At 53.2% G+C, this 57671-nt stretch carries 53 protein-coding genes; 3 read left to right on the forward strand and 50 right to left on the reverse strand.

Annotated features, from left to right (window positions below; translation table 11 throughout):
• Positions 1–125: 125 nt before the first annotated feature.
• The 31 genes from JUF11_RS01385 to JUF11_RS01535 form a co-directional block, all read right to left on the reverse strand.
• Positions 126–1595, reverse strand: coding sequence for a sialate O-acetylesterase (locus tag JUF11_RS01385; protein ID WP_204118002.1), 1470 nt, complete (start codon positions 1593–1595; stop codon positions 126–128).
• Complete coding sequence (locus JUF11_RS01390; RefSeq protein ID WP_204118003.1) at positions 1588–1923, reverse strand: PTS lactose/cellobiose transporter subunit IIA; 336 nt, start codon at positions 1921–1923, stop codon at positions 1588–1590. The genes JUF11_RS01385 and JUF11_RS01390 overlap by 8 nt, the downstream gene beginning before the upstream one ends.
• Positions 1923–3305: a PTS sugar transporter subunit IIC gene (locus tag JUF11_RS01395; protein WP_125579143.1), complete on the reverse strand. Its 1383-nt coding sequence runs from the start codon at positions 3303–3305 to the stop codon at positions 1923–1925. The genes JUF11_RS01390 and JUF11_RS01395 overlap by 1 nt, the downstream gene beginning before the upstream one ends.
• Positions 3295–3612, reverse strand: coding sequence for a PTS sugar transporter subunit IIB (locus tag JUF11_RS01400; protein WP_125579144.1), 318 nt, complete (start codon positions 3610–3612; stop codon positions 3295–3297). The genes JUF11_RS01395 and JUF11_RS01400 overlap by 11 nt, the downstream gene beginning before the upstream one ends.
• 115 nt (positions 3613–3727) lie before the next feature.
• Entirely contained in the window at positions 3728–4414 is a 687-nt protein-coding gene (locus tag JUF11_RS01405) for a GntR family transcriptional regulator (RefSeq protein WP_204118004.1), read from the reverse strand.
• Between the two features lie 656 nt (positions 4415–5070).
• Positions 5071–6918 carry a translation elongation factor 4 gene (lepA, locus tag JUF11_RS01410; protein ID WP_373305846.1) on the reverse strand — a complete coding sequence of 616 codons (1848 nt, stop codon included), beginning with the start codon at positions 6916–6918 and terminating at the stop codon, positions 5071–5073.
• Positions 6919–7186: 268 nt separating this feature from the next.
• Positions 7187–8344: a molecular chaperone DnaJ gene (gene dnaJ, locus JUF11_RS01415; RefSeq protein WP_204118005.1), complete on the reverse strand. Its 1158-nt coding sequence runs from the start codon at positions 8342–8344 to the stop codon at positions 7187–7189.
• 121 nt (positions 8345–8465) lie between these two features.
• Positions 8466–10331, reverse strand: coding sequence for a molecular chaperone DnaK (gene dnaK, locus JUF11_RS01420; protein ID WP_204118006.1), 1866 nt, complete (start codon positions 10329–10331; stop codon positions 8466–8468).
• A gap of 43 nt (positions 10332–10374) precedes the next feature.
• Positions 10375–10941: a nucleotide exchange factor GrpE gene (gene grpE, locus JUF11_RS01425; RefSeq protein ID WP_204118007.1), complete on the reverse strand. Its 567-nt coding sequence runs from the start codon at positions 10939–10941 to the stop codon at positions 10375–10377.
• Between the two features lie 20 nt (positions 10942–10961).
• Positions 10962–12005, reverse strand: coding sequence for a heat-inducible transcriptional repressor HrcA (hrcA, locus tag JUF11_RS01430; RefSeq protein WP_125579642.1), 1044 nt, complete (start codon positions 12003–12005; stop codon positions 10962–10964).
• A gap of 142 nt (positions 12006–12147) precedes the next feature.
• Positions 12148–13293, reverse strand: a complete 1146-nt coding sequence (gene hemW / locus JUF11_RS01435) for a radical SAM family heme chaperone HemW (protein ID WP_204118008.1) — start codon at positions 13291–13293, stop codon at positions 12148–12150.
• Positions 13293–14237, reverse strand: a complete 945-nt coding sequence (gene ribF, locus JUF11_RS01440; protein ID WP_204118009.1) for a riboflavin biosynthesis protein RibF — start codon at positions 14235–14237, stop codon at positions 13293–13295. Before ribF ends, hemW begins: the two co-directional genes overlap by 1 nt.
• Positions 14238–14241: 4 nt before the next feature.
• Positions 14242–15162 (reverse strand): tRNA pseudouridine(55) synthase TruB, encoded by a 921-nt coding sequence (gene truB / locus JUF11_RS01445; protein ID WP_204118010.1) that lies wholly within the window; start codon positions 15160–15162, stop codon positions 14242–14244.
• 2 nt (positions 15163–15164) lie between these two features.
• On the reverse strand, positions 15165–15920 hold the full coding sequence (locus JUF11_RS01450) for a TerC family protein (RefSeq protein WP_204118011.1): 756 nt from the start codon (positions 15918–15920) through the stop codon (positions 15165–15167).
• A gap of 556 nt (positions 15921–16476) precedes the next feature.
• Positions 16477–16830 carry a 30S ribosome-binding factor RbfA gene (gene rbfA, locus JUF11_RS01455; protein ID WP_204118012.1) on the reverse strand — a complete coding sequence of 118 codons (354 nt, stop codon included), beginning with the start codon at positions 16828–16830 and terminating at the stop codon, positions 16477–16479.
• Positions 16831–16857: 27 nt separating this feature from the next.
• Entirely contained in the window at positions 16858–19659 is a 2802-nt protein-coding gene (gene infB / locus JUF11_RS01460) for a translation initiation factor IF-2 (RefSeq protein WP_204118013.1), read from the reverse strand.
• 23 nt (positions 19660–19682) lie between these two features.
• Complete coding sequence (locus JUF11_RS01465; RefSeq protein WP_204118014.1) at positions 19683–19982, reverse strand: YlxQ-related RNA-binding protein; 300 nt, start codon at positions 19980–19982, stop codon at positions 19683–19685.
• Positions 19979–20278, reverse strand: coding sequence for an RNase P modulator RnpM (gene rnpM, locus JUF11_RS01470; RefSeq protein ID WP_125579632.1), 300 nt, complete (start codon positions 20276–20278; stop codon positions 19979–19981). Before rnpM ends, JUF11_RS01465 begins: the two co-directional genes overlap by 4 nt.
• An 11-nt stretch (positions 20279–20289) precedes the next feature.
• On the reverse strand, positions 20290–21432 hold the full coding sequence (gene nusA / locus JUF11_RS01475; protein WP_125579631.1) for a transcription termination factor NusA: 1143 nt from the start codon (positions 21430–21432) through the stop codon (positions 20290–20292).
• Between the two features lie 36 nt (positions 21433–21468).
• Positions 21469–21942 carry a ribosome maturation factor RimP gene (gene rimP, locus JUF11_RS01480; protein WP_204118015.1) on the reverse strand — a complete coding sequence of 158 codons (474 nt, stop codon included), beginning with the start codon at positions 21940–21942 and terminating at the stop codon, positions 21469–21471.
• An 811-nt stretch (positions 21943–22753) separates the two neighbouring features.
• On the reverse strand, positions 22754–27085 hold the full coding sequence (locus tag JUF11_RS01485; RefSeq protein WP_204118016.1) for a PolC-type DNA polymerase III: 4332 nt from the start codon (positions 27083–27085) through the stop codon (positions 22754–22756).
• A 129-nt stretch (positions 27086–27214) separates the two neighbouring features.
• Complete coding sequence (locus JUF11_RS01490; protein WP_204118017.1) at positions 27215–28921, reverse strand: proline--tRNA ligase; 1707 nt, start codon at positions 28919–28921, stop codon at positions 27215–27217.
• A 27-nt stretch (positions 28922–28948) separates the two neighbouring features.
• Positions 28949–30190, reverse strand: a complete 1242-nt coding sequence (gene rseP, locus JUF11_RS01495; RefSeq protein ID WP_204118018.1) for an RIP metalloprotease RseP — start codon at positions 30188–30190, stop codon at positions 28949–28951.
• 18 nt (positions 30191–30208) lie between these two features.
• On the reverse strand, positions 30209–31003 hold the full coding sequence (locus tag JUF11_RS01500; protein ID WP_204118019.1) for a phosphatidate cytidylyltransferase: 795 nt from the start codon (positions 31001–31003) through the stop codon (positions 30209–30211).
• A gap of 24 nt (positions 31004–31027) precedes the next feature.
• On the reverse strand, positions 31028–31768 hold the full coding sequence (gene uppS / locus JUF11_RS01505; RefSeq protein WP_236000359.1) for an undecaprenyl pyrophosphate synthase: 741 nt from the start codon (positions 31766–31768) through the stop codon (positions 31028–31030).
• Positions 31769–31914: 146 nt separating this feature from the next.
• Positions 31915–32472, reverse strand: a complete 558-nt coding sequence (gene frr, locus JUF11_RS01510) for a ribosome recycling factor (RefSeq protein ID WP_125579625.1) — start codon at positions 32470–32472, stop codon at positions 31915–31917.
• 1 nt (position 32473) lies between these two features.
• Entirely contained in the window at positions 32474–33193 is a 720-nt protein-coding gene (pyrH, locus tag JUF11_RS01515) for a UMP kinase (protein WP_204118020.1), read from the reverse strand.
• 149 nt (positions 33194–33342) lie between these two features.
• Positions 33343–34218, reverse strand: coding sequence for a translation elongation factor Ts (gene tsf / locus JUF11_RS01520; protein WP_125579623.1), 876 nt, complete (start codon positions 34216–34218; stop codon positions 33343–33345).
• An 84-nt stretch (positions 34219–34302) separates the two neighbouring features.
• Positions 34303–35097 carry a 30S ribosomal protein S2 gene (gene rpsB, locus JUF11_RS01525; RefSeq protein WP_204118021.1) on the reverse strand — a complete coding sequence of 265 codons (795 nt, stop codon included), beginning with the start codon at positions 35095–35097 and terminating at the stop codon, positions 34303–34305.
• Positions 35098–35521: 424 nt separating this feature from the next.
• The gene (locus JUF11_RS01530) at positions 35522–35785 is read right to left on the reverse strand and encodes a GIY-YIG nuclease family protein (protein WP_204118022.1); all 264 of its coding nucleotides are present in this window, start codon (positions 35783–35785) and stop codon (positions 35522–35524) included.
• Positions 35778–36518: a tRNA1(Val) (adenine(37)-N6)-methyltransferase gene (locus tag JUF11_RS01535; protein ID WP_204118023.1), complete on the reverse strand. Its 741-nt coding sequence runs from the start codon at positions 36516–36518 to the stop codon at positions 35778–35780. The genes JUF11_RS01530 and JUF11_RS01535 overlap by 8 nt, the downstream gene beginning before the upstream one ends.
• A 102-nt stretch (positions 36519–36620) precedes the next feature.
• Here JUF11_RS01535 and JUF11_RS01540 point away from each other — a divergent pair, with 102 nt between their 5' ends.
• Together JUF11_RS01540 and JUF11_RS01545 are read left to right on the forward strand one after the other, a co-directional pair.
• Positions 36621–37274 carry a lysophospholipid acyltransferase family protein gene (locus tag JUF11_RS01540; protein WP_125579619.1) on the forward strand — a complete coding sequence of 218 codons (654 nt, stop codon included), beginning with the start codon at positions 36621–36623 and terminating at the stop codon, positions 37272–37274.
• The gene (locus tag JUF11_RS01545; RefSeq protein WP_204118024.1) at positions 37271–38653 is read left to right on the forward strand and encodes an amino acid permease; all 1383 of its coding nucleotides are present in this window, start codon (positions 37271–37273) and stop codon (positions 38651–38653) included. The genes JUF11_RS01540 and JUF11_RS01545 overlap by 4 nt, the downstream gene beginning before the upstream one ends.
• 58 nt (positions 38654–38711) lie before the next feature.
• On the opposite strand, the gene JUF11_RS01550 is transcribed toward JUF11_RS01545, so the two are convergent.
• The 15 genes from JUF11_RS01550 to JUF11_RS01620 all read right to left on the reverse strand — a co-directional run bounded on the left by JUF11_RS01550 (position 38712) and on the right by JUF11_RS01620 (position 50570).
• On the reverse strand, positions 38712–39155 hold the full coding sequence (locus tag JUF11_RS01550; protein WP_204118025.1) for a GNAT family N-acetyltransferase: 444 nt from the start codon (positions 39153–39155) through the stop codon (positions 38712–38714).
• A 67-nt stretch (positions 39156–39222) separates the two neighbouring features.
• A complete protein-coding gene (gene budA / locus JUF11_RS01555) occupies positions 39223–39924 on the reverse strand; it encodes an acetolactate decarboxylase (RefSeq protein WP_204118026.1) in 702 nt (233 codons plus the stop codon).
• Positions 39925–39934: 10 nt separating this feature from the next.
• Entirely contained in the window at positions 39935–41602 is a 1668-nt protein-coding gene (gene alsS, locus JUF11_RS01560; RefSeq protein ID WP_204118027.1) for an acetolactate synthase AlsS, read from the reverse strand.
• Positions 41603–41782: 180 nt separating this feature from the next.
• Positions 41783–43522 (reverse strand): ABC transporter ATP-binding protein, encoded by a 1740-nt coding sequence (locus JUF11_RS01565; RefSeq protein WP_236000380.1) that lies wholly within the window; start codon positions 43520–43522, stop codon positions 41783–41785.
• A 43-nt stretch (positions 43523–43565) separates the two neighbouring features.
• A complete protein-coding gene (locus tag JUF11_RS01570; RefSeq protein ID WP_204118028.1) occupies positions 43566–45332 on the reverse strand; it encodes an ABC transporter ATP-binding protein in 1767 nt (588 codons plus the stop codon).
• Positions 45333–45489: 157 nt separating this feature from the next.
• A complete protein-coding gene (locus tag JUF11_RS01575) occupies positions 45490–45714 on the reverse strand; it encodes a YneF family protein (RefSeq protein WP_125579613.1) in 225 nt (74 codons plus the stop codon).
• A gap of 76 nt (positions 45715–45790) precedes the next feature.
• The gene (locus JUF11_RS01580) at positions 45791–46036 is read right to left on the reverse strand and encodes a DUF896 domain-containing protein (protein WP_125579612.1); all 246 of its coding nucleotides are present in this window, start codon (positions 46034–46036) and stop codon (positions 45791–45793) included.
• A gap of 12 nt (positions 46037–46048) precedes the next feature.
• Positions 46049–46219 (reverse strand): hypothetical protein, encoded by a 171-nt coding sequence (locus JUF11_RS01585; RefSeq protein WP_204118029.1) that lies wholly within the window; start codon positions 46217–46219, stop codon positions 46049–46051.
• 58 nt (positions 46220–46277) lie between these two features.
• The gene (rplS, locus tag JUF11_RS01590) at positions 46278–46625 is read right to left on the reverse strand and encodes a 50S ribosomal protein L19 (protein ID WP_125579611.1); all 348 of its coding nucleotides are present in this window, start codon (positions 46623–46625) and stop codon (positions 46278–46280) included.
• Positions 46626–46797: 172 nt separating this feature from the next.
• On the reverse strand, positions 46798–47559 hold the full coding sequence (gene trmD / locus JUF11_RS01595; RefSeq protein ID WP_204118167.1) for a tRNA (guanosine(37)-N1)-methyltransferase TrmD: 762 nt from the start codon (positions 47557–47559) through the stop codon (positions 46798–46800).
• Complete coding sequence (gene rimM, locus JUF11_RS01600; protein ID WP_204118030.1) at positions 47549–48067, reverse strand: ribosome maturation factor RimM; 519 nt, start codon at positions 48065–48067, stop codon at positions 47549–47551. The genes trmD and rimM overlap by 11 nt, the downstream gene beginning before the upstream one ends.
• 61 nt (positions 48068–48128) lie before the next feature.
• Positions 48129–48383 carry a KH domain-containing protein gene (locus JUF11_RS01605; protein ID WP_204118031.1) on the reverse strand — a complete coding sequence of 85 codons (255 nt, stop codon included), beginning with the start codon at positions 48381–48383 and terminating at the stop codon, positions 48129–48131.
• Positions 48384–48393: 10 nt separating this feature from the next.
• Complete coding sequence (rpsP, locus tag JUF11_RS01610) at positions 48394–48669, reverse strand: 30S ribosomal protein S16 (protein ID WP_125579608.1); 276 nt, start codon at positions 48667–48669, stop codon at positions 48394–48396.
• Positions 48670–48782: 113 nt separating this feature from the next.
• Positions 48783–50219 (reverse strand): signal recognition particle protein, encoded by a 1437-nt coding sequence (ffh, locus tag JUF11_RS01615; RefSeq protein WP_204118032.1) that lies wholly within the window; start codon positions 50217–50219, stop codon positions 48783–48785.
• A 9-nt stretch (positions 50220–50228) separates the two neighbouring features.
• Complete coding sequence (locus JUF11_RS01620) at positions 50229–50570, reverse strand: putative DNA-binding protein (RefSeq protein ID WP_125579606.1); 342 nt, start codon at positions 50568–50570, stop codon at positions 50229–50231.
• 539 nt (positions 50571–51109) lie between these two features.
• On the opposite strand from JUF11_RS01620, the gene JUF11_RS01625 reads away from it, so the two are divergent.
• Positions 51110–51427 (forward strand): hypothetical protein, encoded by a 318-nt coding sequence (locus tag JUF11_RS01625; protein ID WP_204118033.1) that lies wholly within the window; start codon positions 51110–51112, stop codon positions 51425–51427.
• Positions 51428–51473: 46 nt separating this feature from the next.
• Here the strand turns inward: JUF11_RS01625 and ftsY are convergent, their stop codons facing one another.
• From ftsY to acpP, 4 genes are all read right to left on the reverse strand, one after another.
• Complete coding sequence (gene ftsY / locus JUF11_RS01630) at positions 51474–52475, reverse strand: signal recognition particle-docking protein FtsY (protein WP_204118034.1); 1002 nt, start codon at positions 52473–52475, stop codon at positions 51474–51476.
• Between the two features lie 16 nt (positions 52476–52491).
• The gene (gene smc / locus JUF11_RS01635; RefSeq protein ID WP_204118035.1) at positions 52492–56046 is read right to left on the reverse strand and encodes a chromosome segregation protein SMC; all 3555 of its coding nucleotides are present in this window, start codon (positions 56044–56046) and stop codon (positions 52492–52494) included.
• An 18-nt stretch (positions 56047–56064) separates the two neighbouring features.
• On the reverse strand, positions 56065–56760 hold the full coding sequence (rnc, locus tag JUF11_RS01640; RefSeq protein WP_204118036.1) for a ribonuclease III: 696 nt from the start codon (positions 56758–56760) through the stop codon (positions 56065–56067).
• A gap of 631 nt (positions 56761–57391) precedes the next feature.
• Positions 57392–57637, reverse strand: coding sequence for an acyl carrier protein (gene acpP / locus JUF11_RS01645; protein ID WP_204118037.1), 246 nt, complete (start codon positions 57635–57637; stop codon positions 57392–57394).
• Positions 57638–57671 lie beyond the last annotated feature (34 nt).

Raw genomic sequence — 57671 nt, forward strand, 5'->3', positions numbered from 1 at the left:
CACGCAAGATGTTTGGTTGGAAATCCTCGCTGGAAGTCTTCTGGTCAGAGATGTTCCACTTAGCTTGACAATTCAAGCGCAAAAACAGGTCAATCTGGCATGTCAGATTGGCCTGTTTCATTAACCTAGAATGTAATCAAAAATGGACTGAGTGGTAGCTTGCCTTCATTGAAGAACGCTGGGGCCGGCGCGTTGCGATACGCGTACCGCAGCGCCTTCGCCTTTGGTGCCTTAACCTTCAACGTGGTGCCGTCAATCTCAAAATCAACCGGCTGCCAAGTGCTATCGACTAAAGCCTCAATCCCATCGCCAGGTTTTGCACTCAAACTCGTCGCCGGCGCAACCTGCAAGCTGATCTGATCAGCCGTGCGCTCAACTGCCACGACGGTTGGGGTGCCTTCCCCGCTCAACAAGGCTTGGCCGAGCCGCTTGCCGCTGGCTTGTTTGTGCACCGGATGAATGTTGTGATGCTCGCCAGTGTCAACCAGCGAAACTAACGTACAATCATTCAACGCTTGCGTCGTTTGCCACTGGGCTTGGCGAATTTGGGCCCAAGCATGGTGCGGCTCATCCTGATACTGAGGAAGCTGAACCACGAACACCGGTAACCCTGGATTGCCTAAATCACGCCGCCATTCGGTAATTAAGCGTGGCAACAAGCGGTCGTATAGTTGCGCATGATCAGCGTCATTTTCGCCTTGGTACCAGACCATGGCTTTCACCGTGTAAGGCACGGTTTTTTGGACCATCGTATGGTACAAACCATTCGGCCGCAAGTAACTCTTAGGCTGCATTGGCGGCGGCCATGGCGTATGGCCAACATGCATCTTCACCGCCTCCAAGCTCAGCTCAGGATGCGCTTCAATATAGTCGGCCTTTTTCTGGTTGTATGCCGTCACAGTGGCCTCATACTTAGCCTCCGCGGCATCAAAATCGGCTTGGCTGCGCCCGGTCACTGTAGCCTCATAAGGTTGAAGATACGCGTCTGCGAGCTTCGCATCGGCTTTCAAGTTAGCTTCAGAAATCCAACTTGAGGCACTGGTGCCGCCTTTGTAGCATTGCAACATGCCGATTGGGCGGGTTGGATGTTTAGCGGCGACTTGCGCTAAAGCGTAGTACGCCACCGCCGACACCTGGCCCAAATTCTCAGCAGTCAATTTTTTCCACCTAGGATCAGGTTCATCCGCCCAGCCAAACTGGCGCTTCGTCTCGTATTCCACTTGCGGCGTGTAATAAAATGACAGATTGGTCGCGGTAAAGTTGGCCCGAGCCGCTTCAAAATCGGCATCATCGGCCATTTTGTATTCGATGTTGGACTGGCCAGCGACCAAGTACACATCACCAGCTTGCACGTGGCGCGTGACCGACGCACTGCCCGCCTCCACTGTTAGAGTCAGTGTCTGATTGTAGGATTGGGCCGGAAACTGAACCGTCCACTTTTCATCGGCAGGCGTGATGGTTTGCCGTTGATATTGCCCTAATGCCACCTTCACCCGCAGGCCAGGGGTGCCCCAACCAAAAATTGTCACTGGCTGCTCACCTTGAATGATGGCACCCTCTGAAAATAGCGGCGCTAAGGTCAACTGATCAACCATTCACTTTCGCCTCCAAGGCGTGGAGCCGTTTGGCCTGGCCCAGATACTGCGTCGCCACCGTCATCATGATGTCGGCGGCGATGAAATGGTCCTGAGAGTGAATCAGTAGGATTGACTTCTCTACCACTTCCCCATTCATTTCAGCCGACATCCATTCGGTCTGAACATTGTGAGCCTGATGAAGGTCTTTTTTGGCCTTCTCAAGCATCCCATCCGCTTCGTCGAACTTGGCGTCGTCAGCCAGGTGCATCGCCTGCACGGCTTCGGAGCGCGCATTGCCGGCGACCGCAATCAAATTCATTGCCCGCTGGAGTTGTTTCTCATCCATTAAGCTTCACCTGCCGCTTCTTTGGCGGCTTCACGTTGCTGGGTGATGCGATTAGACATCTTGACGAATGGAATCCAGATCAACGTGGCAACCGCCAAGTTAATGATTTGCACAATCGCGCCATTGATTGAACCTGAGAACAGCAAGCCGGATAGAATCGGCGGCACGGTCCAAGGCACATTGTTGGTAATGACGCCAATGAACCCGATCTTGGTGAAGAACACCGCAATGTAGAAGCACAGTGGCTGCACGATGATAAACGGAATGGCGTAAAGCGGGTTCAAAACAATCGGTAACCCGAAGGTAATCGGTTCGGAAATATTGAAAATCGCTGGCATCAATGCAATCTTAGAGATCTTCTTTTCGGAAATCTGCCGCGATGCAATGATGATAGCAAGCACTGGTGCCAAAGCAAACGTGCCGGCAGCAATCGTGGAGAAGTTCATGAACATGGTGGAATACAAGTGATGAGCCTGACCCAGCATGTTTTCGGTATCATTGATGTTCCAGGTCAAGCCAAAGATTGGGCCCCAAATTGACGTTGGGTGAATCCCAAACCACTGCAGCAATGACCAGGTAAACTGAGAAACAAAGGCGAAAGCCGCGGTCCCAGAAACGGCCAGCGCTGGTTTTTGCAGCAAGGACAGCAGTAAATCAGGAATGGACTTATCCGCTAAAGCATTGGCCAAGCCAGTCGCGCAGACGAAGAACAGCATCGTGATCAAACCAGGAATTAACGACTCGAAGCTCCGAGCAACGGCCGGTGGAACAGATTCAGGCATCTTGATGGTGATGTTGCGTTTCAAGATTTCGTTGTAAATCACAACCGCAACCCCGGAAATGACCAGAGCAGCGAAGACGCCTTGGGTGCCCAGATATGTGGAATTAATGGCGTTGGTGACGTTAACCGTCTCCTTACCGTTAACAAAATTGAACTGCCACGGTAAGCAAATAAAGAAAGCACCCATTGCGTACAAAACAGAAATCATATGTTCCTTGTTCTTAGGATAGTATTTGCGCGACAAGATGTAAGCAAACACCATGACCAGCAGCAAGGACAACAGGTTCAAGGACCCGTTAGCAATCAACCCGATCAAGCCTTGGGTGGATTGCAAGCCGGAGAACAAACCCGACTTCGACCAAGCGCCCCAAGAGCCGGCAATCATTTTACCTAATTGCAGCCCTTGCTTACCGAAAATCAACCCATTCAATGGGTCAACGAAAACCGAAGAAATCATCGTCGCGAACCCAGCAATCATTGTTGTTGAGGCTACGAGAATAAAGGAATCCCGCAAGGTCAGTAGCAATTTGTTTGCGGCAATTTTCCCGGCGGCCTTCGTAAAGCCCGCCTGGAACTTATTCCATGCCCCACTATTTGCCATCTGTTGTCACCCCTTCTTTATCCAGCTTATCCACAATGGTCTGGCCATTCATCTGACCAAACTCAGCCATCGACAACGCAATGACTTTGGTATTGGGATGCTGTTCAACCACCTGATCATAAGCCCAACTGATTTGCGGAGCGATCAAGATCACATCTAGCTCATCACCGAGTTCATCGATCATGGAAAAATCCGAAGCACTGACTTCAACATCGCGGCCAGCCGCATCGTAAACCTTTTGCATCTTCGAGCCAACGAGACTCGTTGACATCCCGCCTGAACAAAACAGGCCAATCTTTAATGTCATAACAAATCCTCCTTGTAATCGGTAATGGAACCCTTTACAAAGAATAATATAGGTCGCGAAGCGCTTACAGTCAATACCCTTTTTAAATGTTATAACAAATAATGGCAAAAAAAGATTAAGCTAGCGTTTGTTCGAGCTGATACCTAGCAGTGACAATGTCGATGTGGGCGTATTCAAACATGCGTCCTTCACTAAGATATGTCTGTTGCTTAACGCGCAAAAGCGGCGTTTCTGCTGCCACGTTCAACTGCTCAGCCTCATCTTGGCTGGCCTCAATCACCGTATACTGGCGCTTCGCTGATTCGGGACTCAGATCCAAATCGTTACTGATGAAATCATAGAGTGACCCTTTAATGACATCGAGCCGCATCCCTTGTATCAGCTTGATGGGCATCCAAATATGGTTGAACGCCACCGGCTGGCCGGCCTGAGAAAAACGGCGCTTAATCTCATAGACAAAATCATAATCGTTCACATTAAGTAGCGGCTTCAAAAAGCTTGGCGCCTTGACCACAGCGAAATCCACGGCTTCAATGGTGACCGTATCGAGTGGAATCAAATCAAGTGGCAACGGGCCCTCGTCCGGCAACTCATTATTTTTAACAAAAGTCCCCGCCCCTTGAATCTTATAAATCAGTCCATCTGTCTGCAATTCATCTAGTGCCCGCCGAATGGTGATGCGGCTGGCATTGTAGGCTTTACCCAGGACCGTTTCCTGAGGTAGTTGGTCGCCCACTTCGTAATCGTGATCCATGATTTTCTGGCGCAAGGCGTCAGCAATCAATTCATACTTTGTTTTCATGACCGGTTCGGCCTTTCCTGTATTGTTTTCTTCTTGTGTGATGTTAAATAACCTTCATTTACTGATTGGCAGACCTTACTCAGTCTGCCTTTGCGCCAACGCCGGCCCATTGAAAGCCCTATCGGCGGTACATACCAGATTATAGGCTAGCGGCTGGCGAGTGACAACATCAGGAACTGACGACGCCCTAGTCTGGCCGCAAGAGGGCGAGTGCGTTCATGTCGCTTCACTCTGGTTGATGCTTGAGGACCGTCTTGTGAAATTTCGCCAGGATGCTATCATGTCACTATAGAAAAGAGGGATATCATGGCCAAATATACCGTAGAACTCAGTGAAGCTGACTATCAAATGATTAAAGACTGCCATTCCAAGAACCCTTCCATCATGAAAGCAATGGAAGAAGCCAAGGAAAGTAAGTAGGAGAACCACCAAAATAAAGAGCAGACGTTGTCACCGCCCACATGGCAGGTGACAACGTCTGCTCTTTTGCATCCTCTCAAGCTTTTCTACCGCAATCAACGTTTTAGAGTCTTGCGTTCACAGGCAACAAAGGTAGGATAGGCCTTTGCCGCATGCTTAGGCCAAAAAGGCAAGGTAATCTCGGATTCAGAATTAGGCCTTCAAGGATTGCTCGCTTGGCAGATGTTGAATAGTGGCTACTTGCCTTTGGTGTCCTCGCTGTTCATATTCAAGATACTCATGAACGCTTCCTGAGGAACCTCAACAGAACCAACCGCCTTCATTCTCTTTTTACCGGCTTTCTGCTTTTCCAGCAGTTTACGTTTCCGGGTGATATCCCCGCCGTAGCACTTCGCCAGGACGTTCTTACGATAGGCCTTGACCGTGCTGCGGGCGATAATCTTGGTCCCAATGGCGGCCTGAATCGGCACTTCAAATTGCTGCCGAGGAATGGTTTCCTTCAACTTTGAGACAATTGCGCGGCCGCGCTCAAAGGCAAAGTCCTTGTGCACAATGGTCGATAAGGCATCAACTGGATCACCATTCAGCAGGATATCCATTTTGACCAGGTCAGAAGCGCGGTAGCCGGTGACTTCGTAATCCAAACTGGCGTAACCCTTGGTGGAAGACTTCAAATCATCGAAAAAGTCATAAATGATTTCCGACAGCGGCAAGTTGTAGATGACGTTGACGCGATACTTATCGAGGTAATCCATGGTGACAAACTCGCCGCGCTTGCGCTGGGCAATTTCCATCACCGGCCCGACATAATCATTCGGCACCATGATGCTGGCCTTCACAAACGGCTCGCGGATTTCTTTCACTTCGCTGGCTTCCGGCAACTCAGAGGGGTTATCGATTTGAATCGTGGTGCCATCGGTTTTGTCGACTTCATAGTCCACACTCGGCGCGGTCATGATCAAATCCAAATCAAAATCGCGTTCCAAACGTTCCTGCACGACATCCATGTGCAGCAGGCCCAAAAAGCCCACACGGAACCCAAAGCCCAAGGCCTGAGAGGTTTCCGGCTCAAAGGCCAGCGCCGCGTCGTTCAGTTGCAGCTTTTCCAAAGCTTCACGCAGGTCGTTAAACTTGGCATTATCGACGGGGAACAGCCCAGAATAAACCATTGGGGTAATCTGCCGGAAACCATCCAGCGCTTTGTCCGCCGGCCGATCCGCTAAGGTCACCGTATCGCCGACGCGGGTGTCCTGAATGGTCTTGATGGAGGCCGTGATATAACCTACATCCCCGACCATCAAATAATCCTTCTGGACCGCTTTCGGCGACATCACACCGACTTCGGTGACTTCATAGCGCTTTTGATTACTCATCAGCTCAATGGTGTCACCGACTTTGACCAGGCCGTCCTCGATCCGCACCGCTAGCACGACGCCACGGTAAGAGTCATAAACAGAATCGAAAATCAACGCCTTCAGTGGGGCATCGATATCGCCACTTGGCGCTGGGATATCAGACACAATGCGTTCCAACACTTCCGGAATGCCGAGACCAGTTTTCGCACTGGTCAAAATGGCTTCCGAAGCATCCAGACCAATCATTTCTTCAATTTCTTCTTTGACGACATCCGGCTGGGCACTGGGCAAATCGACCTTATTGATGATGGGCACGATTTCCAAGTCATCATCGAGCGCCAAGTAAACATTCGCCAGCGTCTGCGCCTCCACGCCTTGGGCTGCATCCACCAGCAACAGCGCCCCTTCACAGGCCGCCAGGCTGCGGCTGACTTCATACGAAAAGTCGACGTGGCCTGGCGTGTCGATGAGGTGGAAGATATAGGTTTCGCCGTCATTGGCTTTGTAATGCAATTCAACGGCATTTAACTTGATGGTGATGCCGCGTTCACGCTCCAGCGGCATATCATCCAGCACCTGCGCCTGCATATCGCGCTTGGCAATGGTATCTGTTAACTCCAAAATCCGATCCGCCAAGGTCGACTTGCCGTGATCGATATGCGCCACAATGGAGAAATTGCGGATATGCTTTTGCCGCTCTAATAATTCTGCTTTATCGATATTTACCATACGTGCCCACTTTCCTGAAAGTCATGTCACTCTATTATAGCAAGCCCGCCAACTGGACTCAAACAGAGCCTTTGCCACTCGTCAGGCATGAAATGATCACTGTCACCATCCCTCCCAGAATTGGTCTCCTCCAAGCTGAGCATGGAGAAACAGGACTACTTGAGAGCCCTGTTATCTAGCTGGACCACCGCGTCCCGGCGCTGTCCCAACCGGACCCGCGGCATAAGCCAAAACAAAAGGAGACCAGCCGCAACTGATCTCCATTCGTTTATTTACCTTTGAATGCATCCTTGACGCGATCGAACAGTGAGCCTTCGTGCGGGGTGACATCTTCGCCACTCGCCGCAGCAAAGGCCATCAACGCATCCTTTTGCTTCTGATTCAGCGTCTTTGGTGTCTTAACGGTCACCGTGACGATTTGGTCACCAATGCTGGCCGGCCGGTTCGGATTCGGCGCGCCTTTACCGCGCAGACGGAACTTAGCCGCGGTTTGGGTGCCGGCCGGAATCTTCAGTTCCACTGGCCCGTGCACGGTGTCGACTTTAATCGTGTCGCCCAGCGCCGCTTGCGCGAAGCTGATTGGCAGTTTGAAGTAAATGGTCGAGCCATCGCGTTCGAACTTGTCACTTGGCGCCACGCGGAAGACGATGAACAAGTCACCATAAGGGCCGTTGTTCGCGCCAGCTTCCCCGGCGTCGCGCAAGCGCATCTGCTGCCCATCCTCGACGCCACCTGGGACTTTAACGTCGATGGTGTGGCGTTGCTTTTCATGGCCAGTGCCATGGCAAGTTGGGCACTTTTCTTTGATTTCTTTCCCGGTGCCGTTGCAGACGTCGCAGACCTGGCGCGTCATCATGGCGCCAAGTGGCGTGTTGCGCTGGACCTGGATGTAGCCACTGCCATGACACTTCGAGCAGGTCACAGGACTGGTGCCAGGTTTGGCGCCAGAGCCGCCGCAAGTGTGACACATGGCTTCCCGGTCATAAGAAATCTTGGTGTCTTTGCCAAACACCGCTTCTTCAAAGGTCAGATCCATCCGGTACTGGAGATCTGACCCTTGCCGCGGTGAGGTCGCACTTTGGCCACCTTGACCGCCGCCGCCAAAGAACTGACTGAAGATATCGTCGAAGCCGCCAAAACTTTGACCGCCGCCAAAGTTGGAGAAGCCTTGGCTATAACCGCCCTGGCCGCCGAAGCCTTGTGGGCCATCAGCCGAGCCGTATTGATCATAAGCGGCACGCTTTTGCGGGTCGGATAAGACTTGATACGCCTCATTGATGTCCTTAAACTTCTGCTCCGCCCCGGGTTCATGGTTAATATCGGGGTGGTATTGTTTCGACAGGCGCCGAAAGGCCTTTTTGATTTCATCATCACTGGCGTCACGACTTACGCCAAGTGTTTCATAGTAATCTTTTTGATCTGCCATTATTGCCTCCTCGATTTGGAGCTGCGTGCCCCAAAAAGCTTATTCAGGATAACATACCTCGTCGATCCAATCAAAAAGCCAAAGCCGCGTGGCCTTGGCTTTTTAACGTGAGGCAAGCTGATTACTTCTTGTCGTTGTTGACGTCTTTGTATTCGCCGTCAAACGTTTGGCCATCGTCGCCGGAATCCTTGCCTTGAGCATTGGCGTTGCTGTCAGCGCCGCCTTCAGCTTGGCCCTTGGCTTGCTGTTCCTTTTGGGCCTGTTCGTAAAGCTTGACCGTCAGATCTTGCACGATCTTGTTGAGGTCATCGCGCTTGGTCTTCATGTCTTCGATGTTGTTTTCTTGTTGCGCCTTCTTCAAGGCATCTTCAGCATCTTGGGCCTTCTTGATTTCGTCGTCAGAAACCTTGCCCTTGAGATCCTTCAGGGTCTTATCGGTTTGGAAGATCAGTTGGTCGACATCGTTCTTCAAATCGACTTCTTCCTTGCGCTTCTTGTCGGCTTCTTCGTTTTCCTTGGCTTCCTTCATCATGCGATCGATTTCATCGTCGGACAAACCTGATGAACTCTTGATCGTGATGTTCTGAGACTTGCCAGTGCCAAGATCCTTCGCAGAAACCTGCACAATGCCGTTCTTGTCGATATCGAACTTAACTTCGATTTGAGGAACGCCACGTGGAGCGGCTGGAATGTCAGTTAACTGGAAGCGGCCCAGCGTCTTGTTATCCGCAGCCATTGGCCGTTCGCCTTGCAGGACGTGGATATCAACGGCAGGCTGGTTGTCAGCAGCCGTCGAGAAGACTTGGCTCTTCGAGGTAGGAATAGTGGTGTTGCGGTCAATCAGCTTGGTGAACACACCGCCCATGGTTTCAATCCCTAAGGACAGTGGGGTCACATCAAGCAAAACGACGTCCTTCACATCCCCGGAAATGACCCCGCCTTGCACCGCCGCGCCAAGCGCAACGGCTTCGTCGGGGTTGATGCTGTGGTCAGGTTCCTTACCGGTCCAGCTCTTAACGGCTTCTTGAACGGCTGGAATCCGGGTGGAGCCACCATTTAAGATAACTTTGTCGATGTCAGCGTTGGTCAAACCGGCATCCTTCATGGCGTTTTCCACTGGGATACGCGTCTTGTCAACCAAGTCAGAGGTCATGTTGTCGAACTGAGCCCGGGTCAACGTGCGTTCCAAGTGCAGTGGGCCATTGGCGCCAGCAGAGATAAATGGCAAGGAAATCTGCGTCTGAGAAACGCCAGACAAGTCCTTCTTCGCCTTTTCAGCGGCATCCTTTAGACGCTGCATTGCCATCTTATCCTGGCTCAGGTCGATGTTGTTATCCTTCTTGAATTCAGCCACCAACCAGTCGATGATCTTGTTGTCAAAATCATCGCCGCCCAGGTGCGTATCACCGTTCGTGGACAGCACTTCGAACACGCCATCGCCTAGCTGTAAGATGGAAACATCAAAGGTCCCACCACCAAGGTCGTAAACCAGGACTTTTTCATCCTTGTCGCCTTTGTCCAGACCATAGGCCAAAGCAGAGGCGGTTGGTTCGTTGACAATCCGAGAAACGTTCAAGCCGGCGATCTTACCAGCATCTTTAGTCGCCTGCCGCTGCGAATCGTTAAAGTAAGCCGGTACGGTGATAACCGCATCCGTCACTTCTTCGCCCAGATAGTCTTCAGAGAACTTCTTCATGTATTGCAAGATCATCGCAGAGATTTCTTGCGGGGTGTATTCCTTATCGCCGACCTTCACTTTGTAGCCGGCTTCCCCCATGTGACGCTTGATGGAGGTAATGGTATCTGGGTTGGTGATCGCTTGGCGCTTGGCCACTTCACCGACTTGGATTTCGCCGTCTTTAAACGCGACAACAGATGGCGTGGTGCGGTTGCCTTCTGGGTTGGTGATAATCTTTGGTTGGCCGCCTTCAAGCACCGCAACCGCAGAGTTGGTGGTCCCTAAGTCAATGCCGATAACTTTACTCATAGTTAAATCCCCTTCTTAATTCAGTTTTTAAAAATTGAGTTGACTAATTTGCGACAACAACCATCGCTGGCCGTAGCACGCGATCCTTCAGCATGTACCCACGCTGCAGGACTTGCACCACAGTGTCTTTGGGATGGTCATCATCCGCCGGCACAGTTTGCACCGCTTGATGCAAGGTCGGGTCAAAGTCGCCCTTGGTGTCGATTTCGGTGACGCCGTTTTCTTTCAGCGCCGCCTCAAGATGATTGTAAACCATTTCGACCCCTTGCTTCAAAGACACCGCGCTATCCTCTTTCACGTCAGCCGTTAAGGCGCGCTCCAGATTATCCAGCACCGGCAGCACCGCCTTGGCGAGCTTTTGCCCGTCATACTTAGCGGCGGCCTCACGCTCCTTATTGAAGCGCTTGTTCATGTTGTTGATCTCTGCCGCTGCTCGCAGGTATTTGTCTTCGAGCTCATCGCGCTCTTTTTGCAGTGCCTTCACATCGACTTTTTCGTCTTTGATTTCAGCATCCAAATCGGCGGTCATTTCCGCGGCGATTTCTTCTTTCAACGATGGCTGTTTGGCCGGCTCAGCTTTTGGCTGCTCGGCCTTTTTCTTTTCAGTCATGTCGTGCCTCCCTTACCGTTTTACTGATCAAAATGCGAGTAATAATCGGTCAAGCGTTTTGCCAGCTCCTCACGGAAGGCATCCAGTAGTCCGATCATCTTAGAATATGGCATTTGGGTCGGGCCAATCAAGGCAATCATCCCGGTCCCATGCTCGCCGACGGAGTAGTTCGCTGTCAGCAGGCTTAAATTTGCCAGCACATCTGGCGTCAGCTCTGAACCCAGCTTGACCTTGATGTGCGAGTCATGGAGCGGCCCCAGCAAGGCATTGACGTTGCCCTGTTCGGAATCCATCATGGCTAGCAGGCGCTTGAGCTGATCCACGTCGTTATCGCCCAGGTAATCCATCAAATTCAACCGGCCGCCAACGTAAAAGCGTTCAGCCGCGGCTTTCTTGAGGACATTCCCGAAGATATCGAGGAAGCCATCAGGCGACGTCATGTACTTGAACAGCACCGCTGGCACCTCAGTTTGCAGCTTCTGCGCCACTTCACCGAGACTCAAGCCAACCAATTCGTCGTTGATGATGCGAATGGCTTTCTCGACACCATCGGAATCAACCTCTGGCGGCAAGGTGAACAACTGACTTTCAACGCTGCCGTTAGACGTGACCAGAATCGCCATCACCTGGTGGTTGCCCAGCGGCACCATCCGAAACCCAGTTAACTTGAGGTTCGTGACCTCAGGGCCAAGGGTGATTGCCGTGTAGCTGGTCAAGTTGGACAAAATGCGCGCACTTTGCGCCACGATTTCGTCGATCTTGTAAAAATGACCGCCGAAACCCTGTTGAATCGCCGCAATCTCGTTGGCCGAAACCGCCGTCGGTTCAACCAGGTTATCCAAGTAGAAGCGATAACCCTTGGTCGATGGGACCCGGCCAGAGCTGCTATGCGTTTTTTTGATCAGGCCTTGCTCTTCGAGTGCCGCCATATCATTTCGTATTGTCGCTGAACTGACGTGAATCGGCAGTTCAGCCATCAGCGTCTTGGAGCCGACCGGTTGGCCACTTTCAGTGAATGACCGAATGATCTCCTTCAAGACGAGCAGTTGGCGTTTCGTCAACATAATCCCACCTCTTTTAGCACTGATGCTGTTTGAGTGCTAAGTACACTACATAATATAGCAACCACGCTTAGCAAAGTCAACCTCTGCCTGCTAATTCCTTGCCGTTAAGCCAAAAATCGGCCCCAAGACGGAGGCCGATTCATCATACCAACTGATCATCCAGCAGAAACTGCTGAAACACTTCATTGCCTAAAAACTGGCCCTTGTTGGTGAGCCGAATGCGCTGGTCATCCACTTCTAGCAGCTGCTGGTCAACCAGCTGATCCAGCAGTTCGCCATACACCGCCTCCACGCTCATGTGGTAGCGGTCGGCAAAGCGCTGACGCGACACGCCTTCGCGGGTACGGAGGCCGAGGAACATTTCTTCCTCAACCTGCTCTTCCAGTGGCACCAAGTGATGTTCAATCACCGGCACCTTATGGTCATGCAGCGGCGCCAAATATTGTTGAATGGGGCCAAAGTTGTGGTACCGATCGCGGCCCACATAGCCGAAAGCGCCGGCCCCGAAGCCGAAGTAGTGGTCATTACGCCAGTACAGCAGATTATGCTGACACTGATAGCCCGGTTTGGCGAAGTTCGAAATCTCATATTGGGCCAAGCCGTGCGTGACCATCAAATCAATGGCATCTTGATACATATCCGCTTCAGTATCTTGGTTAGGTAGCTGCAGGCGCCCTTTGCGCATCAAGTTGTAGAAAATCGTTTTGCGCTCCAAAATCAGCGAGTACGTCGAGTAATGCGGCAAATCCAAATCCAGGGCCTGGTGCAGACTCGCCAGGAAGTCCTCACGGGTTTGCTGCGGCAGGCGGAAAATCAGGTCGATGGAAAGATTCTCGAATCCGACTTTGCGCGCATTAGCTATCGCCTGGTACACATCCGCAGCGCGGTGCGTGCGGCCAATGCGTTTAAGAATGTCATCATTGAAGGATTGCACCCCAATGGACAGCCGATTGACGCCATTGTCGTGCAGCACCTGCAGCTTATCCGTCGTCAGCAGGTCATTGGGATTGGCCTCAAACGTGAACTCTCCCGCGTCAAAGTGCAGCGCCGCGCGAATCCCCGTGATCAACCGCTCCAGCTGCGCCGGCGTCAGCGTTGTCGGGGTCCCACCGCCGACATAGACGGTTTCAATGCGTTCATCTGGGTGACTCGCCATCACCAGATTCATTTCCCGAATCAGCATGTCGACATAGTCATCGACCGGCTGGCCTTCAATGAAGACCTTATTGAAGTCGCAGTAGTAACAAATATGTGAACAAAAAGGAATATGGATATAAGCGCCTGCCATTATGCCTGCTCCTTCAGCGTGCTGCGCGCGTGCTGTTCATCTTGCGCCAGCTGATCGATCAACCCTTGCGCGCCGTCAAACTTCACTTCACCCCGTAAGTAGCGCCACCATTCAACCACCACCGGCTCGCCGTAAATATCTTGATTGAAATCGAATAAATTGATTTCCAGCGTAATGGGGCGATCTCCGCCAAACGTGACATTACGCCCGACTGACGCCATGCCGCCGTACCACTGCCCCTTCACCTGTAGCCGCACCACGTAGATGCCAATGCCTGGCAGACGCTCGGCGGCTGGGGTGTCAATGTTAGCCGTGGGATAACCCAACGTGCGCCCGCGCGCCTCGCCATGGATGACTTCGCCAGTCGTTTGGTAGCGATAACCCAGCAAATGATTGGCTAGCGTGATATCGCCGGTATCCAGAGCCTGGCGAATGCGAGTGGAAGAAATCTTCTGACCGTCATCACTATCTTGAGGGACCACGATAATTTCAAAGCGGTCCTTGGCATACTTGGGTAAATTCGTCATCGTGGCGATGTCACGCTTGCCATAAGTATAATCAAAGCCGGCCACCACCACTTGGGCCTTTAACCCCACCAGGTAATGGTCCACAAAAGCTTGCGGCGACTGGCGGGCAAACTCAGGCGTAAAATGCACAAAATACAGCAAATCTACGCCTAGGCCGGCCATCAGTTCAATTTTGCGCGGCCGCGTGGACAAGTACTTCACGTCCTTGGCCGCCATACCGCGGTAAATCACCGCCGGATGGACGTCAAATGTCATCACTGCCAGCGGCAAATCGCGCGCAGTCGCGGCCTGCCTGGCCTGGCGAATGACTTCTTGATGCCCGCGGTGGACCCCATCAAAAAAACCTAGGGCTAGGACGATGGGCCCGGCTGGCACCTGTGCCGCCTGCAGCGGCGGCATGATATCGATCACTTGCATTATTTTAATCACCTAATATGTCTGACAGTCCAGCATTGGCCAAAAACATGACCGCCGGGCGATATTCGTTTTCATGTTGTTCGTAGACGGCTTTGAGGATGCCTTGATACGTCAGCCCCACTTGCGGTGCGGTTTGCGCCAAAGTCAAACCCCGGCCGTCTTGCACCCGCTGCCACTGGGTTTCATCTAACGCGGTCAAAGGCAAATGCGGATAAGCAAACTCAATCGGCTGCAAATGCGCGGCTACCACCGCTGGCGCCGTTTCGCGGGTCAAAGGCCGCAAATCCAGGGTATCAGCCAGCGTAAACCCGCCACTTTGAATCCGGGTCAGTTGCGCCATCACTGCCGGTACGCCGAGCTGGCCGCCCACATCCACCGCCAAGGTGCGAATGTAGGTGCCTTTGGACACTTGGGCCTCAAAGCTGAAGGTCTGAGTGCCGGCTGCAGCATCAAAGGTGCTGGGTGCGGTGCGGTCAAAGCGATAGACCGTGGCTTGCCGCCGCGGCCGCTCAACGGTTTCACCTTTGCGGGCGTAATCATAGAGCCGCCGGCCGTTGACCTTGACCGCTGAATACATCGGCGGAATTTGGGTAATCGCGCCAGTCAGCGTGGCGAGCGCCGCATCAATGGCCCCGTCCGTGAAAGGCTCGGCTAACCGCTGACGCGCGACTTCCGCCCCATCAAGGTCTTCTGTTTCCGTCGCCAAGCCTAACGTAGCTGAACCCGTGTAGGTTTTACCCAGATTCATCAGCGCCGGTACGGCTTTCGTCGCGGCACCCAAGGCAATGGGCAGCACGCCATCCACACTGGGATCAAGAGTGCCGGAATGCCCGACTTTTTTCATGCGCAATAAATAGCGCAGTTTGCTGACGACATCGGCTGAGGTCATGCCAGCGGGTTTATAAACCGGTAAAATGCCGTCCATGCTTATCCTTTCCCCCCTGCGTTGCGGACATGCTGGCGATGCACCAGCCAGGTCACGAAAAACGCGCCGAAGACGAAAATACTGAAGGCCCAGTTCGGCACTTCAACATTGATTTGCGGCAGGCTCAGTGCCAGCTTCAAGGCAATCACGCCGATCAGCACATAGGCCATCACTTCCAGCTCTGGCACCTTGGTGATGAAGTCCGTAATGACTTGCGCGACAAACCGCATAGCCAAAATGCCTAAGCAGCCGCCAATCAGTACAATCACCGGATTATTATCAATGGCCAGCGCCGCCAAAATCGAGTCCACGGAAAAAACAATATCCAGTGCCTCGATTTGCGCCACCGTGCGCCAGAAGTGACCAGCGCCTTTTTTGACAGTGGTCGGCTTAGGGCCGCTATCAGGGTGCCGCTGCTCGTAGAAGAAATGCAGTGACATCCACAGCAGATACGCCGCGCCTAGCGCTTTAATGCCCCAGAAATGCAGCAGATAAGTGCCGAGGCCGATAGCGATGAAGCGGAAGAGATAAGCGCCCCACATGCCGTAGATCAGGGCATGATGTTGTTCCTTCTTGTCGGGCAGTGACTTGGTTTGCGCTGCCAACACCACGGCGTTATCCACCGACAGCAGGCATTCGAGCATGGCTAGGGTCAAAATTGTGATCCAGCCCTGCGTCGTCATCACGGCCTGATGCCAATCTGTGGCCTCAAAGAAAGGCATATATAATTTTTCAATCAAACTCAACCGCGCCACCATCCTTATTCGTTCTATTATACCGTTGTCTGCCTGCTCATGCACCCGGAACTCACGGTTGATCTTTGGCGGGCGCGGGTTTGGTGGCGGCGGACTCCGCTTGGGGCGCGTGGCCTGCTGTGCGGCCGGTTGGAGCCAAAAACCGGTCTCCAACCTAGTTTTAAAGCCGCAGTCGCTACGCTCCGATGCGTCTTCAAAAATGCCGCGATGAGGACTAGAGAATAGCCAACGGCATCCTAGCGCTGAGACCAAAGCTTTGCAATCTCTAGCGGGACAGGTCGGGGTGGCAGAGGGGCGTGGTGGTCCAGCCGCGAAACGGTCAGCACACGAGGAGACTGCGCTCTTTGCAGGCTGCTCCTGTGCTGACCAGGGGCAACGATGAGACAGCGTTGAGCGCGTCAGCGCGATGCTGGCTCACCGTTGAGGCTGGAGACCGCTCTGTGGCTCCAGCCGTCCCCCGCAGCCGGACCACCGCGCCCCGGCGCCACCCCGGCCTGCCCCGCAGCCCAAAACAAAAAAGCACCTCCGCAACATAACAGTTACGGAGGTGCAATGACGGTTATTCGAGGCCGTCTTTTTTGACTTCGTTGAGGAGTTGATCGATATGTGCCCCGTATTGAACGGAGGCATCGTGGGTGAAGGTCAAGGTTGGCACCTTGAACAACTTAATCCGCTGACCAACTTCGCTGCGAATCAAACCTTTGGCTTTATCCAAGCCGGCTTGCGCGTCGGCCAAGGCCTTTGCATCATCGCTCCAAACGCTGAAGTAAACCGTGGCCTGCTGGAGGTCGCCGGTTAACTTCACGCCGGTGATGGTGACGCCTTTGACCCGCGGATCGTTGACATCTTTGAGTAAGATATCATCGACTTCGCGCTGAATCTGCGTTTCGACGCGGCCAATTCGATGCTTCATAGGCTGCTCCTTTGATGGTCTGAATTCCTATTTAACAGGGACTTCTTCCATCGTGTAAGCTTCGATTTGATCATCAACCTTGATGTCATTGTAGCCATCAATCGTCAGACCCAGTTCGAAGCCTTGGCGGACTTCCTTCACGTCATCCTTGAAGCGACGCAGTGAGCCCAGTTCGCCTTCGTAAATCACGATGCCATCGCGAATCAGACGAACCTTGGAGTCGCGGCGGATGAAGCCAGTGTCGACAAAGCCACCCACAACGGTCCCAATCTTGGAAACAGGAATGGTTTCGCGCACGGTGATCGAGCCGGTGACCTTTTCTTCGTAGGTCGGTTCGAGCATGCCCTTCATCGCGGCTTCAACTTCTTCAATCGCCTTGTAAATGACGCGGTGCAAACGAATGTCGACGTCTTCGGCGTCGGCTTGCAGCTTCGCTTGCGGCGTTGGGCGCACGTTAAAGCCAATGATGACCGCATTGGAGGCAGAAGCCAGGGTCACATCGCTTTCGTTGATAGCCCCAACGGCTTGGTGAATGATGTTGACGCGCACGCCTTCAACTTCAATCTTCTGCAGACTGCCAGCCAAAGCTTCAACCGAACCCTGTACATCCGCCTTGATGATGACGTCAACTTCCTTGAGTTGACCTTCCTTCATGGTTTCAAACAGGTTATCCAGCGTGACGTGATGCGTCTGCTGACGTTCACGATCTTGCGCTTGTTGCGCCCGCTTTTCGCCGGCAGCCCGAGCGGTCTTTTCATCGTCAAAGACAACGAACTTATCGGCGGATTGCGGCACGTCATTCAAGCCGGTGATTTCCACTGGCATGGATGGCAAGGCTTCCTTGACACGGCGGCCATGATCGTTGGTCATGGTCCGGATGCGGCCGAAGGTGTTCCCCACGACGACAGGATCGCCGACGCGCAGGGTACCTTCTTGAACCAGCACAGTGGAAACAGGGCCACGGCCTTTGTCCAGCCGGGCTTCGATGACGGTCCCAATGGCCTTTTGGTCTTTGTTGGCCTTGAGTTCCAAGACGTCCGCTTCCAGCAGAATCATTTCGAGCAGTTCGTCGATGTTCTTACCGAACTTCGCGGAAATGTTAACGAAAATCGTGTCGCCACCATATTCTTCTGGAATCAGCTCGTACTTCATCAACTGTTCGGTGACGTGCTGTGGGTTGGCGCCTGGCTTATCGATTTTGTTGACCGCGACAATGATCGGCGCATTGGCCGCTTTGGCGTGGTTAATTGCTTCGATGGTCTGAGGCATGACGCCATCATCCGCCGCTACCACGAGGACGATGATATCGGTGATATCCGCCCCGCGCGCCCGCATGTTGGTGAAGGCCGCGTGACCTGGCGTATCAAGGAAGGTGATCAGACGATCATTAAGACGCACTTGGTAAGCCCCAATGTGCTGGGTGATCCCACCGGCTTCACCGGCAGTGACATGCGTGTGGCGCAGCTTGTCCAGCAAGGTGGTTTTACCATGGTCAACGTGCCCCATGATGGTCACCACTGGTGGCCGCGGCGTCTGCGTGCCTTTATTATCGACTTCTTCTTGGAACATCTTGTCCAAGTCGGTGATGTCTTCTTGAACCTTCTCTTCAGCGTCGATGCCATAGTCAGTAGCGACGAGTTCAATGGTATCTTTATCCAAGCTCTGGTTCTGGTTTACCATGATGCCGAGCATGAACAGCTTTTTGATGATTTCTGCGGGTTCACGGTGCAAAATCTTGCCCAGATCCTGCGCATTCATCCCTACAGTGTAAATGAGTTTTTCTGGCAATGGCCGCTCCTTGCGCTGTGGCATTTCTTTCTTCGGCTGACTTTGAATCTGACGCTTGTTCTTACGCTTATTGCGCCGGTTGTTGTTCCCAAAACCGCCCCGGTTGTTATCAAACCGGCCGCGCCCTTGGTTGTTGTTCCGAGCAGGCCGACTATTGGCACTTGGCCGCTCAGTGCGGCGCGTTTCAGCCGGCTTGGCCGGGGTTGGTGCTGGCGTTGGGGTCACTGGCCGACTTTGTTCAGCCACCAGCTTTTCAGCGACTTTTTCGGCTTCACGGGCTTGCGCCTGTTGGGCCTTTTCGCGATCCTTCTTAGCCGTCAACTGCTTGATGAACTTCTCATCATTCCCAGCGACTGGCCGTGGATTGCCGTTCGCCTGTGTGGCGCGCCCGGCGCGTGGCATTGGGCTGCTGGTCCGGTTCAGGAAGCGGTTGTCACCGCGGCGATCGTCGCGGCGACCATTGCGATTGTCGTTGCGCTGGTCGTTGCTACGCGGATTGCGCTGGTCTTGCGGCCGGTTTTGCTGCCGACCAGCAGGGCGATTGCCCTGCGTACCTTGACCTTGGCCCTGGCTGCGCCGGTCATCTTGACCGAAACGGCCTTTGCCACGGTTATTGGCCTGGGTGTTATGCGGCCGACGAATCGCGGACTTGCTGATCAGCGTCTTGCCATCAGCGGTTTTTTGCGGCATGTGGTGCGTGCCGGGTGCTGCTTTTTTGGCCTCGGCTGGTTTTGCCTCAGTGGCGGGCTTGGCAACAGCTGGCTTAGCTGATTCTGGCTTAGCTGCAGTCGTTTTTGCTTCAGGCTTGGCTTCGGCTGGCTTGGCAGCAGGCTTTGTTAGTGCGGCCGGTTTAGCGGCAGGCTTGGCGGCCGCAGTGGCACTAGACTTGCCTAACGCGCTGCGCAGCGTCTTTTCCTGACCTTCGTCAAGCGTCGACATGTGATTTTTTAATTCGATACCTTGCTGCTTAGCGGTGTCAATCACCATTTTGCTTGGTACCCCGATTGCTTTGGCAAATTCATATACTCGTTGTTTGCCCATTTCTTCACGCTCCCTGTTAATTTTTAGGTGAGCAGCTTCAGTAACTTCTTGGCAAAGCCGTTATCTTGAACGGCAATCAGCGACCGCTGACTGCCAATGGCATCAGTCAATTCCTCAGCACTGAGGGCAAAGGAAATGGGCACTGCATAGAAGTCACTTTTATCGGAAAACTTTTTCCGGGTATTCGCTGAGGCATCGCTAGCAACCAGCACCAGTTTGGCGCTTTGGTCGCGGATGGCACCGAGGACGAACCCTTCGCCTGTCACCAGGCGGCCGGCGCGCTTTGCGAGCCCCAGCAAGTTTAACGCTTGCTGCTTATTCATGCTTGATCGCCGAAAAGCTCTTGGCGAGCCTTTTGATGGTCAACATAGGCGAACAACTCATCGTAAAAGCTGGGGTCAATCTTGATGCTGAAGGCTTTTTCGATCAGTTGCTTCTTTTTTGCTTTTTGAACAGCGGCTGGATCGAGCGCGACATAGGCGCCGCGACCGGCTGCTTTACCAGTGGGATCGATGGCAACAGTGTTATCTTGTTGCTTCACGATGCGCACCAAGGATTTCTTCGGAAACATTTCGCCCGACAAGAGATCCTTGCGCATCGGGATTTTCCGTTTCTTCATGCGACGGCCTCCTATTCAGCAGCCGAATCAGACGCTGCTTGATCATCATCAGGCAAGTCAACGGTTGCTTCTTCAAGGGCTTCATCGTTTTCTTCGAGTTCTTCATCATCGACAAACTCAACGTCGGATTCGGCCTTGATGTCGATCTTGTAGCCAGTGAGCTTAGCCGCCAGCCGGGCGTTTTGACCCTTTTTACCAATGGCCAAAGACAACTGGTGGTCTGGCACAATGACCGTGCAAGAGCGGTCGTTGTCTTCGTCGTTGAACTGCACCGCAATCACTTGGGCGGGGTTCAAGGCGTTGGCAATGTAGTCAACTGGGTCTTCTTCGAATTGAACGACATCCATGTTTTCGCCAGACAGTTCGTTCACCACTGCCTGCACGCGCGCCCCACGCGGGCCAACCGTGGTGCCGACTGGGTCAACGGATGGATTCGTCGAACGCACCGCAATTTTGGTGCGGTCGCCAGCTTCACGCGCGATACCAGCGATTTCGACCGTACCATCAAAGATTTCTGGCACTTCTTGTTCAAACAACCGCTTGACCAAACCAGGGTTGGTGCGACTGACAAAGACTTGGGGGCCCTTGCTGGTGTTTTCCACCTTCGTCACGAACACTTTGATGCGGTCATGAGGTTCATATTGCTCATTCGGCATTTGGTCTTGGCGGCCAAGGACCGCTTCGATTTTGCCGAGGTTCACATAAATAAACTTGTTATCGCGGCGCTCCACTTCCCCAGTCATGATTTCATTTTCATACTGAGAGTATTCGTCGTAGATAATGCCGCGTTCTGCTTCGCGCACCCGCTGCATGATGACCTGCTTAGCAGTTTGGGCGGCAATCCGGCCAAAATCCTTCGGGGTCACTTCAAACTTAATGTTATCGCCGACTTCGTAAGCCTTGTTGATACTCAATGCTTCCTTGAGACTCACTTCCAGCCGAGAGTCGAAGACTTCTTCAGTCACTTCCTTGACCGCATAAACGTGAATGTCGCCTTTTTTGGCGTCAAACTCAACATCCACATTCTGGGCCTGGTTGTAATTGCGCTTGTAAGCTGAGGCCAAGGCGTCTTCCAACGCGTCGATCACAACTTCTTTTTTGACTCCTTTTTCAGTTTCAAGGGCGTCAAGCGCTTCAATCATTTCCTTTGACATGTTGATCCTTCCTTTACCAGGCGGCAAACCGCCGGATTAAAATTCAATCGCTAACCGGGCGTTGGCAATGGTGGCGCGGTCAAACACTTGGTCGAACCGGCGGGCCTTGTCCTTCAACGTTAACGTCAGCTCGGTGGCCGTTAAAGCCTTCAAAGTGCCTTCGAACACTTTTTTCCCATCGAGCTTTTGAAACAGTGAGATATGAATATACTCACCGATGGCATTTTCAAAATCCTGCTCAGATTTGAGCGGGCGTTCTGCGCCTGGTGAGGAAACCTCTAAGAAATAGGCTTGTGGAATCGGGTCAGGGTCCATCGCATCAAGTTGCTCAGACAAGCTTTCTGACACCGCCACGCATTCATTCAATGTGATGCCGCCTGGCTTATCAATATAGACCCGCAAGTACCAGCTGCCGCCTTCCTTGACGAACTCGATATCGCTCAGCTCAAAGTGGTTTGCCTCTAAAATTGGATCAACGAGCGTTTTCACTGTATCGACAACCGTGCTCAAGTCTTTCCCCCCTTTTGGTTGTTTGTGCGTGCTACTACCTAGCCTAAGGCGCTAGGCTTAGGCAGCCTGACGCCTACTTTCCAAGAAAAAGAGTGAGCATCTCTGCTCACTCCTTTTCAAAGGATTTAACTACTAGATGTAACTTACCATAGAATAGGCCTTTTTGCAAACGCGATTACTATTGAAGCTTAGTGAGACGGGCCGCGGGTGCGAGCGGGGTGGCTCTGGGCGAGGGGCGGCTGCGGGGGCCGGCTGGAGCCATAGGGCGGTCTCCAGCCTCAACGATGAGCCAGCATCGCGCTATCGCGCTCAACGCTGTCTCATCGTTGCCCCCAGTTGGCTCAGGAGCAGCCTGCTGCGCAGTCTCCTCGTGAGCCAACTGTTTCGCGGCTGCCCCTCGCCCGCCGCCACCCCACTCGCACCCGCTGGATAACACATCAATCACCCGAGGCAGCGTTAAATTCGCGCTTTCTTACTCTTCATGAAACACCCACACTGGCCGTTCAACCTAGAAATTTGGATTTTGGCTAACAATTGTCGGGCAAAAGGAATCCCGCCTTTCTCGCCGCTACTTCTCTGCTGCCGGTCACGCGGGCGTAGCTTGGGGCACGAGGCCAGCCGTGAAACGAAAATTAGCCTTTAACCTGCGCGCTTGGCAGGCTAAAGGCTAATTTTCGCGGCAGTTGTGAAGACGCACTGGAGCGTAGCGACTGCGGCTTCACAACTAGGTTGGAGACCGCTCTATGGCTCCAACCGGCCGCACCGCAGGCCTCGCGCCCCAAGCGGAGCCCCCCACCTAGCCACAGAAGGGCTAGAACAGGTTATCGAACAAGGACAGCTGGTTTTCATCCGGCAAATCATCTAGCACATGGTTTTCAGTCATGTAATCGATCAACGTCTTGGAAACCTTGCCGCGGTTGGCGAGGTCTTCCTTCGACAGAAATGGCTTTTCTTCCCGGGCTGACACGATTTGCTTCGCAACGTTATCGCCCAAGCCTGGCACGGCGCGGAATGGCGCCAGCAGCGTGTGATCATCCACAATCAAGAAATCATGCGCATCAGAGTGGTTGATGTCGACCATTTTGATTTTGAACCCGCGTTCCAGACACTCGTTCGCCAGTTCCAAAATCGTCAGCAGACTCTTTTCCTTGGCGGAGGCGTCGTTACCTTGATCGGTAATGGCTTTGATAGCGGCCTTGGTGGCTTCTTTGCCGTGGCTCATCGCCACCAGGTCGAAATCTTCGGCGCGGACAGAGAAATAGGAAGCGTAGTACACCAGCGGGAAGTACACTTTGAACCACGCAATGCGCAGCCCCATGAGGTCATACGCGGCCGCGTGGGCCTTCGGGAACATGTACTTGATTTTTAGGCAGGAATCAATGTACCAGTCTGGCACATTGGGGTTGTCCCGCATCGCCTGCTGCCAGTCGTCAGGAATACCACGGCCTTTACGCACATGTTCCATAATGTTGAAGGCCATGGAGTCATCCATGCCCCAGTGAATCAGGTCCATCATGATGTTGTCACGACAACCGATCACTTCTTTGATGGTGACTTTGCCTTGCTGAATCAGCTCTTCGGCATTACCCAACCACACATCCGTGCCGTGAGACAGGCCTGAAATCTGCAGCAGTTCAGAGAATTTCTTCGGATGCGTTTCTTCCAGCATCCCCCGCACGAAGCGGGTCCCGAATTCTGGCACGCCCAGCGTCCCAGTTTTCGAATTGATTTGCTCTTCGGTTACGCCTAGGACTTCCGGACTGGAAAACAGGGACATGACGCCAGGGTCGTCCATGGGAATCGACTTTGGATCGACCCCAGAGAGATCTTGGAGCATGCGAATCATAGTTGGGTCATCATGCCCCAGCACATCCATTTTCAAAATGTTGTCATGAATCGAGTGGAAATCAAAGTGGGTGGTTTTCCAAGCCGCGGTTTGATCATCAGCTGGGTACTGAATCGGTGAAAAGTCGTAGATATCCATATCCGCCGGCACAATCAAAATCCCCGCTGGATGCTGACCGGTGGTGCGCTTGACCCCAGTGGCGCCTTTGGCCAAGCGATCGATTTCCGCCCCGCGCAGCATCTGCCCGGTGTCGCGTTCGTAGGCTTTGACGTAACCATATGCGGTTTTATCCGCCACGGTGCCAATGGTCCCGGCCCGGAAAGCGTGATCTTCCCCGAACCGCACCTTAATGTAGTTATGAGCCACTGGTTGATAGTCCCCGGAGAAGTTCAAATCGATATCAGGCACCTTATCACCATGGAAGCCGAGGAAGGTTTCGAAAGGAATATCCTGCCCGTCCTTGGCTAACTCAGCCCCACACTTTGGGCACTGCTTGTCAGGCAAATCAAACCCGGAACCATACTCCCCTTTAGTAAAGAATTCCGAGTACTGGCACTCAGGACAGCGGTAATGCGGCGGCAGCGGATTGATTTCGGTAATCCCAGACATGGTCGCGGCTAAACTGGAACCGACGGAACCACGAGAACCAACCAAGTACCCGTCTTTGTTCGACTTTAAAACCAGCTGCTGGGCAATGTTATAAATCACCGAGAACCCATTGCCGATGATGCTCTTGAGCTCTTTATCGAGCCGCGCCTGCACAATTTCTGGCAGCGGATCGCCGTAAAGCCGGTGCGCCGTGGTCATCACATCGTTTTGCAGGTGTTCTTCCACACCGGGAATGTCCGGCGTGTAGAGCTTGGTTTTAACCGGGGTGATGTCATCATCAATCATGTCCGCCACCTGATGCGTGTTCTCCACGACCAAGTGATGCGCCAACTGGTCATCTTTCAGCCAGGCAAAAGCATCCAGCATCTCCTGGGTCGAGCGGAAATGCACATCTGGCAGCTCGTGGCGATTCAGCGGATTCGCTCCGCCTTGACTGTGAATCAAAATCTTGCGATAAATCGCATCGGTGGGATCAAGATAATGCGCATCCCCTGTGGCCACCACGGGTTTGCCTTGTTCCTGGCCGATTTTAATGATTTGCTTGATGATTTCTTGCAAATGGGCCTGGCCTTGAATTAAGCCGCCTTCGATCAACGGCTGGTAGTTGGCCAGCGGCTGGACTTCCAGGTAGTCATAGAACTTGGCCTTGGCGGCGGCTTCGGCATACCCTTTTTGCATGGCCGCCACAAATACTTCGCCGGAAGCACAGCCGGAGCCGACCATCAGGCCTTCGCGCAACTTCTGGAGCTGGCTGCGCGGCACCCGCGGCAGGCGGTAGTAGTATTTAACATTCGACAGTGAGACGAGCTTGAACAGGTTCTTCAGCCCGGCTTGGGTCTTAGCCATAATCACCGCATGCACTGGCCGACTTTGCTTGTAGGCATCGTCTTCACCAATGCGGGAGTTCAGTTCATTGAGCTTAGTGATGTCGTACATGCTCTTGGCTTCTTTTTCCAAGGCATACATCAAATAACCGGTGGCCTCGGCATCAGCGTTGGCCCGGTGGTGATGATTCAGGCTGATTTTGTAGGCCTTACTCAACGTATCCAGTTTATGATTTTTCCGTTCCGGATGCAGCATCCGTGAAAGCTCCAGCGTATCAATGACTGGATTTTGAATGGTTTCTTCGTTCATCCGTTGGTAAGCCGTGTTCAAAAAGCCCACGTCGAAAGTGACGTTATGGCCACACATGATGGTGCCTTCACAGAACTGGCGGAATAAATGGAGCACGTCGGCTTCAGACTTGGAGCCGCGCACCATTTCGTCGGTGATATGGGTCAAATTGATTGTGGTTTCCGACAACGCGAACCCTGGGTCGATCATTTCCTCGAAATTATCGATCACCTTACCGTCTTTCATCTTCACGGCGGCCAGTTCGATGATTTTGTCGTAAACAGCAGACAGCCCGGTGGTTTCGATATCAAACACGACATAAGTGTCTGATTCCAAATCGCGCGGCGCTTCGGCTTGATAAGCCACCGGCGTGCCGTCATCCACCAAGTTGACCTCAACGCCGTAGAGCATTTTCAGTCCGGCCTTGGTCGCCGCAGTATGCGCTTCTGGATAAGCTTGCAGCCCGGCATGATCGGTCACCGCAATGGCAGAGTGGCCCCAGGCTTTGGCGCGCGCCACATAAGCAGAAATGCTAGGCATGGCATCCATCTGGCTCATGTTGGTGTGCAAATGCAGCTCGATGCGCTTCTCACCTTCCGCTGTATCTTGGGGCGCAGCGTGGTGCACTTCTTCGATGGCTTGCGCGTTCACGGTCAGCTCACGCGAGTAATTATCTTCCTGAACACTGCCGCGAATGCGCAGCCAAAGCCCTGGCTTAATGCGTTCGAACGCCGCCTCATCATCGGCGTCATTGCTAAATTTTTTCACCACAAAACTAGAGGTGTAGTCGGTCACTTTGAAAATCAAGAGTGACCGCTTAGAGCGCAGCTGCCGCACCTCGGCATCAAACACATAACCCTCGATGACCACTGACCGCTCTTCTTGGGTGATGGCCACCATTTGCGTCGGTTCATCGCTGGCCTTGATGTTGCGGCCAAGCTGAATCGGGCCGTTGCCAGCGGCTGGTGCTTGTTCGCGCTGCGCCACCACCGCCTGCGCCCGCTTAGCCAAGGCCGCGGCTTGCTCGGCTTTTTGCGCCTGAAAAGCCGCCAATTTGGCCTGCGTTTCCCCAGCATCCACCCGGGCCACCAAATTGACCCCAGGGAGACCGACTTGCGCATAGGTTTCGGTGAGTTTACCCAGCCCTTGGTTGATCAAAAAGCCTCGCACCGGTTCGTTTTCCGCTGTGAGTGTGATTTTGCCGTCGTCAAACTGCGGCGTTTGGCGCATACAGGTTTCCTGCACAATCGCAGACTCGATTTGGGCATGGGCCACAACATAAGACCAATAAGCGGACAACTTGTCAGCGCCTAGGTCCACCTGGCGCGGTTTGATGTGCAGGGTGGTTTGGGCGATGGCTTTGAACGCCGCGGTCAGATGTGCCTCAAGCTGAACATAAATGGCATAAGGCAACACTTGGTCGGTATTCAGGGTAAAGTCATACCGCTTGGTTTGGCTATGCACCGTGACCGTTTCAACGCTTGCGTGGGCTAAACTGTCATCTTCGCTAATTTGCTGCGGCAATTGCAGCTGCTCGACCAGCTTCGCAAACATTTCCTCTTTCGATAGTGCCAAATCGGCCACACTCCTTTTTTGTCATGCAACTATCGTAACCCGAAACCAGTGATTGAACAAGCCGCCCTCACTGGGGGCCAAACCACCAAAAAACGCCTGCATCAAAGCGATGCAGGCGTCCTCAGCACTCTAGGCTTGATCAAGCAAAATCTTTAAGGAAGCCGTCAGCTCGTCGGCTTTTACTTCCAGGGTTTCACCAGATTTACGGAGCTTGAGTTCCACGATTTCATCCGCGGCTTTCTTGCCGACCGTGACCCGCACTGGCAAGCCAATCAGATCGGCATCCGCAAATTTGACCCCAGGACGTTCGTTGCGATCGTCGACTAACACTTCATAGCCGGCTGCTTCCAGCAACTTGGTGATTTTCGCCGTGAGATCGGCTTGGTCTTGCTTCTTCAAGTTAACCGGCACCACATGGACGTCAAATGGCGCCACGGCTCGCGGCCAAACCAGACCGTGTTCATCGAGGGTTTGTTCCGCGATCGCTGACAGCAAACGCGACACCCCGATGCCGTAAGAACCCATGATAATCGGCTTGGCGCGGCCGTTTTCATCCAAGAAGTTGGCCCCCATCGCTTCAGTATAGCGGGTACCTAGCTTGAAGATATGGCCGATTTCGATGCCTTTGGTGAAGTGCAGGACCCCTTCGCCATCTGGAGACAGCTCCCCTTCCGTCACAAAGCGAATGTCGGCGGTTTGGGCTGGCGTGAAGTCACGGCCAAGGTTGACGTTCTGCAGATGCTGGTGGGCAGCATTGGCGCCGGCCACCATATTGGCACTGCCGGTCAGACTGTTGTCAGCGATGATGGTGACGTCTTCGTCAACGTTCACCGGCCCGATATTGCCGATTTCACAGTGCATATACTGTTCAACTTGGTCCGGCGTGGCCATATCTAAGAAGTCAGCATTCAGCAGGTTTTTCAGCTTGACGTCATTGACGTCGTAGTCGCCACGGACCAAAGCCAGCACCGGCTTTTCGTCGGCGATGAACAGCACTGCTTTGATCAGTTTGCTGGCAGGAATCGCCAAGAATTCTGCCACTTCGGCAATGGTTTTGGCGTCTTTGGTGTCAACCGTGGTCAGCTCCCCAAGGTCTTCGTGGCTAGGCGTCGGCACGGTCATACTGGTGGCCATTTCGAGGTTCGCCGCATAGTCAGAACCATCCGAATAAACAATGGTGTCTTCCCCAATCGGTGCAATGGCGGAGAACTCCTTAGAGTCCTTACCACCCATCGCGCCGCCATCCCCAACAATGGCCCGGAAATCCAAGCCGAGTTCGTTAAAGATGTTGGTGTAGGCTTTTTCCATCTGGTTATAAATGGTATCCAAGTCTTCCAAGTTCGCGGTGAAGGAGTAGACATCTTCCATGATGAATTCCCTAGAACGGAGCAAACCATAACGTGGCCGATCCTCATCGCGATACTTGGTTTGGATTTGGTACAAAACCAGCGGCATCTTCTTGTATGAGTTCAGGTCATTGCGGACCAAATCAGTGAAGGTTTCTTCGTGGGTCGGGCCGAGAATAAAGTCGCGATCATGGCGATCCTTCAGCTTGAACAAATTTGGGCCGTAAGTTTCATACCGGCCGGATTCTTGCCACAATTCTGCTGGCAAGAGGCTAGGCATCCGCATTTTTACGGCATCGATTTTGGTCATTTCAGCATCGATGACCTTTTCAATTTTGGCCAACACCCGGTCAGCGAGCGGCAAATAGGCATAAGCGCCAGCCGCTACCTGGCGAATAAAGCCAGAGCGCAGCATCATTTGGTGCGACTTGGCTTCCGCTGTGCTAGGTACCTCTTTAACGGTCGGGATGAACATTCGTGATTGTTTCATTAACTTTTTGCCTCCAAAGCATTTCGATTAAAAACTGCGCATGATATCGTTGATGGTCACGGCGATGATTAAGGCGAACATGATGCCTGCCCCGATCAGGGTCACCATACTTTCGTGTTCTTGTTTCAGCGGCTTACGGCGAATCAATTCAATCAGATTCAGCAGCAGCTTGCCCCCATCCAGCACTGGAATGGGAATCAGGTTCATGATGCCTAAGTTGACACTCAGCGCCGCCAAGAACACGACCAAAGACGCGATGCCAGCTTTAGCGGCCGAGGCGGTCATCGTGTAGATGCCCACTGGCCCCGCCAATTGATTCAGCGAGAAGTGGCCGGTGACCATTTGTCCCAACACATGGAAAATGGAGCTCGCTACCCCCCAACTGGCGGTGAAGCCATACTTGATGGCACCAAGCGGATTGTGACTGACGGCGGTGTACACCCCAATGGTGCCTTGCTTGGTCGGGGTGATGGTCAGGCGCTGGGTAACCCCAGCCTTGGTCGCCACCAGCTTAATGGGCTCCCCTTTATGTCTGGCCAGAATCGGGCCGATGTCTTCAAAGCTGTTGATTCTTTGGCCGGCAATGGTCTGAAGATGCGAGTCGGCTTTCAGCCCAGCGACGGCGGCCGGAGAATTCGGCTCAATTTGGCCGATTTGGTTGGTATTGGTGACTGCAACCCCGTTGGCCAAGCCTAAGCCGATGAACACCACAATTGCCAGCAGGAAGTTGTTCAACGGCCCGGCAAAATTGACCAGCATCCGTTTCCACAACTTGGCATTTTGAAACTGCACATCTTCTGGGGCAATCACGACTTCCGTGCCATCTTCTTCGATGATGGTCGCATCATGATCCACCCGCCAAGTCTTCAGTTCACTTTCGTCGCCGTTGGCATAACCGCTGACTTCAAGGGCGTGCACCAAATCGACATGATCGACCTGCACCGGAATGCCGCCTTGCAAGGTGGTTTTTTGACTTAAGTTGATGCGGCTGACCACGCCTTGGGCATTGGTTTCAATGGCGAGCATCGTGCCGGGTTTGATTTCATCATCTTCGTCTTGCCAACCCGCCATCCGCACGTACCCGCCCAATGGCAGCAGCCGCAAGGTGTAGGTGGTGTGGTGCCGGTGCCAAGCGACGAGCTTGGGGCCCATGCCGATGGAAAACTCGCGCACCAAAATCCCGGACCATTTAGCAAAAATGAAATGTCCGAATTCATGGACCAGCACTAAGATGACAAAGACGATCAAAAATTGAATGATGGTAGTCATGAATCGTTCCTTTCCGGCTTACAAAATACCGAAGAAGTGAATCATCGGCAGCACCAGCAGCAGGCTATCAAAGCGATCGAGAATGCCGCCGTGCCCAGGCAAAATCTTGCCAGAGTCTTTGACGCCATAGAAGCGCTTGAGCGCGGACTCGATCAAATCGCCCAAGGAGCCAATAATCGACAGCGCCAAGGCAATCCCCATCATTGGCCAGAAGCCATACGCTTGCGGGAAGAATTGCAGGTAAATGGCGGCAAAAATCAACGCCACCACATTACCGCCAATACTCCCTTCCCAAGTTTTGTTGGGACTGATGGCAGGCCACAGTTTATGTTTGCCCAAGGCGCGACCGACAAAGTAAGCCCCGGAGTCAGTGAGCCACACAATGATCATGGCAAACAGCAAGGTATCTAAGCCGCCGGCCAGACTGTTGCGGACCGCAATCAAATAATGAAACCCGGTGCCGATGTAGAAAATCGATAAGGTCGACACTGCCACATCATCATAGGTGACCCGATTTTTGCTGGCCACGGTGTGCAGCAGCAGGAGCACCACCACCACATAGACGATATCCAGCCGCGAAATGAAGCTTGGCACCCAAGCCATCATGTTGTCCGGCAAGGTTACCGCCAAAATCCCGATGGCAGAAATCAGAAAATCAAACGAAACGATAATCCGTTTGCGCATGATAAAGACTTCCGATAAAGCCACCAAGGCCAAGGCCGACCCAGCAATTTCAAGCCAGATCCCACCTAAAATCAGAATCGGGATAAAAATCGCCAACGCGACGACCGCGGTAATGATTCGCTGTTTCATTAAAGATAACCCTCCATGTTTCGCTTATTTAAGTCCGCCAAAGCGCCGATCACGACTTTGATAATCGGCAATGCAAGCTTGCAATGTCTCAGCCGTGAAATCTGGCCAGAATGTATCGGTAAACACCAGCTCGCTGTAGGCCAACTGCCAGAGCAAGAAATTCGAGATGCGCTCTTCGCCGCTGGTTCTAATCAACAGGTCTGGATCGGCCAGCTCACCTAAGGGCTGCGTCATCAGATGGTCAGCGACGGTTTCAGCATCAATGGCGCTGGGGTCGAGTTTGCCTGCGGCTGCCTCGGCTGCAATCGCCTTTGTGGCTTGAATCAATTCGTCGCGGCCCCCATAATTCAAGGCAAAATTCAAAATCATACCGGTATTGGCCGCGGTATCCGCCATGGCAGCGCGGGCGGCTTGCTGGGTTTTGGCCGGCAGGGCGGCCAATTCTCCCATCACCATGACGCGCACGTTTTCTTCAATCAGTTCCGGCATAAAGGTGCCGAAGAAATCCACCGGCAGCCGCATCAGATAACTGACTTCGCTGGTCGGCCGTTTCCAATTTTCAGTGGAAAAGGCGTATAACGTCAACACCTTCACCCCGAGGCGACTGGCCGCTTTGGTGATGGTTTTAACGGTTTCCATGCCTTGCTTATGGCCGGCCACTCGCGGTAAATGGCGCTGTTTGGCCCATCGTCCATTGCCGTCCATGATAATGGCGACATGGGCGGGTATCCGCGCCGGGTCTAACGCATGCGCTAACTCTGCCACACTGAATCCTCCTGTTCCCAAACGCTTATAGTCTTATTGATTGTAGCAGAAATCAGGCGGTTTAAACAGCAACGCCCGCCGTGCCCAATCAAAAAGCTGACCAGGCGGCCTCCAAAAATGGGAGCGCGCTGGCCAGCCGCGGGCAATTAGCCTTCTTTGATTTCGGCTTCCTTCTCAGCGGCAATCGCTTCAAGCCGCTTGGCTGAGGCATCGGTCACCTTTTGAACGGCCTTCTCATCGCGGTGCAAATCATCTTCCGTGATTTCGCTGGCCTTTTCTTGCTTCTTGAGCTTGTCCAAGGCGTCGCGCCGGACATTGCGAATCGCGATTTTGGCTTCTTCTTCGTACTTGCCGACTTCCTTGGCAATTTCTTGCCGGCGTTCCCCTGTCAGCTGTGGCACCACCAGGCGAATGGCGTTACCGTCATTCGCGGGGTTAATGCCAAGGTCGCTGGCATTCAGTGCGGCTTCAATGTCCTTCAGCGCCGTTTTGTCGTAAGGCGTGATCAACAGCACTCGCGCTTCTGGCACCGTGATGGCGGCGATTTGGTTCAGCGGCGTGTCCGCGCCGTAGTAACTGACCGTGATGCGGTTGAGCAAGCTAGCATTGGCCCGGCCGGCCCGAATGTTGCCCAGCTGGCGGCCCAGTGCCTCTTCAGTCTTCTTCATTTGCGTTTCCGCTTCAGCAATGATTGGATTGGCCATGTTATTCTCTCCCTTTGATGGTCGTGCCGATGTTTTCACCTTCAACGACCTTCTTGATGTTATCCGGATCGTTCAGGTTGAAAACGACCAGCGGAATGTCATTATCCATCGACAACGTGCTAGCCGTGGAATCCATGACATGTAAATCTTTGTTGATGATGTCCATGTGGGTCAATTCTTCAAACTTAACCGCTGACGCATCCTTGTTGGGATCGGCAGAATAGACCCCATCGACCCCGTTTTTGGCCATCAAGATCACATCGGCATCAATTTCAGCCGCCCGCAAAGCAGCGGTGGTATCCGTGCTGAAGTATGGGTTCCCGGTGCCGCCAGCAAAAATTACGACCCGGCCTTTTTCTAAGTGCCGCACGGCCTTGCGCCGGATGTAAGGTTCAGCGATTTGGCGCATTTCGATGGAGGTTTGCACCCGCGTTGGCACGCCGAGGTTTTCCAGGCTATCCTGCAGCGCCAAGCCATTCATCACCGTTGCCAGCATGCCCATGTAGTCCGCCTGCGCGCGCTCCATGCCCATCTGCGCGCCGGTTTCACCGCGCCAGATGTTGCCGCCGCCACAAACGATGGCAATCTGCACGCCCAGTTCGTGGACCTTTTTAATTTGTTCAGCGATTAATTTAATCACTGGGGGCTGAATGCCAAAGCCGTTCGCGCCGCCTAAGGCTTCACCGCTCACCTTCAGTACAATGCGTTTATATTTGATCATGATGAATTGTCCCTTCTTATTTGCTGGTATTAGTTTACCATATTCAACCCCACCGCTGGGCTTTCGCCGGGGGAATTATCAAAATCTTGACCACCTGCATCCTAGCAAAAAGCAGCCTCCTCTTGCGGGGAAGCTGCTTGCATTAAGTCTTAGTCTTTGATTTGACCCATCACTTCGTCAACAAAGTTATCTTGCTTCTTTTCGATACCTTCGCCGACTTCGTAACGGACAAAGCCCTTCACGGTAGCGCCCTTGCTCTTGGCAAATTGGGCAACCGTTTGGTCTGGGTCCTTGACGTATTCCTGGTCAACCAAGGAGCTTTCGCTCAGCCACTTGTTAACCCGGCCTTCAACGATGCGTGGGACAATCTTCTCAGGCTTGCCTTCATCAAGGGTTTCCTTGGTGAAGATGTCAGTTTGCTTCTTCAGTTCATCAGCTGGCACTTCGCTGCGGTCAAGGTAAGTTGGGTTGATCGCCGCCACGTGCATCGCAATATCACGCGCGGTTTCATCATCGCCGCCAGCCAAAGTGACCAAAGCGGCAATTTGGCCACCATTGTGCAGGTAGGCGCCAAAGTGGTCGCCGTCTTCCTTTTCCACGACGGTGAACCGACGCAGGTCGATCTTTTCACCAATGACAGCGGTCAACGCCTTAGCGGCATCATCCAGGCTCTGGCCGTCAACATCCAGGGCCAAGGCAGCGGTCAAGTCAGCTGGCTTGCCGGCAACAATCGCAGCGCCGGCTGCTTGAACAAAGTTTTGGAACTTATCGTTGCTAGCCACAAAGTCGGTTTCGGAGTTCACTTCGATGATAGCAGCAGTGTTCCCATCAACGGTAATGGCCGTCAAGCCTTCAGCCGCAATGTTGCCACTCTTCTTCGCCGCTTTCGCCAACCCTTTTTCGCGCAGAACGTCGATGGCCTTTTCCATGTCACCATCAGCCGCCACCAGTGCTTTTTTGGCGTCCATCATCCCAACTTGAGTGCGGTCGCGTAGTTCCTTGACTTGTTTAGCAGTAATCGCCATTGTAGTTCCTCCTTGTTTTGTCTAAAAAAGTCGCCTGCGCCTGCATTTGCTGCAAAGCACAGACGACTGAGTCTTACTTATTTATTATTTTGCTTGGTTATCGTTGTCGCCTTCAACGGCTTCAACAATGTCTTCGATCGAGTCAGCCTTGGCGTCTTCAGCTGGTGCCTGAACGTCTTGCTGGTCGTCTTGGTCTTCACCCTGGTTGCCTTCAATGATGGCATCAGCCATCTTGGCGGTAATCAGACGAACGGCGCGAATCGCGTCATCGTTTGATGGGATGATAACGTCGATATCATCTGGATCGGAGTTGGTATCAACCATCGCAACGATTGGAATGTTCAGCTTTTGTGCTTCCTGAACGGCAATCTTTTCCTTGCGCGGGTCAACGATGAAGATCACATCTGGGATGCGAGGCATGTCTTCGATCCCACCCAAGAACTTGGTCAGCTTTTCTTGCTGCTTCTTCAGCAAGGAAACTTCCTTCTTAGGCAACTTGTCGAAGGTGCCGTCAGTGGCCATCTTCTTGATGTCCTTGAGGCGCTTGATCCGGGTCTGGATGGTGTTCCAGTTGGTCAAGGTCCCACCGAGCCAACGGTGGTTGACGTAGTACTGGCCGGCGCGAGTTGATTCTTCAGCAATCGCATCTTGGGCCTGCTTCTTGGTCCCAACGAACAGGAATACGCCGCCATCAGCAGCTTCGTCCTTGACGAAGTTGTAGGCGTCGTCAATCATCTTAACGGTCTTTTGCAGATCGATGATGTAGATGCCGTTCCGTTCGGTGAAGATGAATGGCTTCATCTTTGGGTTCCAGCGACGAGTCTGGTGACCGAAGTGGACACCAGCTTCAAGCAGTTGTTTCATGCTTAATACAGACATGTGTAGTCCTCCATATGGTTTTATTCCTCTCAAGGTCGTCAGCTCGCCGCCCCACTTCTCCCGAAGCACCGGGGCGACAATCTTACCTTGATGTGGTTTGTGCTTTTCACACTCAAATGATTATACAGAAATACTTCTGTTTATGCAAATACTTTAAAGGCCGGGCTTGAGCGTGGATTAAACTGCCGGGCGGGGCGGCCTTCGCAGGCAGGGGCGAAAGCGGAGTGGCCAGCGCTTTGAGCCTCGCCTTGCGAGTCTCAAAGTCGCGGCTTGTTCTAAGCCAACCAGTTGGCTAAGAACAATTTCACCCCTGAGCCCCTGCCTGCTCCGGCTGCCCCGCCCTACCATGGCATGCTGACGGTCATTGTAGAATCACCCTCATGCGCCGGCTAAAATTAGGTGGCTAGTCAACAGTTTGAGCATCCTACCGCCATTTGACATCTTTGCCATCTAGGAACGCCTCTTTGGCTTTTCGGCTTTGGTGCTTGAAGTGCCACTCAGCGGATAAGGCGTCGTGTTCGTTGGTGAAGGCTTCTTGATAAAGCAGTCGCACGGGACGGCGGGTTTTGGTGTATTTGGCACCTTTGCCGGCGTTGTGGGTGGCGACGCGGGCAGGAACATCGGTGGAGTAGCCGCCGTAAAAGGTGCCATCAGCGCAGAGCAAGACGTAAAAATAATAGCTATCCATAGAGTAAGTGTTCCACCTCCGGGGTGTAGTGGCTGCCTTCGTCATAAACCACCAATGGCGGCATGATGCGAATGCCATCAGGTTTACCGGCGCGAATGCCTTCAATTAAGACCATGTTAGCTTCCTGGTTTGCTCGCGGATGAATGAAACGCAACTTTTTAGGCGCGAGTTTGGTGGCCATCATGGTGCTTAATAGTTCCTGCAGCCGGTCAGGGCGGTGGACGAAAAAGGCTTTACCTTGATACTTGAGCAGCGCGCTAGCGGTTTGACAGACCGTGGCAAAGTCGGTGGTGAGTTCATGGCGCGCCAACGCTAAGTGATCGTTAGGGTTAGTTTTACTTTGCGGGCTGACTTTGAAATACGGCGGGTTGCAAACCACAACGTCAACGGAGTCCTTGGCCACAACTGCCGGGGTGGTTTTGAGATCGCGCGTCAGCACCTCAACATTTGCCAGCCCATTCAAGCCGGCACTGCGCCGCGCCATTTCTGCCAGGCGCGGCTGCAGTTCCACCAAGGTCACCGGCTGATCGGTGCGCCTAGCGACGAATAAGCCGACGGCGCCGTTGCCAGCCGCCAGGTCCACCACCCGACTGTGCTTACCAATTTCGGCAAACGCCGCCAGGACAACCGCATCTAAGGAAAAAGCGAATAACTTGGGGCTTTGGATGATTTTGATGCCCACACTGGCGAGTTCGTCAATGCGTTCATCAGGCTGAAGGGTTGGTTGCGTCATTGAAGTGGTCCTTTCTACAGCTATCAACTATTGTGGTATAATTTATCGAACTTAATGCTAGTGGCGACGCGCCACGAGTCTTGAATGGAAGGATTAAAAAAGATGTTTTATTCATTTATCCGCGGGTTGGTCCGGATTTTGATTTTGATCATCAACGGCAACACCCATTACGAAAATAAAGAAGCCCTGCCTGACGGACCGTACGTCCTAGTCGGCCCGCATCGTACTTGGCTCGATCCGGTGTTTTTCGGGTTGGCTGCCAGCCCCCGCCAGTTTGCAGTGATGGGCAAGGACGAGCTCTTCGAAAATCCGGTACTTGGCTGGTTTTTGCGCCACATGCATGCCTTTGGCGTTAACCGGGCCAATCCCGGTCCAAGTGCCATTAAAACACCGGTACGCCTGCTAAAGCAAGGTCAACTGTCCGTGATGCTGTTTCCTTCCGGCTCACGCTATGCTAACGACCTCAAAGGTGGCGCAGTGTTAATTGCCAAACTAGCCAAGGTGCCGATTGTGCCAGCAGTGTATCAAGGCCCAATCAAATTCTCCCATGTGCTACTCCGCAAACGCATCACGGTGCGTTTCGGTGAGCCGATTGAAGTGCCAGCCGGCCGCGTAACCGATGAGATGACAGCGCAGATGGGTCTGAAAATGCAGCAGGCCTTCGACGCCATCGACAAAGAAATCGATCCTAACTTCAAGTATGTGCCCGACCAAAAGAAGTATTTGGCAGAAAAAGAGGAAGGCAAGGTCAAATGAAACCTCATTCTTTTTGGCAGCAACTCACCCGCAAGCCTGACGTCGCCCAAACCTTGCAAAGCGATCATCAGCTCGCCCGCACCTTGACCACCCGCGATTTGATTGCGCTGGGCATCGGGGCGGTGATTGGCACTGGGATTTTCATCTTACCCGGCACCGTTGCGGCCACCACTTCAGGGCCAGCCATTACGCTGGCTTTTGTTTTGGCCGCAGTCGTGTGCTCGCTAGCTGCGATGTGCTACGCCGAGTTTGCCTCGGCACTGCCAGTGGCGGGTTCGGCTTATGCGTATGGCAGCATTGTGTTCGGAGAGATTTTTGGCTGGATCATTGGCTGGGCACTGATTTTGGAATACATGTTGGCAGTGGCCGCGGTTTCAACGAGCTTCGCCGCTTACTTTGCCAATTTGATCAGTGGCTTTGGCCTCCGCATCCCCCATGCGCTTAGCGGTGCCTTTGACCCCGCTCATGGTACTTACATCAACCTGGTGGCGGTCATCGTGGTCTTGATCATCGGCTTGATGTTATCACGCGGCATGACCACCTCGATGGCGGTGAACCGAGCCATGGTCCTAGTCAAACTACTCATTATTGGCCTATTCGTCGTGGTTGGCGCCTTTTACATCAAGCCGATGAACTGGAAGCCGTTTATGCCATTTGGATTTAAAGGGATTCTCGCCGGCGCTTCACTGGTATTTTTTGCCTACCTCGGCTTCGACGCCGTTTCCGCGTCTGCTCCTGAAGTCAAAAACCCGCAGAAGACGCTGCCCCGGGGGATTATCGGGACCTTGATTATTGCCACGATTTTGTACGTGCTGGTGGCAGTGGTGCTGACCGGTATCGTCAAGTACACCCAGCTTAACGTGGCTGACCCGGTGACTTTCGCCTTGAACCTGATCCACCAGCCGCAACTTGGCGGCATCATTGCCGTGGGGGCCTTGGCTGGCATGTTCACCATGATGATCACTATGGTCTACAGCTCCAGCCGCCTGGTGTACGCCATTGGCCGCGATGGGTTACTGCCAAAATGGTTCGGTAAAGTCACCCACCAGCTGCCTTTCAACGCCTTGTGGACGGTGACTTTGATTATTGCGGTCATGGGCGGGTTCGTGCCACTGACGCAACTCGTCAATCTCGTGAACATCGGCACCCTGATTGCCTTCGCCTTTGTCAGTCTAGGGATCATTCCGCTCCGCAAGCATGAGCAAATTGACAACCACGGCTTCCAAGTGCCTGGCTATCCGGTGGTGCCCATTGTTTCGTTTCTGTTCTGCCTGCTTTTGATGAGTCAGCTAAGCGCCGAAACTTGGGTCATGAGTCTCATCTGGTTTGGCATCGGCATGGTCATTTACTTCGCTTACGGGTACCGTCACGCCAAGTAAATTGCGCACGCAAAAATAGCGTCATCCCTTCGCGCAAGGATGACGCTATTTTTGTGGCCTATTCCAGCCGTTGGGCGTAATGAATCCAGCCTGCTTCCCTGGTCGCCACCTGATCATACAAGTGCTGCGCCCCGATGTTGGTGGTGCGGGTTTGCCAAATCATCTCTTCGCACCCCTGCGCCTTGGCCCAGTCGCCGCTAGCGGCGGTGAGGGCGCGGGCCAGACCTTGCTGCCGGAATGGGGCTGCCACGAATAAGTCATTCAAAATGGTCAGTGGCTTCATGGCCCGGGTCTCGTAGGTTAAATACAGAAGCGCAAATCCCGCTAGCTGCCCGCCTGAGTCAGCCACCAATAGCGCGCCTTGGTGTTGGGTCAGAATGCGGGTCAAAAAAGTCTGCAGCTCAGCATCCATAAACTGATGGGGTACCGTGCTCGAGGCATAGTAATCATGAAACATCGGCACCACCTGGGGCAATTCCTCAACTTTCAACGCTCTAATCATCGGTCAGTCCCCCTTTGCCTTCAGTATACGAAAAGGCCAGGGGAAACGCCACCGAGTGTGACTGTCTTTAGTGTTCTGCCTTGGTAATATCCCCTAACAAATCACCATCTAAATCGGCGTTTAGGAATTCTGAATCAGCGGTTGGCAGGTGCAACTGGATATCACTAAACACCTGCGTCTGCAGGGTGCCGGCCGCCACTGTGTAGTCCAGCACATGGCCGCCAAATTGATGGTCATCTGCCAGAAAATGCAGGTGAAACCCCGGCGAGGCCATGCCAGCATACAACTGCGGCGACCAGTAACCCAGCAAGGTGCCTGCCACCTGTTCACGGGTAAAAACGGCTTGATCCGCCGCTGTCGCCGCCAGGCCAGGATAAGGCCGCTGCTGCGCCTTCACTGCGCGCGTGGTCATGTGGGCAAAGGTGCCGCGGACCTGCACCGCCGCAAATAAATTATGGGTGCCAAGGGCTGCTAGCATTTGCTGCTGCGCGGTAGCGGCCGCACCCCTGATGTCACCAGCAGATTTGAAGGCGGCAAAGTGAACGTTGGCGAATGGCACCGCGCCGTTTTCGATCACCATAACCTGGCCAGTGGCACTGACTTGGTAGACGACTCCATCCATAATGATCAGTTCGCCGTCAAGGCCGGTGAGGGTACCGATTCCGGTATCACCGTGCTTGAGTAACTCGCCAATGGCCAACGTGCCTTGAAACAAGCCAGGCACCAAGGCGCCTAACGTACCATGTTGATATAAAAGCTGATTATTCACCTTGTGCCTCCTAGAATTGGTCATCCAACATCGCCGCGCCAAGCTTCGGGTTGTCGCTGTAGTCCACTGGAATATCCACGACGACCGGTCCAGGCGTGTTGAACGCTTCATCTAACACGGCATCCAGCTGACTGGGAGCGGTCACTCGTAGGCCTTTGGCGCCGAAGCTTTCGGCATATTTCACAAAGTCGACCGGGCCAAAGTCGACGCCGGCTGAGCGGCCATACTTCATTTCTTCCTGAAACTTGACCATGTCATAGTAACCATCGTTCCAGATAATGTGGACGAGATTAGCTTTCAGGCGCACTGCCGTTTCCAGTTCGGCCGCCGAAAACAGGAAGCCGCCGTCACCAGAAACTGACACCGCTTTTTCACCAGGTCGCACCAGCGTAGCCGCAATCGCCCAGGGCAAAGCCACGCCTAGCGTCTGCATCCCATTAGAGAACAGGAGCCGCCGGGGTTCATAGCTGCGGAAGTGGCGTGCCATCCAAATGTAGTGACTGCCGACATCGACGGCCACGGTCATTTTGTCGGTCACCCGGGCCTGCAAGGCCGCCACAATGCTCAGCGGATGCACCCGGTTGTGGGCCGCTGCGGGGGCGACATCGCGGGCCTGTAGTTGTGCTTGCAAGTCAGCCAGGTAGTTTTTGGCGGCCGGTGCGACCTGATAACCGCGCACCAGTGGCGTCAAAATACTCAGGGTTTCGGAAATGTCGCCGATTAGCTCTTCCTGCGGCTGGAAGCTTTGATCCAATTCGCTTGGTTGGGCATCAATCACCACAATCGCCGCCTTGCCATCGGCGTTCCAGTTACGCGGTTCGTATTCGACCGGATCATAACCGATGGCGATGACCAGATCACTCTTTTGCAGCAACTGATCCCCTGGCTGATTGCGGAACAAGCCGACCCGCCCAAAGAAGTTGCTTTCCTGCGCCCGGGGCACAATGCCGGCGCCTTGGAAGGTTTCGACCACCGGCAGGTCCGCGGTTTGAAGTAAATCGCGCACTGCCGCGGTCACATCAGCCGACGACGCCCGCATGCCTAACAAAAGCACGGGCAAAGCCGCTTCTTTAATGCGGCGGGCCAGGTCGGTCATATCGCCAGGTGCCGCTGGTCCGAGCTTCGGCGCCTTCACCGCGGCCAGCGATTGGGCGGTGGTTGGAGCATCGGTCACGTCTTGTGGCACCGACACAAAGCTGGCGCCTTGCTTGCCAGAGCCGGCTGCCCGCCAGGCGTTCGCCATCAGTTCTGAAATGTTATCAGGATCCTGTACTTCGGCCGCGTACTTGGTAATCGGGGCAAACATTTCAGCGTTGCGCATGCTTTGGTGGGCCGAACGCAGTAAGTCCTTGCGCTGCACCTGCCCGGCAATGGCCAGGACAGGATCGCCTTCTGCCGTCGCTGTCACCAGGCCAGTGGCCAAGTTAGCGGCCCCAGGCCCAGAGGTGGTCAGCACGACCCCTGGTTGGCCGGTGATGCGGCCAACCCCGGCGGCCATGAAGGCGGCGTTTTGTTCATGGCGGGTCACAACTAACTGCGGGGTCCGTGAATCGGTCGGATGCTCCAGCTTTTCAAAGACGCGGTCGATTTTCGCCCCTGGAATGCCAAAGACAAACGGAACCTGGTGATTGATCAGGCTCTCAACAATTAAATCTGCACCATACCGCTTTTCTGTCATGTTTAAGTCTCCTCTTGAATTCGTATGTTTCAAATCATACGCCTTCTGTTTCATAAATGAAAGGGATAAGTTCAAATTGTTTTTTGCTTGGGGTTTTTACTGTACTATTCCAACCGATAATCTGTATTATATTTAGGCTAAAAAAACGTCCTGCTGTTATCACCAGCAAGACGTTTTCCCTTATTCAATGGCCGTATCACCATTTTGCAGTTCATACATATCGAAGTACCGGCCTTTTTTGGCCAACAGTTCTTCATGGGTACCGCGCTCAATAATGCGCCCGGCATCCAGCACCAGAATCAAATTAGCATCTTTAATGGTCGACAGCCGGTGGGCAATCGCAATCGACGTCCGGCCTTTGCGCAACCGGCGCAGACCCTCTTGAATCATGGTTTCGGTTTCGGTATCAATATTCGCCGTCGCTTCATCCAACACCAGAATCTTCGGGTTAGTGACAATGGTCCGGGCAAAGGACAGCAACTGGCGCTCACCGCTGGAGAATTGACTGCCGCCTTCAATCACCCGGGCATGGTACTGATGCGGCAACTTCTCAATGAATTGATCTGCCTGCACAAATTTCGCTGCCGCTTGCACCTGTTCGTCGGTGATATCCTGATTGAACAAGCGAATGTTCGAGGAAATGTCACCATAGAACATGAAGGAGTCTTGGAGCACCAGCCCCAATTTTTGCCGCAGCTCTGGCATTGGGTAATCGCGAATATCGCGGTCATCAATTAAAATCTCCCCGGTGCCGAACTCATAGAATCGCATCATGACATTGATGATCGAGCTTTTACCGGACCCGGTGTGCCCGACCAGCGCGACCGTTTCGCCGGGATTAGCGATGAAGCTGATGTCATGCAGAATATCGTGCTTACCGTCATAGGCAAACGACACATGACGGAATTCGATTTTGCCTTTGGTGATGGTGGCATCGGCGCCAGGATTTTGCGCCGGCGCGTATTCCTGATCATCCAGAATGCGGAAAATTCGACTACCGGCGACAATCCCATCTTGGAAGAAGGACAGCGAATCCATCATGTTCGTCATGGGATTGAAGAAGTTCGCCACGTACTGGGTGAAAGCATAAACCACCCCAGCCGCCACGAAGTTATCCAGCGACATCACCCCAAACGCCCACAGCACCACGACTAAACCGAGGCTGTAAAGCAGGTTGATGATTGGCGACAGCAACAGCGAATTGGTTCTGATCATCGCTTTGCGCGTGGCCAGATAATCTTCGTTGGTCGCTTCAAACTCCTTGGTGATGCGCTTTTCTTGGCGGAATTGTTGAATGATGCCGATGCCTTCAATGGACTCATTCAGCTTGGTGTTCAATTCACTGAGCTTTTCACGCATATGCCGATACACTTTGGAACTGTACTGGCTGTAGTACCAAATCGCGAACAAGAGCAGCGGCATGAAGGCCAGCACATACAAGGCAATGCGGTGATTCAAGTTCCACATCATGACAAAACTCGAGACGACCGAGAACAAGCCGACGATCACGGACAACAGGACGTTCCAAAAATCACCCAAAGTCATCGTATCATTAGTAACCCGGCTGACAATCGAGCCGGCTGGCGTCTGATCAAAATACCGCATTCCCAGGGTGTGCAGTTTACGGAACAACTCGCGCCGCACATCTTCCAGCCCGCGCTCAGCCCCCATCAAGAAGGCAAAGTTCTGAATAAACTGGAACACCGCCTTCAAGACGACGCCAAACGCATACAAAGCCGCAAAACCCAGCAAAATCTGGACCGTGGCGGATTTGTTTTGCAAATAGCGATCCATGAATTCTTGCAAAATGTAGGGCAAGGCCACGTTCGTCCCAGCCAGCAGCCCTGCCGCTAGCAGTGCGCCCAGGAATTGGCGCCAGTAGAGTTTGGTGTATCCCATCAGCCGGACAAAAATGCGCATTTGTTGCTTGAACGGAATGCTCTTGGACCAAGCACTTTCATATTTAGCCAATGGTTTCACCTTCAATCTTGTTCTCAATCTGACTTTGCAGCTCTTGCTTGGCCCACATTTCGGCGTACCAGCCATCGCTGGCCAGCAGCTGTTCATGCGTGCCGCGTTCAATCACATGGCCGTCTTGCAGCACAATGATTTGGTTGGCATGCATGACGGAACTCAAACGTTGCGCCGCGATAATGGTGGTTTTGTTCTGGCGCTCATGTTTCAAGTTGGCCAGAATTTCTGATTCTGTTTTGGCATCAACTGCCGATAGCGAATCATCTAAGATCAGCAGCTCAGGGGTGGTAATGACGGCGCGGGCAATCGCCAAGCGCTGCTTCTGGCCACCAGACAAGCTGACGCCGCGTTCACCGACCAACGTGCCGTAGCCTTCGGTAAAGTCGAGGATATCGTTATGCACGGCGCTTTCCCGCGCGGCGTCTTCCACTTCGCCTTGCACCTTGTCAAAGGAGCTAAAGCGAATATTATCCGCCACACTGGTGGAGAACAGGAAGTTATCCTGCGGCACATAGCCAATTGAATCCAGTAGCGCATCCAAGGTGTAAGCCTTAATGTTGTGGCCGCCGAAATCGATTTCGCCATCGTAATTGTCAAATTCGCGCAGCAGGAGCTTGAAAATCGTGCTCTTCCCAGCGCCAACCCGGCCCACAATGCCTAGGGTTTCCCCTTCTGGTAAGGTGAAATGCACATTCACCAAGGTGGCGTGGTCGTCATCCGGGTAGCTGAACTTGTTGACCTTGAAGCGAATATCACCTTGTGCCGGCGTTTGAATGGCGTCAGGCGCCTCAATGATGGCGCTTTGCTCGTTCAAAAGGGACTGGACCCGGTCATAGGACGCGTTCCCGCGTTCCAGCACGTTGAACAGGCGGCCAATGGCAAACATCGGCCAGACCAGCGAACTGACATACGACACGAAGGATACCAGCTGACCAATCGTGATTTGACTGGTGACCACCAAATGGCCGCCATAAATAATGGTGACCACATAGGTAATCCCCATAATTAAACTGGTGGTGGGATCAAACAGCGAATCAATGAAGTTGACCCGCTTATTGATGCCGATGGTGCGGTCCACAATCCGGTCAAAGTCTTCGGTGTCTTCTTTTTCCTGGCCAAAGGTCTTGATCACCTTAATCCCGGAAATCGATTCTTGCGTCTTATCATTCAACCGGGAAAACGCCGCTTGCGAATGGGCAAATTCGCGGTGCAAGCGCATCCCCAGCCGCCGGGCCATCACCGCCAAAAGCGGCATGGGCAAAATGGCCAGAATCGTCAGTCGCCAGTCGACAAACATGATCATGGCAATGATTGTGGTCGTACCGGTGATGAGTGAATCAAATAAGGTCAAAATCCCAGCGCCGGCCACGTTTTGAATCGCATTCAGGTCATTGGTGGCATGCGCCATCAAATCGCCAGTCCGGTGGCGCTGATAAAAGGTGGCATCCATTTTCATAAAATGCCAAAACAGCCGCGACCGCAGTGTTTTTTCAAGCTGGGCCGCGCCACCCCAAATCGCGGTCCGCCAGCCGTAGCGGAACAGATACTGGCCAACCCCGGCGGCAATCAGCAGGCCGAGCATCAGCCATAGTTTTTCGACCGTCAGTGCATGGCCGTCCATCAAGTCAATCAAGCTCCCGATAACCTTGGGTGGAATCAAATTGACTAGGGCGACCAGTACCAGAAACAGAATGCCAAACAGGTAGCGTTTGCGCTCTGCCTTAAAGTACCAGCCTAATTTTTTGAAAATCCCCATGCCTCGCAACCCTCCTCATAATTAGAACCGCTAAGGCGTCAATGATGAACGCCTAAGAGTTCAATAATAATCGCGTGATAATTCACCATTTGATGACAAAACAAAACGGCCCAGTCATTAAGGAGACCGAACCGCTTCCTAGATCATCATCGTCAGACTACTTGCCTGAGCGTTTCTGAGCTTGCTTCATTTGGGCCATCATCTGGTTAAGCTTTTTCTGGGATGGCTTTTGCCCCATTGACATCATCATGGTTTGAAGCATTTCCTCATTTACAGGAGGATTATCGCGGAAGTATTTTTTCATATAAGCACGCGCGCCGAAGAAGCCAGCGGCGCCGCCGGCCAGCAAGCCGACGATCAATCCGAATACAAACATCATCATTTATTCCTCCCCTCGTCGTGTCGATGCACGTAATTCAACTCTTTCATTGTACAAAACGAGCCTGCAGTTTGAAAGCCTAATCTTGCCGTAATCCGTGTTTCTTTTGTAAGTCACGAATCTTTTTCGGCGTGACTTCGTGGCCTTGCTTGTCAAAAAACTGCGTGGTTTCGAGCTGTTGGGCAAAACCGGCCCGAAAGTCTTTGATATAAGCCGCGCGCAATTCTTTGCGCTCGGCCTCCTCAGCAGCGGTTAAACCCTCTGCTTTGGCCTTATGCGCCAGTTCATTGATGCGATCGAGCCGTGCTTGTGGTTGTTGAGCCATGACTATTCACCTCTAATTCAAATGAATCGTGCGCAGGTGGTACCCGGCTGGCACTTCACCAGGAAACGGGGCCGCCTGCATCATCTGCAGATACTCTTGAGCGCGCTTAGCCGAACGAAAAGCCTTGATCAGCCGCAGTGCGGTACCTTGAGCATAATACACAATCGTGACGACATCATCCATCCTAAGCGCCTCCTTTCGCAATGCATAAAAAAAGACCGCAAGCGCGGCCTTTTCCGAATTAACGGCGCTTCTCTTTGATCCGAGCAGCCTTCCCGCGCAGTGCACGCAGGTAGTAAAGCTTGGCCCGACGAACTTGGCCGTGACGAACAACTTCGATCTTCTCAACGCGAGGCGTGTGAAGTGGGAAGGTCCGTTCAACCCCAACGCCATTGGACATCTTCCGTACCGTGTAAGTAGCGGAAATGCCAACGCCGCGGCGCTTGATGACAACCCCTTCGAACAGCTGGATACGTTCGCGTTCGCCTTCAACGATCTTGGCGTAAACCCGAACCGTATCACCAGGCCGGAAGTCTGGGATATCTGTGCGCAATTGCGCTTTGGTAATTTCTTCAATCAATGGATTCATCGATGTTTCTCCTTCTTCCGACATTCATAAGCGTCCCGCCCAGCGGAATATCGTTGTTATGTGATTGCTCACAGTCAAAAATTTTAGCATAGGTTGCCAGCGGTGTAAAGAGAATTTGTTGACAGGCATCTAAAGGCTACGCAAGGTGGCCGCTCTTAGCCGGATGGATTGCCTAATCTGTCTCCGGCTCGCCAGCGTCAATGGTGCGTGCCTCACGTTTCACTTCGGCCAAGAGCTTCTGAGCGTTTTGATCTAAGGCCAACCCATCAAGCAGATCTGGCCGGCGCTGCCATGTCCGGCGCAGCGATTCCTTGAGCCGCCACTGGGCAATCAACTGGTGATTACCATTTTGCAGCACCTCAGGCACCGCCATTCCCCGGTATTCTGGGGGCCGGGTGTATTCAGGATACTCGAGCAAGCCGTTTTCAAAACTGTCGGTTGGGGCACTTTCGGCATTGCCCAATACACCGGGCAATAACCGAGCAATCGCATCAATCATGATCATGGCTGGCATTTCACCACCGGTCACCACGAAATCACCCAGTGAGTACTCGTCGGTGACCAAGCTGCGAATCCGTTCATCATAGCCTTCATAGTGGCCACAAATGAACACCAAATGGTCCGCCTGCGCCAGCTGTTTAGCTTCAGTTTGGTCAAAGCGTTTGCCAGCTGGATCCAGCAAAATCACGCGCTTGGGCCCTGGGTGTTGGGCGGTGAGGTCATCCATCGCCTCAAATATCGGCTCTGGTTTCAGCAGCATCCCGGCGCCGCCGCCATAAGGGGTATCGTCAACGTGATTGTGCTTGTCATGGGAATACTGGCGAAAGTCAGTCACGGCAAAGTCGAGTAAGCCTTTTTCCAGCGCCTTACCCATGATGCTTTCGGTCAAAGGGGCAAACATGCCTGGAAACAGGCTTAAGACATCAATCCGCATCATCAATCAACCCTTCCGGCACCTCGACATGCGCCACTTTTTGCGCCAAGTCGATGTCCAGCACCACGCTTTTGAGAAATGGTAACAGAATATCACTTTTACCCGACCGGGGAATGACCCACACATCATTGGCCCCAGGGCTCAGAATTTCGCTGACTTGCCCTAAGGTTTGGCCCGCTTGGTCAATCACAGTCAGGCCCACGAGGTCATGATAGTAGTATTCGCCTGGGGCCAGTTCTGCCTGGTCCGCTTCATCAACGGTCAGCTCGCAGCCTTTGTACTTCTCGATGGCATTGATGTCATCGAAGCCGGCAAAGGTGAGCAGATACATCTGCTTTTGTGGCCGAGCGTTGACCACCGTCACTGGGAGCGGTGGTTTCGCCTCAATCACCAGCTTGCTACCTTTTGCGAATCGCTGCTCAGGAAAATCGGTCACCGGTACCACCTTGACCTCCCCGCGAATGCCATGCGTATTGACGATTTTGCCAACCAAATAGCGCTCTGTCATAACTACCTCCCTGATGATGTGACTTGATGATGTGAAAAAAGACCGGCGGCTGCCGGTCTTTTTACTGCTCTGAATGCGAAGCATCCAGAATATTTAACCGCACTCGCTTGGAATACGGTGACTTGACGGCATAAACGATAGTGCGAATCGCTTGAGCGACCCGACCCTGTTTACCAATGATCCGGCCGACATCGTCCGGGGCCACCGTCAGGTCAAAAGCCATGTAATCTTCCGTTTCATGCGGCGTAATCACAATGGCGTCGGGGTGTGTGACTAATGGCGTCACGATTGCTTTGATGAGCGCTGCAATATCCACCGTTTAACTCCTACTTGTTTGTGAAACGAGATTCGTGGTACTTCTGAAGAATACCATGGCTGGAGAGCAACGTCCGAACAGTGTCGGAAGGTTGTGCGCCTTTTTGGAGCCATGCAAGGATCTCGTCGTCATCCAGCTTCAAATCAACTGGATCGGTAAGCGGGTTGTAGTAGCCGACTGCTTCGATAAACCGGCCATCACGCGGAGAGCGTGAATCAGCGATTACAACGCGGTAGAAAGGCTTGCGCTTCGAACCCATCCGCTTCAAACGAATTTTTACTGCCATTAAGTCCACCTCCTGTAAATTTCTCAACTTCAAAATCATACCAAAAGATACTCGGTGTGTAAAGAGTTTTTTCTTTACAACCCAAAATCCGGGTATGACCGGGCTTTGATGCCTTAAGACTTGAAATGTTTGGCTGCTTTAAGCCGTTTTTTCTTGTTCTTCTTTTGTTTGCGGACCATGTTGTTCATCGCCATTTTGCCTAAACGGCCGGAGATACCATTGCCCATCAAGCCTTCCATGCCAGAGAAGTTGCCTTTATACATCTGATTCATCATCTTCTTGGCCTGGTTGAACTGCTTGATCATCTGGTTGACTTTCATGATCGGCACGCCGGAACCAGCCGCGATGCGGCGGCGGCGACTTGGGTTGAGCAAATCTGGGTCTTCCCGTTCCGCAGGCGTCATGGAATACAAAATTGCGCGCTGGTGCGCCATATCTTTGGGGTCCACATGGAAATTCTTCATTGCCGGATTGTTGGCGAGGCCAGGAATCATTTTCATGATTTCATCCATGGAGCCCATGTTTTGGACCTGATCCATTTGATTAAGGAAATCGTTGAAATCAAAGGTGTTTTCCTTGATTTTCTCGGCGACTTCTTGCGCCTGCTTTTCGTCGTAGTTCTTTTGGGCCTTGTCGATCAGGGTCAGCATGTCACCCATGCCCAAAATCCGGTTCGCCATGCGATCCGGATAGAAGACATCCAGGGCATCCATCTTTTCGCCTTGCCCAATGAACTTAATCGGCTTGCCGGTGACTTGGCGAATTGATAGCGCCGCCCCACCACGGGTATCACCATCGAGCTTGGTCAGGACGACGCCGGTGATGTCGAGGCGTTCGTTAAAGCCTTTCGCCACATCAGTTGCCGCCTGCCCGGTCATACTATCGACCACCAGCAGAATTTCGTCTGGGTGGGCCAAGGCCTTGATGTTCGCGAGCTCGGTCATGAGCTGTTCATCGATCTGAAGCCGGCCGGCGGTATCGATCAAGACATAGTCATTCTTTTGCAGCGCCGCTTGGGCCAACCCTTGGCGGACAATTTCCACGGGGTCGGTGTCAGTGCCCATATCAAACACTGGGACCTGCAGCTGCTCGCCGATGACTTTCAACTGGTCGATCGCTGCTGGCCGGTAAACGTCGGCAGCAATCAGCAAAGGCCGGGCGTTGTCATTTTCCATCAAGTACTTGGAAAGTTTGCCGACCGTGGTGGTTTTACCAGCCCCTTGAAGCCCAGCCATCATGATAACAGTTGGAATCTTCGCGGATTTGTTCAGCGGCACTGCCGCCTCACCCATCGTTTTGGTTAATTCGTCATTAACGATTTTGATGATCTGTTGGGCTGGGGTTAAGCTATCCAGCACCTCGGCGCCAAGAGCCTGCTCGCGGACCGTTTTAACAAAGTCCTTAACCACGCCAAAGTTAACGTCGGCTTCGAGCAGCGCCAAGCGGATTTCCCGCATGGTGTCGCGGACGTCGGCCTCTGTGACTTTGCCTTTGCGGCGCAGGCCCGAAAATGCTTTTTGTAGTCGTTCTGATAAACCTTCAAATGCCATGGTTGCCTCCTATTGTGCGGCCTGATCCGCCACGCGGACGGCCAACTCACTGAGCTGTTCATCTGCAGGATAATGGGCCCGAACGTAGCGCACCAATTGATCGACTGCTTGATTTTGCGCTTGGTAATTAGCCAGCAGATGCAGTTTGCTTTCGTATTCTTCTAAGCTACTTTCAGTGCGGCGGATGTTGTCGTACACCGCCTGCCGGGAGACATCAAATTCCGTGGCAATTTCGCCGAGTGAATAGTCATCGCCGTAATACAATTCTAGGTAGCTGTGTTGCTTATCCGTCAGCAACGCCCCATAAAACTCGAACAGAGAGTTCATACGATTGTTTTTTTCAATTTCCATCTATTTTCCCTCATTTTTCGCCTTGCTTAAGCATACCGACCAATGCCCGTGGCGTCAACAACCGGAGCACAACTACAGACTCAAGAAATTGCGGGCACTGCCGGGGCGGTCAGCTTCCGCAGAAATGGGCTGGAACGTGGTGGCCAGCGCTTCGAGCCTCGCGCTGCGAGTCTTGAAGTCGCGGCTTGTTCTAAGCCAGAAGACCACTGGCTAAGAACAATTTCACCACTGAGCCCATTTCTGCTCCAGCTGACCGCCCCTAGAAAAATGATAATCGTATTTCTTTGCCTCTATCGGCTATCGTTATCCCGTCCCTGTCAGCGATTACTAATCCGGAACCTGTGTCTTACAGCATTCGCGAAAAGGATGACTCTTAGATTGTACAAATACCAAAAAGGTCAAGTTTTGAGATGGACCAACCTTCCTTGATCCTTAAACCAGGTGAACAGACAAAAACTCTGCTCGTCTGCTCACAAAAGAGTAAGTGTTCCGCTTACATTCGTGTTAAACTAGGAGAGTAATGAATTGGAGGGAACACTATGGTTGCAACTATTTTATACTGGGGCATCGTCGCGGCGTTCTGCGGCTGGGGTCTCTGGAATCTTGTTTTTTCTGGCATTTATCTGCACAATCATGAAAATGGCAATCTCTGGTTCTTCGCCATCTTGAACGCGCTTGGCGCCTTGTTGGGAGCAATCTTCCTGTGGGTCATGAGCAATGTCTCTTGGCAAAAGTACTGGTTCGATAGCTCCGTTAAGATTGGCCCTTGGCTTGGCTACATCTTGATTTTCTATGTGGTGCTGATCGTGTTGCAGCTCATCTTAGGCCGCGAAAAGAAAGCGCCAGCTGCTGCTTAGCCGGCAATCAAAAAGCTCCGCCACTTCGGCAGAGCTTTTTTCGTGCTCACGATTCGGGTGTTTCTTTGATGAGCCCTTTAAACAGGCCGTAAACGAATTTATCTGGGGCAAAGGGTTGCAGGTCATCCATTTTTTCGCCCAGACCAACGAGCTTCACCGGTACGTGCAACTCATTGCGAATCGCCAACACGATGCCGCCTTTGCCGGAGCCATCAAGCTTGGTTAACACGATACCGGAAATTTTGGTGGTTTGATTGAATTCCTTGGCTTGACTCAAAGCGTTCTGGCCGGTGGTCGCGTCAAGCACCAGCAGCACTTCTTGCGGCGCTTCAGGCAACTCGCGAATAATCACGCGCTTGATTTTGTCGAGCTCTTTCATCAGGTTGACTTTGTTCTGCAGCCGGCCAGCGGTATCCACCAGCAGCACGTCAAAGTTTTCCTCCTTGGCGCGCTTGACTGCATCGAACACCACCGCGGCGGGATCGCCGCCGGCTTGGGTCGCCACCACCGGCACGTCATCGCGCCGGCCCCATTCTTGGAGTTGTTCAATGGCGCCGGCCCGGAAGGTATCCCCTGCGGCTAACAACACGGTTTTGCCAGATTCTTTGAGCTGATGAGCCAGCTTGCCAATCGTGGTCGTTTTGCCGGCACCGTTGACCCCGACGAATAGGAACACGGTTGGGCCGCTTTCGGCGAAATGCAAAGTGTTGTCCTCGCCTTCGCCCGCTTCACCATAGATATCAACCAGCTTTTGAACGATCACTTGCGAAACTTCATCTGCTTGCTTGGCATTTTGCAACTTGACCTCGTCGCGCAGCTCATCGGTGAGCTTCACGGCGGTTTCAAAGCCAACATCCGCCCCAATCAGCATTTCCTCTAAGTCGTCGAAAAAGTCGTCATCCACGCTCCGAAAATTCGCAAACAAGGCATTGAGCCGCTCGCCAAAGGTGCTGCGGCTTTTTTTGAGGCCTTCATCATATTTCTCGGTTTCAGCCGCTTCGGGCTGGCCGCCGCCAAAGGCTTTCTTGATTGAATCGAATAATCCCATTTTCTTCTCCTTTAGGTTAAGCCGGTGCTTGTTCGGATTGCATCTGATCTAACGATACCGACACCATCTTCGAAATCCCACTTTCCTGCATGGTCACGCCGTACAACATATTCGCCGCCAGCATGGTGCCGCGCCGGTGCGTGATCACGATGAACTGAGTATCGGAGCTGTAGTCGCGCAAGAACCGGCCAAAGCGATCGACGTTGACTTCATCCAGGCTGGCTTCGACTTCATCCAGAATGGAAAATGGCACTGGCCGCACTTTCAAAATCGCAAACAGGAGCACAATCGCGGTCAGCGCGCGTTCACCCCCAGACAGCAGCGACAGGCGCTGGAGCTTTTTGCCCGGCGGCTGTGCGGAAATTTCCAGGCCAGAATGCAGCAGGTCGTCGGGATCCGTCAGACTCAAGTGCGCCTCACCGCCCCCAAACATCTGCGGGAAAATCTGCTCAAAGGCGGCGTTGGTTTGATCAAACATCGCCTTAAAGCGGGTTTTAACTTCATCATCCAGCTCATTCATCGTGGCTTCCAGCTGGCCTTTTGCATCCAGCAAGTCATTTTGCTGCTTGGTCAAAAAGTCAAAGCGGGTCTTAACGTTTTCATACTCCGCAATCGCGTTGGGATTAACCGGCCCCAAATCGTCTAAGCCACGCTTAATCAGCTTCAGTTTGGATTTGAGCTGAGGCAGTTCCTCAGGCTTCGCGGTGGTTTGGGCCAAGGCCGCTTCAAAGGTCAACTGGTAGGTTTCCGCCAAGGTGCTTAAGCGGTTGTCTAAGTTGATTTTGATGCGGTTTTTGGCCACCGACTGCTGCTCGGCCTCAGCCATGGCGGTGTGCTGCTGGGTATAAGTCGTGGTGATGGTGGCAGAGACCTGGCTCAATTCACCGCGGTTGGCGGCCTTAGCCTTGGTCAGTCGGTCTTGCTCCGCTCGCAACTGCGCCGTGCTGGTTTTGAGCGCCGCAATGGTTTGCGTGCGGGTTTGCTTGTCTGCGGTACTTTGCTTAGCCTCTTTGGTGATTTTGTCGATGCGCGCCGTTAAGGATTCAATCTCGGCCTCACGATCGCGGGTCGCGTCTTGCCACTGCGCCAGCTGAGCAGCGGTGGTTTTGGCCTCGTTCTTCAGCACAGCCAGCCGAGTTTGCAAGTCGCTAATTTGCGTCTGCACTTCGGCGGCCGAGGCTGCCGCTTGGTTTTGCTGGGCCTTGGTCGTATCAATCAACTGCTGAGCCGCTGCCAAGTCAGCCTTAATGTCACGCGCCTTTTGCTGCAACATGGCCAGCTTACTTTCATAATCGGCCTCAGTCACCCCAGCGAGCTTCAGGGCTTCACGTTGGCGTTTGAGCTGGGTTAAAGTCGACTGCTGGGCCTCGAGTTGCACCTTTTGCGCCCGCAAGTCGGCTTCATCTTGACTAGCCGCCTGCGCCTTAGTGGTGGCCTCTGCTTGGGCGGCCGTTAAAGCGGTTTGGAGCGCCGCCACTTGGCTTTGCTGTTTGGTCAAGGCCGCCGTCATTTCCCGTAGCTGCGCATGCAACTGCGTCACTTCCTGCGTCCGAGCCAAAGGCGACACGCCTTGTTTCTTTACTTGCCCCCCTGTCAGCGCGCCACCAGGGTTTAGAATATCGCCATCTAACGTCACAATGCGGTAGCGGTGATGAGTCAAATTTGCCAGTTTAATGCCGGCATCCAGCGTTTCGGCCACCAGCAAACTCCCCAGCAGATTTTCCATCACCGGCGCCACATTCTCGCGATACCGCACCAACTCAGCGCCGATTCCCACAAACCCAGGCGCATGTGCCACCGTGGCTTTAATCGCCGCCGGCAGCAGCCGCGGTTTGATCACACTAGTCGGCAAAAAGGTTGCTCGGCCAGCGCGGGTTTGCTTTAGATAAGTAATCGCCTGCTTGGCTGCTTCTTCGCTGTCAGTGACCACCGCTTGGAGATTACCACCAAGGGCAATATCAAAGGCCTGCTGATACTTGGCCGGCACTGCCAGCAATTCAGCGACGGCGCCAATCACACCAGGCAGTGCTGCTTTGTGCTTCAACACAGCGCGCACTCCAGAGTAGAACCCCGCATAGTCGTCTTTCAGCTCCTGCAAGGTTTCATACCGAGCTTTGGCGCGTTGATAAATAGTTTGGGCCTGGTTGAGCCGCTCGGCGGCGTCTGCGTAGTCGCGCTGAGCTGATTCCGCCTTAGCTTGCGCCTGGCCGCTAGCCGCCCGCGTTTCTGCGACTGCTGTGGTAGCCGTAGCCACTGCCGCAATCAAACCGTCAACGGTTTCCTGTTGTGCTTGCTGACGTTTATTGAGCGCCGCGAGCCGTTCTCGATCTGCCGCATTTTGGTTGTGCGCCACCTGCTGGTCTTTTTCTGTGGCGGCCAAATCGTTGTTGGTTTGCGCTTGTTGCTGCAACAAATCAATGTATTGAGCCTGCGCTTTGTCCAGTTGGGCACTCAAGGCCTCTGGTGAGGCAGCGCCGGCCTGAGCCTGGTTCAGCTGCTTTTCCAGGGCCAGCTTCTGCTCGTGCTGGTGCGCCTGCTGAGTTTTGAGCGCGGCCACTTGCTGCTTGGCGTCGGCCAAATCGTCCTTGGTCTTGGTCACCTGGGCCTTCAGATCCGTCAAGGTGGCCTGGGCGTTGTTGGCCCGTTCCGAAGACAGATTGACCGCCCCAGTGAGGTTTTCCAGCTTCATCGACTGGCCCAAGAGATCATCATTCACCGCAGTGAGTTTTTGATCTAGGTCCTGGTCCTTGGCCGTCAACGTTTCAGACTGGGCTTCCAGATGCTTGATTTTCTCCGTCAGCGCCGTCACGGTCGCCGCGGTCACTTTGGCCTTGGCTTCGGTGTCGGTTTGCTCAGCCGCGAGCTGCTGAATTTCCAGGGCCAGAATGCTTTTGTGGGCGGCTTGATAATCCGCGGTTTGGCGCTCGTAATCTTTGGCCAAAGAGGCTTGCTCCGCCAGCGGGGTAACCTGGCGATGCAGTTCAACCACGATATCATTGACCCGATCCAGGTTATCCTGCGTCGTCTTCAGTTCGCTGTCGGCCTTGGCTTTTTGCTGCTTGTACTTCAAAACGCCGGCGGCTTCTTCCAAAATGCCGCGGCGGTCCTCCGGCTTGCTGTTAAAAATGGCTTCCACGCGGCCCTGAGAAATAAACGAGAAGCTCTCTTTCCCTAGCCCGGAATCCATGAATAGATCCACGATATCTTTCAATCGCACATTTTGATTATTGATCAGAAAATCGGATTCACCATCACGAAAAAGCCGGCGCGTCACAGTGACGACTGCCGGCTGATGCGGTAAATAGCCATCGGCGTTATCAAAAGTCATGGTGACCTCGGCGCGATTGAGCGGTGGGCGCATCGCGGTCCCAGCAAAAATCACGTCGCCCATTTTTTCACCGCGCAAGCTCTTGGCGCTTTGTTCTCCCAAGGTCCAGCGAATGGCTTCGGTGATGTTACTTTTCCCGGAACCATTGGGCCCGACAATCCCGGTCAAACCAGGGACAAAGTCGATTTCGGTTTTATCCGCAAAGGATTTAAACCCGTTGATAATCAGATGTGTTAACTGCATGAACCATCACTCACTTGACTAAGCCTTCAGCTTCAGTAGCGCGTCATTGGCGGCTGCTTGCTCGGCGGCTTTTTTGTTTTTACCAAATCCGGTGCCCAGCACCTGATCATCCACCGTCACGTCCACTTGGAACTGGCGGTCATGAGCTGGGCCACTTTCGCTCAGCAAATGATACGAAATCTCCACTTCGCCATCTTGTTGAACAAACTCCTGCAGCGCGGTTTTGTGATCCATCGCGGCAGAAAATTGGCCGGCATCGATTTTAGGGAAAATAATTTGTTCGGCAAACTTGATATTGGCTTCGCGCCCTTGATCAAGGTATAGCGCGCCATTGAACGCTTCAAACAGATCTTCTAGCAAGGTCTTGCGCTGGCGGGCCCCGGCATTTTCCTCGCCTTTGCCCAGTTTGATGTATTGATCAAAATGCGCTTCTTTGGAAAAGGCTGAAAAGGCACGGGTTTGCACCGTAGCCGCGCGCATCCGGGTCAACTGGCCTTCAGGCAGGTCCGGAAACTTGCGGTAGAGATAGTCGGAAACCGTCAGTTCAAGCACGGCATCCCCTAAAAACTCCAACCGTTCATTGTCCTTCAAGCCTAACTCCTTATGCTCGTTGACATAAGATGAGTGGGTGAACGCTTCATCCAGCAGCGCCAAGTTGCGGAACTCGATTCCGTAACGCTGTCTTAGTTCACTCACAAACTCCGATGCGACCATGGTCGTCCTCCCTCTTCTGCCGCAGACCAAACATCCGCGTACTCCTAATCATTATACAGAATCTTGGGACACAAGCAAAGGCAGGCTGCAGAGGTCGGCGGGCTTAGCTCGACGAGTAGCCTAGCACTGGGTCTTGCCGTCGCTCTTGAAGGCGAGGCCCAGTGCGTAGCTAATCGCTCGAGCGTTGCCGACCGGAGCGCAACTTGGCTGTGGAGACTGCAGAGGCTGCGGAGCTGGGCGCACTTAACCCGACAGGTAGCCTAGCGTTAGGCATTGCCGCCGGGCTTTGCGGCGAGGCCTAATGCGTAGCTAGCTGCTCGGGTGTTGCCCAGCGCAGCGCGACTATGGTAACAGAGATGCTGCCGGCCAGGCCAACCTCCGCAGCAAGGGGCTGGAACGTGGCGGCCAGCGCTTCGAGCCTCGCTGCTCCGGTTGGCCTGTCCTACGGTGGTTGTCTATTCGACTTCTAAACAAGTTACCAAAATAAGCCTCCATAGTCTGAATCGGAGCGAAAACCATTTTCTGCGAAAAATATACATTCAGCGAATCGGTTTAATGGCAATTAAGCGCAATGATTTCTGCAACCCAATGCCACGAAAAAAGCGATGCCTTAACGACATCGCCATAAGTATTACTTCGGTTGGTGGGCGATCACATAGCTGACGGCATCGCCAACGGTCGCAATTTTTTCTGCGTCTTCATCGGGAATTTCCGCCCCGAACGCATCCTCAAGCTCCAAGACGAATTCCACGGTGTCGATGGAGTCGGCATCCAGGTCTTCCTTAAAGTTCAAGTCATTAGTCACCTTGCTTGCTGGCACTTGGAAATGGTCCTCAATCAGCGCGGCGATTTTGTCAAATGCTTCTTGCTCTGTCATTAAAGCGCCTCCTTGGTCTATTACACGGCTTTTA

This window comes from Lacticaseibacillus suilingensis, assembly GCF_016861845.1.
Taxonomy (GTDB): domain Bacteria; phylum Bacillota; class Bacilli; order Lactobacillales; family Lactobacillaceae; genus Lacticaseibacillus; species Lacticaseibacillus suilingensis.

What these genes read in the sequence shown, in the direction of transcription:
- JUF11_RS01385 (WP_204118002.1), bottom strand. Translation starts at nt 1,595, where the DNA reads ATGGTTGATCAGTTGACCTTAGCGCCGCTATTTTCAGAGGGTGCCATC.
- JUF11_RS01390 (WP_204118003.1), bottom strand. Translation starts at nt 1,923, where the DNA reads ATGGATGAGAAACAACTCCAGCGGGCAATGAATTTGATTGCGGTCGCC.
- JUF11_RS01395 (WP_125579143.1), bottom strand. Translation starts at nt 3,305, where the DNA reads ATGGCAAATAGTGGGGCATGGAATAAGTTCCAGGCGGGCTTTACGAAG.
- JUF11_RS01400 (WP_125579144.1), bottom strand. Translation starts at nt 3,612, where the DNA reads ATGACATTAAAGATTGGCCTGTTTTGTTCAGGCGGGATGTCAACGAGT.
- JUF11_RS01405 (WP_204118004.1), bottom strand. Translation starts at nt 4,414, where the DNA reads ATGAAAACAAAGTATGAATTGATTGCTGACGCCTTGCGCCAGAAAATC.
- lepA (WP_373305846.1), bottom strand. Translation starts at nt 6,918, where the DNA reads ATGGTAAATATCGATAAAGCAGAATTATTAGAGCGGCAAAAGCATATC.
- dnaJ (WP_204118005.1), bottom strand. Translation starts at nt 8,344, where the DNA reads ATGGCAGATCAAAAAGATTACTATGAAACACTTGGCGTAAGTCGTGAC.
- dnaK (WP_204118006.1), bottom strand. Translation starts at nt 10,331, where the DNA reads ATGAGTAAAGTTATCGGCATTGACTTAGGGACCACCAACTCTGCGGTT.
- grpE (WP_204118007.1), bottom strand. Translation starts at nt 10,941, where the DNA reads ATGACTGAAAAGAAAAAGGCCGAGCAGCCAAAAGCTGAGCCGGCCAAA.
- hrcA (WP_125579642.1), bottom strand. Translation starts at nt 12,005, where the DNA reads ATGTTGACGAAACGCCAACTGCTCGTCTTGAAGGAGATCATTCGGTCA.
- hemW (WP_204118008.1), bottom strand. Translation starts at nt 13,293, where the DNA reads ATGGCAGGCGCTTATATCCATATTCCTTTTTGTTCACATATTTGTTAC.
- ribF (WP_204118009.1), bottom strand. Translation starts at nt 14,237, where the DNA reads ATGCAAGTGATCGATATCATGCCGCCGCTGCAGGCGGCACAGGTGCCA.
- truB (WP_204118010.1), bottom strand. Translation starts at nt 15,162, where the DNA reads ATGGACGGCATTTTACCGGTTTATAAACCCGCTGGCATGACCTCAGCC.
- JUF11_RS01450 (WP_204118011.1), bottom strand. Translation starts at nt 15,920, where the DNA reads ATGGTGGCGCGGTTGAGTTTGATTGAAAAATTATATATGCCTTTCTTT.
- rbfA (WP_204118012.1), bottom strand. Translation starts at nt 16,830, where the DNA reads ATGAAGCATCGAATTGGCCGCGTCGAAACGCAGATTCAGCGCGAAGTC.
- infB (WP_204118013.1), bottom strand. Translation starts at nt 19,659, where the DNA reads ATGGGCAAACAACGAGTATATGAATTTGCCAAAGCAATCGGGGTACCA.
- JUF11_RS01465 (WP_204118014.1), bottom strand. Translation starts at nt 19,982, where the DNA reads ATGAATAAGCAGCAAGCGTTAAACTTGCTGGGGCTCGCAAAGCGCGCC.
- rnpM (WP_125579632.1), bottom strand. Translation starts at nt 20,278, where the DNA reads ATGAAGAAACGGAAAATCCCGATGCGCAAGGATCTCTTGTCGGGCGAA.
- nusA (WP_125579631.1), bottom strand. Translation starts at nt 21,432, where the DNA reads ATGTCAAAGGAAATGATTGAAGCGCTTGACGCCCTTGAAACTGAAAAA.
- JUF11_RS01490 (WP_204118017.1), bottom strand. Translation starts at nt 28,921, where the DNA reads ATGAAACAATCACGAATGTTCATCCCGACCGTTAAAGAGGTACCTAGC.
- rseP (WP_204118018.1), bottom strand. Translation starts at nt 30,190, where the DNA reads ATGACTACCATCATTCAATTTTTGATCGTCTTTGTCATCTTAGTGCTG.
- JUF11_RS01500 (WP_204118019.1), bottom strand. Translation starts at nt 31,003, where the DNA reads ATGAAACAGCGAATCATTACCGCGGTCGTCGCGTTGGCGATTTTTATC.
- frr (WP_125579625.1), bottom strand. Translation starts at nt 32,472, where the DNA reads ATGGCCAATCCAATCATTGCTGAAGCGGAAACGCAAATGAAGAAGACT.
- pyrH (WP_204118020.1), bottom strand. Translation starts at nt 33,193, where the DNA reads ATGATCAAATATAAACGCATTGTACTGAAGGTGAGCGGTGAAGCCTTA.
- tsf (WP_125579623.1), bottom strand. Translation starts at nt 34,218, where the DNA reads ATGGCGATTACTGCTAAACAAGTCAAGGAACTACGCGACCGCACTCAA.
- rpsB (WP_204118021.1), bottom strand. Translation starts at nt 35,097, where the DNA reads ATGTCTGTATTAAGCATGAAACAACTGCTTGAAGCTGGTGTCCACTTC.
- JUF11_RS01530 (WP_204118022.1), bottom strand. Translation starts at nt 35,785, where the DNA reads ATGGATAGCTATTATTTTTACGTCTTGCTCTGCGCTGATGGCACCTTT.
- JUF11_RS01535 (WP_204118023.1), bottom strand. Translation starts at nt 36,518, where the DNA reads ATGACGCAACCAACCCTTCAGCCTGATGAACGCATTGACGAACTCGCC.
- JUF11_RS01540 (WP_125579619.1), top strand. Translation starts at nt 36,621, where the DNA reads ATGTTTTATTCATTTATCCGCGGGTTGGTCCGGATTTTGATTTTGATC.
- JUF11_RS01545 (WP_204118024.1), top strand. Translation starts at nt 37,271, where the DNA reads ATGAAACCTCATTCTTTTTGGCAGCAACTCACCCGCAAGCCTGACGTC.
- JUF11_RS01550 (WP_204118025.1), bottom strand. Translation starts at nt 39,155, where the DNA reads ATGATTAGAGCGTTGAAAGTTGAGGAATTGCCCCAGGTGGTGCCGATG.
- alsS (WP_204118027.1), bottom strand. Translation starts at nt 41,602, where the DNA reads ATGACAGAAAAGCGGTATGGTGCAGATTTAATTGTTGAGAGCCTGATC.
- JUF11_RS01565 (WP_236000380.1), bottom strand. Translation starts at nt 43,522, where the DNA reads ATGCGCATTTTTGTCCGGCTGATGGGATACACCAAACTCTACTGGCGC.
- JUF11_RS01570 (WP_204118028.1), bottom strand. Translation starts at nt 45,332, where the DNA reads ATGGGGATTTTCAAAAAATTAGGCTGGTACTTTAAGGCAGAGCGCAAA.
- JUF11_RS01575 (WP_125579613.1), bottom strand. Translation starts at nt 45,714, where the DNA reads ATGATGATGTTTGTATTCGGATTGATCGTCGGCTTGCTGGCCGGCGGC.
- JUF11_RS01580 (WP_125579612.1), bottom strand. Translation starts at nt 46,036, where the DNA reads ATGGCTCAACAACCACAAGCACGGCTCGATCGCATCAATGAACTGGCG.
- JUF11_RS01585 (WP_204118029.1), bottom strand. Translation starts at nt 46,219, where the DNA reads ATGGATGATGTCGTCACGATTGTGTATTATGCTCAAGGTACCGCACTG.
- rplS (WP_125579611.1), bottom strand. Translation starts at nt 46,625, where the DNA reads ATGAATCCATTGATTGAAGAAATTACCAAAGCGCAATTGCGCACAGAT.
- trmD (WP_204118167.1), bottom strand. Translation starts at nt 47,559, where the DNA reads ATGCGGATTGATGTCTTAAGCCTGTTTCCAGGCATGTTTGCCCCTTTG.
- rimM (WP_204118030.1), bottom strand. Translation starts at nt 48,067, where the DNA reads ATGACAGAGCGCTATTTGGTTGGCAAAATCGTCAATACGCATGGCATT.
- rpsP (WP_125579608.1), bottom strand. Translation starts at nt 48,669, where the DNA reads ATGGCAGTAAAAATTCGTTTGAAGCGGATGGGTTCGAAGCGCAAGCCT.
- ffh (WP_204118032.1), bottom strand. Translation starts at nt 50,219, where the DNA reads ATGGCATTTGAAGGTTTATCAGAACGACTACAAAAAGCATTTTCGGGC.
- JUF11_RS01620 (WP_125579606.1), bottom strand. Translation starts at nt 50,570, where the DNA reads ATGGAAATTGAAAAAAACAATCGTATGAACTCTCTGTTCGAGTTTTAT.
- JUF11_RS01625 (WP_204118033.1), top strand. Translation starts at nt 51,110, where the DNA reads ATGGTTGCAACTATTTTATACTGGGGCATCGTCGCGGCGTTCTGCGGC.
- ftsY (WP_204118034.1), bottom strand. Translation starts at nt 52,475, where the DNA reads ATGGGATTATTCGATTCAATCAAGAAAGCCTTTGGCGGCGGCCAGCCC.
- smc (WP_204118035.1), bottom strand. Translation starts at nt 56,046, where the DNA reads ATGCAGTTAACACATCTGATTATCAACGGGTTTAAATCCTTTGCGGAT.
- rnc (WP_204118036.1), bottom strand. Translation starts at nt 56,760, where the DNA reads ATGGTCGCATCGGAGTTTGTGAGTGAACTAAGACAGCGTTACGGAATC.
- acpP (WP_204118037.1), bottom strand. Translation starts at nt 57,637, where the DNA reads ATGACAGAGCAAGAAGCATTTGACAAAATCGCCGCGCTGATTGAGGAC.